The 51599-nt window shown below is 51.6% G+C and carries 43 protein-coding genes and 5 pseudogenes; 18 read left to right on the top strand and 30 right to left on the bottom strand.

Going from position 1 to position 51599, the window contains the following annotated elements:
• From ORL50_RS27255 to ORL50_RS27240, 4 genes and pseudogenes are all read right to left on the bottom strand, one after another.
• Positions 1–991: sensor domain-containing diguanylate cyclase (locus ORL50_RS27255; protein WP_266019686.1), on the bottom strand; the 991-nt coding region annotated here is incomplete at its 3' end.
• Positions 913–1263, bottom strand: a pseudogene (locus tag ORL50_RS29220) (LysR family transcriptional regulator); the annotation flags it as partial. The pseudogene ORL50_RS29220 and the gene ORL50_RS27255, both read right to left, overlap by 79 nt.
• Positions 1264–1484: 221 nt before the next feature.
• Complete coding sequence (locus tag ORL50_RS27245; RefSeq protein WP_266019684.1) at positions 1485–2462, bottom strand: DMT family transporter; 978 nt, start codon at positions 2460–2462, stop codon at positions 1485–1487.
• Positions 2459–3031: a TetR/AcrR family transcriptional regulator gene (locus ORL50_RS27240; protein ID WP_266019682.1), complete on the bottom strand. Its 573-nt coding sequence runs from the start codon at positions 3029–3031 to the stop codon at positions 2459–2461. Before ORL50_RS27240 ends, ORL50_RS27245 begins: the two co-directional genes overlap by 4 nt.
• A 1611-nt stretch (positions 3032–4642) precedes the next feature.
• On the opposite strand from ORL50_RS27240, the gene ORL50_RS27235 reads away from it, so the two are divergent.
• Entirely contained in the window at positions 4643–6076 is a 1434-nt protein-coding gene (locus ORL50_RS27235; RefSeq protein WP_323055281.1) for a GGDEF domain-containing protein, read from the top strand.
• A 161-nt stretch (positions 6077–6237) separates the two neighbouring features.
• Positions 6238–6753 (top strand): annotated as a pseudogene (locus ORL50_RS27230) (Na+/H+ antiporter NhaA); the annotation flags it as partial.
• Between the two features lie 113 nt (positions 6754–6866).
• On the opposite strand, the pseudogene ORL50_RS27225 reads toward ORL50_RS27230, so the two are convergent.
• From ORL50_RS27225 to ORL50_RS27215, 3 genes and pseudogenes are all read right to left on the bottom strand, one after another.
• Positions 6867–7399: pseudogene (locus ORL50_RS27225) on the bottom strand (NUDIX hydrolase).
• Positions 7400–7493: 94 nt separating this feature from the next.
• A complete protein-coding gene (locus ORL50_RS27220) occupies positions 7494–8345 on the bottom strand; it encodes a universal stress protein (RefSeq protein WP_266019680.1) in 852 nt (283 codons plus the stop codon).
• Between the two features lie 11 nt (positions 8346–8356).
• Positions 8357–9844 carry a SulP family inorganic anion transporter gene (locus tag ORL50_RS27215; RefSeq protein WP_266019678.1) on the bottom strand — a complete coding sequence of 496 codons (1488 nt, stop codon included), beginning with the start codon at positions 9842–9844 and terminating at the stop codon, positions 8357–8359.
• Positions 9845–10442: 598 nt separating this feature from the next.
• On the opposite strand from ORL50_RS27215, the gene chrA reads away from it, so the two are divergent.
• Positions 10443–11636: a chromate efflux transporter gene (chrA, locus tag ORL50_RS27210; protein ID WP_266019675.1), complete on the top strand. Its 1194-nt coding sequence runs from the start codon at positions 10443–10445 to the stop codon at positions 11634–11636.
• A gap of 288 nt (positions 11637–11924) precedes the next feature.
• On the top strand, positions 11925–12476 hold the full coding sequence (locus ORL50_RS27205; protein ID WP_266019673.1) for an arsinothricin resistance N-acetyltransferase ArsN1 family B: 552 nt from the start codon (positions 11925–11927) through the stop codon (positions 12474–12476).
• Between the two features lie 26 nt (positions 12477–12502).
• Here the strand turns inward: ORL50_RS27205 and ORL50_RS27200 are convergent, their stop codons facing one another.
• The 7 genes from ORL50_RS27200 to ORL50_RS27170 are packed head-to-tail and all read right to left on the bottom strand — an operon-like array spanning position 12503 to position 17388.
• Complete coding sequence (locus ORL50_RS27200) at positions 12503–13576, bottom strand: ArsO family NAD(P)H-dependent flavin-containing monooxygenase (RefSeq protein ID WP_266019671.1); 1074 nt, start codon at positions 13574–13576, stop codon at positions 12503–12505.
• 37 nt (positions 13577–13613) lie between these two features.
• On the bottom strand, positions 13614–14036 hold the full coding sequence (gene arsC / locus ORL50_RS27195) for an arsenate reductase (glutaredoxin) (protein WP_266019669.1): 423 nt from the start codon (positions 14034–14036) through the stop codon (positions 13614–13616).
• A gap of 20 nt (positions 14037–14056) precedes the next feature.
• Positions 14057–14770, bottom strand: a complete 714-nt coding sequence (arsH, locus tag ORL50_RS27190) for an arsenical resistance protein ArsH (RefSeq protein ID WP_266019666.1) — start codon at positions 14768–14770, stop codon at positions 14057–14059.
• Between the two features lie 47 nt (positions 14771–14817).
• Positions 14818–15288 (bottom strand): arsenate reductase ArsC, encoded by a 471-nt coding sequence (locus ORL50_RS27185; protein ID WP_266019665.1) that lies wholly within the window; start codon positions 15286–15288, stop codon positions 14818–14820.
• 16 nt (positions 15289–15304) lie between these two features.
• Positions 15305–16588: an arsenic transporter gene (locus ORL50_RS27180; RefSeq protein ID WP_007247284.1), complete on the bottom strand. Its 1284-nt coding sequence runs from the start codon at positions 16586–16588 to the stop codon at positions 15305–15307.
• A gap of 24 nt (positions 16589–16612) precedes the next feature.
• Positions 16613–16969, bottom strand: a complete 357-nt coding sequence (locus tag ORL50_RS27175; RefSeq protein ID WP_032894886.1) for a metalloregulator ArsR/SmtB family transcription factor — start codon at positions 16967–16969, stop codon at positions 16613–16615.
• Positions 16966–17388, bottom strand: coding sequence for an arsenate reductase ArsC (locus ORL50_RS27170; RefSeq protein ID WP_266019657.1), 423 nt, complete (start codon positions 17386–17388; stop codon positions 16966–16968). Before ORL50_RS27170 ends, ORL50_RS27175 begins: the two co-directional genes overlap by 4 nt.
• A 129-nt stretch (positions 17389–17517) precedes the next feature.
• On the opposite strand from ORL50_RS27170, the gene arsN2 reads away from it, so the two are divergent.
• The 3 genes from arsN2 (at position 17518) to ORL50_RS27155 (ending at position 19656) form a co-directional block, all read left to right on the top strand.
• Positions 17518–17976: an arsenic resistance N-acetyltransferase ArsN2 gene (gene arsN2 / locus ORL50_RS27165; protein WP_266019656.1), complete on the top strand. Its 459-nt coding sequence runs from the start codon at positions 17518–17520 to the stop codon at positions 17974–17976.
• 78 nt (positions 17977–18054) lie between these two features.
• Positions 18055–18423, top strand: coding sequence for a hypothetical protein (locus ORL50_RS27160; protein WP_096143194.1), 369 nt, complete (start codon positions 18055–18057; stop codon positions 18421–18423).
• Between the two features lie 60 nt (positions 18424–18483).
• The gene (locus tag ORL50_RS27155; RefSeq protein ID WP_266019653.1) at positions 18484–19656 is read left to right on the top strand and encodes a DUF3800 domain-containing protein; all 1173 of its coding nucleotides are present in this window, start codon (positions 18484–18486) and stop codon (positions 19654–19656) included.
• A 235-nt stretch (positions 19657–19891) separates the two neighbouring features.
• On the opposite strand, the gene ORL50_RS27150 is transcribed toward ORL50_RS27155, so the two are convergent.
• A complete protein-coding gene (locus ORL50_RS27150; RefSeq protein ID WP_266019651.1) occupies positions 19892–20755 on the bottom strand; it encodes a sensor domain-containing diguanylate cyclase in 864 nt (287 codons plus the stop codon).
• A gap of 351 nt (positions 20756–21106) precedes the next feature.
• Here ORL50_RS27150 and ORL50_RS29215 point away from each other — a divergent pair, with 351 nt between their 5' ends.
• The gene (locus ORL50_RS29215; RefSeq protein ID WP_266019650.1) at positions 21107–21427 is read left to right on the top strand and encodes a hypothetical protein; all 321 of its coding nucleotides are present in this window, start codon (positions 21107–21109) and stop codon (positions 21425–21427) included.
• Positions 21428–22031: 604 nt separating this feature from the next.
• On the opposite strand, the gene ORL50_RS27140 is transcribed toward ORL50_RS29215, so the two are convergent.
• Complete coding sequence (locus tag ORL50_RS27140) at positions 22032–22904, bottom strand: LysR family transcriptional regulator (RefSeq protein WP_266019649.1); 873 nt, start codon at positions 22902–22904, stop codon at positions 22032–22034.
• Positions 22905–23008: 104 nt separating this feature from the next.
• On the opposite strand from ORL50_RS27140, the gene ORL50_RS27135 reads away from it, so the two are divergent.
• Both ORL50_RS27135 and ORL50_RS27130 read left to right on the top strand, forming a co-directional pair.
• A complete protein-coding gene (locus ORL50_RS27135) occupies positions 23009–24544 on the top strand; it encodes an NADH-quinone oxidoreductase subunit L (RefSeq protein ID WP_266019648.1) in 1536 nt (511 codons plus the stop codon).
• Complete coding sequence (locus ORL50_RS27130) at positions 24541–26997, top strand: YbcC family protein (RefSeq protein WP_266019646.1); 2457 nt, start codon at positions 24541–24543, stop codon at positions 26995–26997. The genes ORL50_RS27135 and ORL50_RS27130 overlap by 4 nt, the downstream gene beginning before the upstream one ends.
• A gap of 578 nt (positions 26998–27575) precedes the next feature.
• Here the strand turns inward: ORL50_RS27130 and ORL50_RS27125 are convergent.
• The 3 genes and pseudogenes from ORL50_RS27125 to ORL50_RS27115 all read right to left on the bottom strand — a co-directional run.
• Complete coding sequence (locus ORL50_RS27125) at positions 27576–27818, bottom strand: AbrB/MazE/SpoVT family DNA-binding domain-containing protein (RefSeq protein ID WP_266019644.1); 243 nt, start codon at positions 27816–27818, stop codon at positions 27576–27578.
• Between the two features lie 62 nt (positions 27819–27880).
• On the bottom strand, positions 27881–28162 hold the full coding sequence (locus ORL50_RS27120) for a hypothetical protein (protein ID WP_266019642.1): 282 nt from the start codon (positions 28160–28162) through the stop codon (positions 27881–27883).
• Between the two features lie 191 nt (positions 28163–28353).
• Positions 28354–28791: pseudogene (locus tag ORL50_RS27115) on the bottom strand (endonuclease); the annotation flags it as partial.
• Between the two features lie 690 nt (positions 28792–29481).
• On the opposite strand from ORL50_RS27115, the gene ORL50_RS27110 reads away from it, so the two are divergent.
• From ORL50_RS27110 to ORL50_RS27100, 3 genes are all read left to right on the top strand, one after another.
• Positions 29482–29832 (top strand): hypothetical protein, encoded by a 351-nt coding sequence (locus ORL50_RS27110; RefSeq protein ID WP_266019640.1) that lies wholly within the window; start codon positions 29482–29484, stop codon positions 29830–29832.
• Between the two features lie 199 nt (positions 29833–30031).
• On the top strand, positions 30032–31651 hold the full coding sequence (locus tag ORL50_RS27105; protein ID WP_266019638.1) for a HamA C-terminal domain-containing protein: 1620 nt from the start codon (positions 30032–30034) through the stop codon (positions 31649–31651).
• Positions 31648–33840, top strand: coding sequence for a DEAD/DEAH box helicase (locus tag ORL50_RS27100; RefSeq protein WP_266019636.1), 2193 nt, complete (start codon positions 31648–31650; stop codon positions 33838–33840). Before ORL50_RS27105 ends, ORL50_RS27100 begins: the two co-directional genes overlap by 4 nt.
• Positions 33841–34106: 266 nt before the next feature.
• Here ORL50_RS27100 and ORL50_RS27095 read toward each other — a convergent pair.
• Positions 34107–34349: pseudogene (locus tag ORL50_RS27095) on the bottom strand (AbrB/MazE/SpoVT family DNA-binding domain-containing protein).
• Positions 34350–34403: 54 nt separating this feature from the next.
• Positions 34404–35243, bottom strand: coding sequence for a DUF7693 family protein (locus ORL50_RS27090; RefSeq protein ID WP_266019634.1), 840 nt, complete (start codon positions 35241–35243; stop codon positions 34404–34406).
• A gap of 302 nt (positions 35244–35545) precedes the next feature.
• Here ORL50_RS27090 and ORL50_RS27085 point away from each other — a divergent pair, with 302 nt between their 5' ends.
• Positions 35546–36712 (top strand): restriction endonuclease, encoded by a 1167-nt coding sequence (locus ORL50_RS27085; RefSeq protein ID WP_266019632.1) that lies wholly within the window; start codon positions 35546–35548, stop codon positions 36710–36712.
• A 129-nt stretch (positions 36713–36841) separates the two neighbouring features.
• A complete protein-coding gene (locus ORL50_RS27080; RefSeq protein WP_266019630.1) occupies positions 36842–37891 on the top strand; it encodes a DUF4238 domain-containing protein in 1050 nt (349 codons plus the stop codon).
• A gap of 248 nt (positions 37892–38139) precedes the next feature.
• Here ORL50_RS27080 and ORL50_RS27075 read toward each other — a convergent pair whose 3' ends face one another.
• From ORL50_RS27075 to ORL50_RS29255, 8 genes are all read right to left on the bottom strand, one after another.
• Positions 38140–38346, bottom strand: a complete 207-nt coding sequence (locus ORL50_RS27075; protein WP_266019628.1) for a hypothetical protein — start codon at positions 38344–38346, stop codon at positions 38140–38142.
• Positions 38347–38402: 56 nt separating this feature from the next.
• On the bottom strand, positions 38403–38567 hold the full coding sequence (locus ORL50_RS29210; RefSeq protein WP_416236050.1) for an MbcA/ParS/Xre antitoxin family protein: 165 nt from the start codon (positions 38565–38567) through the stop codon (positions 38403–38405).
• A gap of 420 nt (positions 38568–38987) precedes the next feature.
• Positions 38988–39677: a hypothetical protein gene (locus ORL50_RS27070; protein ID WP_266019626.1), complete on the bottom strand. Its 690-nt coding sequence runs from the start codon at positions 39675–39677 to the stop codon at positions 38988–38990.
• Between the two features lie 99 nt (positions 39678–39776).
• The gene (locus ORL50_RS27065) at positions 39777–40283 is read right to left on the bottom strand and encodes a hypothetical protein (RefSeq protein WP_266019624.1); all 507 of its coding nucleotides are present in this window, start codon (positions 40281–40283) and stop codon (positions 39777–39779) included.
• 197 nt (positions 40284–40480) lie between these two features.
• The gene (locus ORL50_RS27060) at positions 40481–40951 is read right to left on the bottom strand and encodes a hypothetical protein (RefSeq protein ID WP_266019622.1); all 471 of its coding nucleotides are present in this window, start codon (positions 40949–40951) and stop codon (positions 40481–40483) included.
• 485 nt (positions 40952–41436) lie between these two features.
• Entirely contained in the window at positions 41437–41787 is a 351-nt protein-coding gene (locus ORL50_RS27055; RefSeq protein ID WP_266019619.1) for a hypothetical protein, read from the bottom strand.
• Between the two features lie 90 nt (positions 41788–41877).
• Positions 41878–42543 (bottom strand): hypothetical protein, encoded by a 666-nt coding sequence (locus tag ORL50_RS27050; RefSeq protein ID WP_266019618.1) that lies wholly within the window; start codon positions 42541–42543, stop codon positions 41878–41880.
• Positions 42544–42801: 258 nt separating this feature from the next.
• On the bottom strand, positions 42802–43020 hold the full coding sequence (locus ORL50_RS29255) for a DUF7693 family protein (RefSeq protein WP_490722695.1): 219 nt from the start codon (positions 43018–43020) through the stop codon (positions 42802–42804).
• Between the two features lie 1079 nt (positions 43021–44099).
• On the opposite strand from ORL50_RS29255, the gene ORL50_RS27045 reads away from it, so the two are divergent.
• Genes ORL50_RS27045 through ORL50_RS27035 form a run of 3 tightly spaced genes read left to right on the top strand, consistent with a single transcriptional unit; the run spans position 44100 to position 49178 of the window.
• Positions 44100–45233, top strand: coding sequence for a tyrosine-type recombinase/integrase (locus ORL50_RS27045; RefSeq protein ID WP_266019616.1), 1134 nt, complete (start codon positions 44100–44102; stop codon positions 45231–45233).
• Positions 45230–48550 carry a hypothetical protein gene (locus ORL50_RS27040; RefSeq protein ID WP_266019614.1) on the top strand — a complete coding sequence of 1107 codons (3321 nt, stop codon included), beginning with the start codon at positions 45230–45232 and terminating at the stop codon, positions 48548–48550. The genes ORL50_RS27045 and ORL50_RS27040 overlap by 4 nt, the downstream gene beginning before the upstream one ends.
• On the top strand, positions 48531–49178 hold the full coding sequence (locus tag ORL50_RS27035; protein ID WP_266019613.1) for a hypothetical protein: 648 nt from the start codon (positions 48531–48533) through the stop codon (positions 49176–49178). Before ORL50_RS27040 ends, ORL50_RS27035 begins: the two co-directional genes overlap by 20 nt.
• 1665 nt (positions 49179–50843) lie before the next feature.
• Here ORL50_RS27035 and aac(6') read toward each other — a convergent pair.
• A complete protein-coding gene (aac(6'), locus tag ORL50_RS27030; protein WP_266019612.1) occupies positions 50844–51296 on the bottom strand; it encodes an aminoglycoside 6'-N-acetyltransferase in 453 nt (150 codons plus the stop codon).
• Between the last annotated feature and the right edge of the window lie 303 nt (positions 51297–51599).

The raw sequence follows: 51599 nt of genomic DNA, 5'->3' as shown, positions 1-51599 counted from the left end.
CATCTATTGAGCAAGACTCCTCGTTAAATAGTGTTACGCCGATACTCACACTGCTGTGCAGCTCTAGTCCGTCAATTTGGTAAGGTTCGGCCAGTGTTGCTAGCAGTGATGCGTTGACATGCTCGACCTGCAGGGCGGCCTGTTCTGGTTGCTTGTTGAGATGCTCAAGCAGCACTACGAACTTATCGCCGCTAAGGCGTGCCACTGTGTTACTGACCCGCACTACGCCGTTGAGCCGCGCAGCAGCCAGGCACAAAACTTTGTCACCGATATGATGCCCATGCAGATCGTTGATGTTCTTGAATCCGTTGAGGTCGAGAAACATCAGAGCTGCACATTCGCCGCTACTTACGCAACCATCCAGCACGTGCTGTAAGCGATCTAGGAGAAGGCTTCGATTGGGAAGGTCGGTTAGTCCATCAAAAAAAGCAAGGCGCTGGATACGCTCCTCGGCAGCCTTCCGCTCGGAGGTATCGTCAATCGATGCGACGTAATTGATAACTTGGCCCTGAGTATTTCGCACCGCGCTGATCGACAGCCATTGTGGGAAAATCTGTCCGTTTTTACGTCGATTCCAAATTTCCCCTTGCCAGTGATCTACCGCCTTGAGCTGTTGCCACATGTTTTGATAAAACGCCAGACTCTGGCGACCAGAGCTGAACAGGCTTGTTCGCTGTCCAACTGCTTCCTCGCTGCTGTAACCGGTGATGTTACTAAAGGCCTGATTGACTCTCAGAATCCGGTTCAACTCGTCGGTGATGATCATGCCCTGCTGCGTTTCAAAAGCGGCGGCCGCGATGCGCAATTGATGTTCGTCATCGACTCGCTGGGTTATATCGCGGGCCATTACCACCACCGCCTGCTTACCATTGATTTGAATATCAATTCGCCGGGCATGGCCCTCAAGTGTCTTTATGCCATCCGCGCTCTGCTGAGTGTATTCGATGAGTTGCGGTCTATCGCTGGCCAAGCTCTGTCGTATGAAGTCCATAAAACGGTCAGCTTCCCTTTGAGGCAATACACCGTGCACGCTTTGGCCCGTAGGCGCTTATTCAGACGCTGATCGGCAGCGTTAAATTCCTCGCAGTATTCCAATAGCGCGTGCCCGGCGGGCGTCAGTTCGAGCTGGCGAGGACGGCGTATCAGCAATAGGCCGAGCCGCTCCTCAAGCTTCTGTGCATGTTGACTGACAGCGGCCTGGGTCAGGTCGAGATATTCGCCGCAGCGTGCGAAGCTACCCTGCTCGATCAGCGCGGCGAAGGAGCTTAGCCATTGCGGTTCAGCTTAAAGATCTCTTATCAAGGCGATAATCTGATGATGGTTTTCACTATGCCCGTATCAAAAAGAGGTGCAGCTCGCTTCGCCGCAACCGTTCGGCAAACACATCTCACCGACACCGACCCCGACCCCGACCCCGGCACTCAGGCAGTGATGCCAAACCAATCCAAGGCGGACACCTGAATTGCCTATAACGACGCAGTGCCTTAGTTTTGGCTAAGGTCAGTTACCCCGCCGTGCGTCTTGAGAAGTGTTTGCCTGCGATAAAAGGCGTGAATAGCCCACACCACTCCAACGAATAGCAACGCTGTGCCAAGCGCTTCCATAGCAGAGGGCCAGCGTTGGTTTATTAGCAGGCCCATCGTTGTTGCATAAATGGTTCCGCTGGCAATCAACTGCCCGCTTAGAGCCAGAGGTAGCCGCCGAGTTGCAATTGACCATGCCCAGGCACCTGCAAGGGTGGCCCCTAACCCCTGAATCAACCCACAGACTATTAGCGCCTCAGTACCTGCTAACCCGCTCGGATGGCTAGCGAAGTGGGACAAGTTCAAGTGCAGACCAACGGGTATGAAGGCCAGCATCTCGACGCTGCACATGAAGATCAGCATGGCTGACCACAACATGGGGGACATGCTTGGGCGCTGAGCCAAAGCGCTTTCATTTAACAATCCAAAACCAGTCCAAAATCCAATTGCCATTAACGATGCGAGCAGCCCAAGCACAATCGAATCGGTCGGGAGCACTACAGTTGCGCTGCTAAAATTAAATACGCTCAGGTTAACCAAACTTATACCGACTGCCGCGACCAACAGTGGCCCAGCAATGGCCCGCCAAGGCACGCTGGCGCTTCGCATGTTGCCAGCAATCGCGAGCACTATCGGTACTGACCCCATCATCACTGGAGGGATCACCGGGCCAGCGGCCGACACCGCAGTGGTAATCAGAAAGAAGTAACCGATGTATCCCAAGAAGCCTAACAGTGCGGCGAAAGCCCAGTCGCTCAATCGCAATTTCCGTACTTCGCTACGGTGAACAAACAGCACTATCAAGCTACCTAAACCGGCAAAGGCATAGCTCACCACAGCCAGATCAAAAAGGCTGTAATCGCCGACCAGCCCCGGAAAGATGTAGAGCAGTGACCAGGAAAATGTTGCGGCAATGGCCGCCAATAAACCTAGGGTCATACGCTCTGCTCCTGCTGGCCCTGCTTCCGGATCCAGCAATGGGCTACGTGTCGGGCAGTATCGAATACCCTTACGTCATGCCCCATGGAGCCGCTGACAAAACTGCCCTCCAGCAAGATAAACAGCCCCTCAGCAACTACGTCAGGGTCGCTTATACCGGCGCTCACGGCCAAGGCAGTAAGATTGTCACGTATCCCTTGCTTATGCCTGCTCACTGCCAAATGCACAGGGTGGCTAAACTGGGGGAATTCAGCCGCACTGTTAACGAACAGGCACCCTCGCTCGCTATCTTGCAAAAGAAAGCGTTGATACAAATCGAAAAAAGCGAGCATGCCACTGACCGGGTCAGGATGCTCCGCCAAGGTGCGCGCTACCTCTTCACGCCAGCGTCGGTCACGCTCCTCAAGGCAAGCCACTATCAGCGCATCCTTGGAAGGGAAATGGCTGTAGAGCGTCATCTTGGTAACACCCGCCATCGCCGCGATGGCCATCACACCAGTAATGTATATACCTTGTGACAGAAACAACTTTAGCGCCGAATCAATCAAGCGCTTACGGGTATTGTCCAATTGAAGGCACTCCGGCGTGGTGAAGGAGTTCACTATACTGACCGGTAAGATTGAGGCGCTTGCAAATACGACCTGAATCATAGCGGTTGCGACACTGCCGCAGCAGGAAGTCGCAGGATTTGGCCAGTCAGAAAGTTCGCTACGCTAGGTAAGCGCCCCCTGTATCCGCGTGTTTAGACCGTCGAAGGCCGTGCTTCTTACAACGCCGAGCAAGAGTGTATGAGAGTGCTCCATCGATGACTGCTTTTTCAGCACTCGCTCCATCTGGTCATCAGTCAAGCCGACTTCCGAGCCTCGAGGGCGATGTTTAAACTAGCCATCCGTGGCTTAGAAGACAGGCTTTGCATTGGGTTTGGATGCCGCACAGCAACGTTTCTCACGGACAATTCCAAGAAGGCTCATAAGTCGCTAAAACCACCTAAACGAGCTAATTGGCCTCAATCCCTCCATCAGAAATCGAGGTTGCCCCGTCTCATCTTGGCTTGCGGACTCGTTTTCGAAGGTCAGTGGCAGCTGGCCGGAGGTTGCTTTCACCAGCAGGGAAACGTGTGTCGTGAAAATATATTTCAGGAGCCCCCCTTGAATTCAAAAAATCGCGACGGAGTTCTTATATTTGAAAACAAAAAACAGCAGAGATCTACCTGGCTATTTTTTCCGGAGGTATGACTTGTTAGAGAAATCGGATCGATTGCTTCCACCTCTTTGCCTCTTTTTTGTCTCTGCTTAAAAATTTTGAAAGGACGACTATCTCAGGAAGGGTGTCAGCCCGAGCTGCCTGTAAGTCATGTAGAACTCGCTTCTTCGCGACGAAGGCGCGGCTAGTCTTTGCGTTTTCTTTCAAAGGTCTTCGAAGGCCCTCGAAAATTTGGGAAACCTATGAGTAGGAGGCGAATAAGAGGACGATTTCAAGCAGCCTGGCTAGGCTCAAAAACTCGTGAGATCGAGCATTCGAAGCGTCTAGACGCCAATCGCTCGGTGTTCCTCATCGGAAACTGGCGACGATCACTTGCTGTACTGGCCCATAGCCGCTAATAGGTATGGGGTGATTCACGAGGCCATGGAAATGAATAACAGATTCGTTGTAATTCCTGCGATCCCTATCGAAACGGGATCTGTGCGCAACGGAACACGCTTCTACTGCGAAACTGCGCCTATAGGTTTCAACATCTACGATAATGACGAGAAGTCGCGTCCCCAGGCTGTGTATCAGACGCGGTCAGAAGCTGAAGGCGAATGCCAACGTCTCAACCTAGAGCTGGTAAACGCCGTCCTTGCTCAGCAACAATCCAAGCCAGTTCAACGAAATTGATACAAGCTTCCGAACGGAGTCCAAAGAACTCGACCTGGGGGCCCTTAGCCTGCCGCAGATGGGTTCTGGCTACTGGTGTGTACGTCCAGCTGAGAGCCCAAATTCAGTGGCCCTAGGAAAGCTGACAAAGTCGGAACGATGATGATTAACGCTCTGCGCATTGGGAAATCAGGATGATGTTGACTAAGCGGCGCAGCTCTTTGGTTAGTTTTATTTTTTTTGCTGCTGGCCTGGTTACTTTTTCTGCTTGGCTGCTGTTGAAGTCCGAGACTTAACGCAGAGAACAGCGATTCTCGGAATACGTGCAGAATATTTCCGGCATCGTGCGAAATCAGCTTGATACCAATGAAGCTGTTCTTGCGGGTTTTTCAGCATTCCTCCAGGCCGTGGATCAGAGCGACACGGATGCTGCGGCCCGTTACGCGGCAGCCGTCCTATCAGCATACCCACATATCTACATGCTTGAGGCCGCGCGGGCTGTTCCCCTAGCTGAGCAAGCCGCCTTTGAAGAACTGTTGCGGCGAACATGGCGGCCTGACTTTGAGCTGAAAGATTTCCCGAGCCTCACTCAGCAGCCTAGCCAACCTCAGGTATTTCTCAATGAGACGTGGCCGGTGTTGTTTATGTACCCGCTACTCCCTGAATCCAGCTCAATCTACGGAGTAAGGCTGGAAACCGTGGCCTACCTGTCCTACGCATTGGCACGAACCCACAGCAGCCAGAAACCTGTTGTTTCACCGGTGTTCTCCATGTACGAGGGAGGCAATGCTTACATACTGATGCAGTCAGTCAGTCGGCCAAAGCAGGTAAGACAGGACATCCGTCCCAATTTCTTCGGCAGTACGATGGTGACTTTGCTGTTGGTCAAGACGAACTCGCTGCTCGATGCCGTGAACAACGCGAACGTAGACTTCTTGGTTCACATAAGAGCTATCCTGAAAACTGCAGCCGGGTCTAAAAGTGATGTGTTTTCCACGCAGACTCAGCAAGCAAGTTTTCTGGATCGCCTGCTCTTGCCGCGCCTGGCCAGCCGAGTTGAGATCAGAACCACTTCACAACCGATGACACTGCTGTTTGAGCGTCAGTTGCGTGTAGAGGATGTTTTAACGGCGGAGACATTGATTATCCTCGCGGTTCTGGGAAGTGCAATCGTACTGATGCCGCTTGTTTTAATTCGGCATTTCCAGGCGATTGAAAGGGCTGAGGTCGAGCATGAGCGCTCGGCCTATTTCGCAACCCATGACGTGCTTACTCAATTGCCGAATCGCTACCTTTTCGCCGAACGCTTTGATCAGGTTTATGCCGACTGGGAAGAGAAGGGTGTTCCGTTTGCAGTGCTATTAATTGACTTGGATTACTTCAAGGAAATTAACGATAAGCACGGCCATGAGGTCGGCGACGAGATTCTTCGAGTGGTTGCAGACCGTATGCTCGCGGCCACGCGCTCGTGTGACACCGTTGCACGCTACGGGGGAGACGAATTCGTGGCTTTGATCACAGATCTTAGGAGCCCAGAAAGCGCAGAAATGAAGGCCACGAGGGTGCTAGAAGCTATCGCGCAACCGGTCGTCACGACCATAGGCGAGGTACCACTATCGTGTAGCATCGGAGTTTCGATCTGTCCTCTCCATGGGCAGAGCTTGGATGCGTTGCTAAAAGCAGCGGATCAGGCCATGTATGGCGTTAAAAAACTGGGGCGGATGGGGATTGCAATGACTAAGAAGCGTGCGATCTGAGCTAGCTCCGTAGAAATGTCTTCGAGATTAAAACCACAGGCCTCCATTGTTCCAGCACGTTGTTAAGCAGTTCACTCCGATGCTATTAGAAGCGCTAGATACATGGCGATGAAGTCCTCATTTGCTGCGCCCCTTGAAGAAGCTAGTCAGTTTGGGCCAGTGCCACCCTTGCGGGTGTCGCTGTAGCGCTGTGCGTCCCAATGGGCAAGTCTGAGGAGGAAGCCCGGTCTCCACTGCTGTTCCTGGAGGAAAAGCTGCACATGTGGGTAGCGTTCGCTGTGGTGCCGACTTTCGGCTTCGCCAATGCGGGCGTTTCACTGGCCGGTATTTTCATGGAGAACCTAGTCGATCCGCTTCCGCTGGGTGTTGCGCTCGGCTTTTTGGTGGGCAAGCAGATTGGCATCTTCCTATTGGCTGCTCTGGCCATTCGTATGGGCTTGGCCAAACTGCCAGAAGGCAGCAATTGGGCACAGCTTTACGGCGTCGCGCTCTTGTGTAGCATCGGCTTCACCATGAGCCTGTTCATCGGCAACCTGGCGTTTGCTGGATCAGCTCACCTGATTGACGAGGTAAAAGTCGGTGTGTTGATCGGTTCGACATGGGCTGCGATAGGTGGTGTCCTGATTTTGCGCCGCAGCGCTGCGCCTGCCATTGTCGGAGCCACGGTTTCTAAATAAGCGTAAGCGAGCCGGCCACGGAGTTTCTCCCTGACAGAAATCCTGTGGCCGGAACATCGTCTCGCGAAGTGTGGTCATCGTGCTTTACACCATAAGCTGCTGAGATATCTCCCTCAACGGCTGATTGGCGGCATCAACTCGGACGCGACTTTTTTCAGCATGAACGTTTCTCGCTGAATTGACTGCCCCATCGATGACTCCTGACGCTGCATCACGGCTTCGTTGTGCGTTATGGCCTCATGCAGGTTGATCCAGACAGGCCGCATTCCATTTGCTATTTCGTGACTTTCCATTCTGACTGGCTCTAGCTGGGAGGCCACTTCGCATAGATAAAAGTGCGAAGTCATGTGCATCAGGTCGTATTGCGGCTTCCAATAGGGCCGGTACTCTTCGATATAGCCATAGTGCTGGAGCACCTTAATATCACGGGCACCCGTCTCTTCCTCAAGCTCACGCTTCAGGCCTGTGACAATGTCCTCATCGGCATCAAGGCCGCCGCTAGGGAAGCTAAAGTCGTTATAGCGCTCAGTGAACAGAGCAGGATCTGTTCGTCCCGCAACACGATGCCGCGTGCGGCATGACGGCGGAACACTCTGCCTTTTACAGATTTCAGCTCTGGGTGAATAATTTCGGTTATGAGTTGCATGAGGTCTCAGCCAGGGACTTTTTCAGGTAATCATCATTTGGGATGGGCACAGTATTTCTGGAGTCTTGGAAATGCTGTGCCCGGAAGCAACACTTCAGCGAAGCAGCAATACAGGCATGGTGGCCGTTCGAAGCATCGTAGTAGTGGTGCTTCCTACCAGAAATTGTCTAATACGCGAGTGCCCATAAGCGCCCATTACGAGAAGATCAATTGCGTGCTCTGCCTGATAAGCGTGAAGTGCCAACTCCACCTCTCCTTGGCGGATCTCTGCATGGACTAAAAAGCCTGAAGTTAGAAGCATGCATCTGGCTTTATCGAGCGCCTCTCGATTATCTCCTGAGTCTATTCCAACCATAACTAGATGAATTGGCAGCCCTTCGCAAAGCTGGCTGGCGGCAAGCATCTGAACGGTTTTGTACGCTGTTGGGCTGCCGTCAAATGCGAGCATTACTTTTTCTGGCTTTTTATAGCTGCTGGCTGTGATCAAAATTGGACGGTGAATTGTGCGTACGACAGCTTCAATTTGGCTGCCGAGGCATTGAGCACCGCGTGTGCTGTCTTCACCCACTCGTCCAATGACCAACAGTCGAATCTCTTTCTCAAGCTCGCTCAGGCTTTCTACCAGATGGCCATGGCGTTGCTTCATTTCAGGAAAAGCTGCACCGGCGATGACCGTTCGCTCCCTGGCCTTCTCGAGCGTGTGCTGTCCTTGTTCCAAAGCAAGCCTGGCGCGCTGGGCATCCAACGTAGCCAGCTCTTCGAGCAGATGCTCTCGGCTCCCGAGGCCAATATTGCCGCTGAGATCTGCTGCAGCCGGGTATTTCTCTTCATCCAATACATGCAGCAAGGTAAGAGGCGCATCTAACGTTTGCGCCGCCCATGCTGCGTAGTCGCAGACCGCCAATGAGGATTGCGAGTTATCAATGCATGCCATTACGTGGGTCATTGTTTATCTCCTTAGTGGCTCATGAGCTTGTCGATGGCGTCAGGTTTGTCATGCACGCCAAAGCGGTCAACGATAGTGGCGCTGGCTTCATTCAGGCCCAGCACCTCTACCTCTGCACCTTCACGGCGGAACTTGATGACCACCTTGTCCAGAGCTGCAACCGCAGTGATATCCCAGAAATGGGCTTGGGTAAGGTCGATGGTGACTTTGTTGAGAGCTTCTTTGAAGTCGAAAAAATTGGTGAACTTATCGGCTGAGCTGAAGAACACCTGGCCCACAACGCGGTAAGTGCGATGAGACTCAGCCTCTTCAAGACTGCTCTTGATATCGAGATAGTGTCCGACCTTGTTCGCAAAGAACAGTGATGCCAGCAGCACACCTACCAGTACGCCATAGGCCAAGTTGTGCGTTGCCACGACGACTACAACAGTCGCGACCATGACAAGGTTGGTCGACAGCGGGTGCTCTTTCAGATTACGCAGCGAATCCCAACTGAAGGTGCCGATGGACACCATGATCATCACGGCAACCAACGCCGCCATCGGGATCTTGGACAGCCATTCGCCCAGGAATACGACCATCAGCAGCAAGAAGATGCCCGCGCATAAAGTTGAGAGGCGAGTACGACCGCCGGACTTCACGTTGATGATCGACTGGCCAATCATGGCGCAGCCCGCCATGCCGCCGAGCATCCCGGCTGCGATGTTTGCAACGCCCTGGCCCTTACATTCGCGGTTTTTGTTGCTGGTGGTATCGGTCAGATCATCGACAATGGTCGCGGTCATCATGGACTCAAGCAGGCCTACAACTGCTAGAGCCGCTGAGTACGGGAAGATGATGCGCAGGGTTTCAAAGTTCAGCGGGACTTCAGGCCAGAGGAAAATCGGCAGCGTGTCCGGCAGTTGGCCCATGTCGCCCACGGTGCGGATATCGAGTCCCAGGTAGATCGCGATAGCGGTCAGGGTCAGGATGCACACCAGCGGCGAGGGAATCAGCTTGCCGATCTTAGGCACATACGGAAACAGGTAGATGATTCCGAGACCCGCTGCGGTCATGGCGTAGACGTGCCAGGTGACATTTGTGAGTTCAGGCAACTGCGCCATGAAAATCAGAATCGCCAATGCATTCACGAACCCGGTGACCACTGAGCGCGAGACAAAGCGCATCAATGAGCCAAGTTTCAGGTAGCCCGCGAGGATCTGGAGTACCCCACAGAGCAAGGTTGCAGCCAGCAGATACTGGAGCCCGTGATCTTTTACCAAGGTAACCATGAGCAGTGCCATGGCACCGGTAGCCGCCGAGATCATGCCAGGGCGACCGCCGATGAAGGCAATCACGGCACAGATACAGAAGGATGCGTAGAGGCCGACCTTAGGGTCGACGCCGGCGATGATGGAAAAGGCAATAGCTTCCGGAATCAGCGCGAGTGCGACTACGATTCCCGCGAGCACGTCTCCGCGAACGTTGGAAAACCACGTTTGTTTAATTTTTTGCAGCATAGAAATATCCAAGGCAAAGCATCGCGCACGCCAAACGGACGGCGAGCGAATCGATACAAATTCAAATTTTGAGGATTTTTTCGCTGTGTGCTTTAGGTGTAAAACCGGGCGTACAGCAGTGAGCACCCGCGAGCGAAGCTAGCGGAAGCAAGGTGTTGCGAGGGGGCGTAGCGCTAAGGCGGCGTAGGCTGCCAGTAGATCGTTTGGAGTACAGTCATGCTGATGTTCCTGTAGCTCAAAGGGTATGCAGAACGGTTAGTATACATGGAAGCCGCCGTTGATTGCGACTCCGTGTCAAGCTCCACGAGCATTGAATGCTGAAAGAGAGCTAGCTGAAGAGCAGGTTTTTGAGCAAAGTTTGCGAGTGACGCGGGGGGGATAGCCTTAAGTATCTCGCGAGACCCGCTTAGGTCTCTAGCTGGCTTTTCGATTAGGTTGGTACATTATGAAACCAAGTTCACATTCACTCGCAGGGTTAGCCTCGTATGTCTAAGGAAGGCCATCGTTTAGCCCATGTTTAGTTGGCTCCATAGTATTTGGTTTCGTACCGCAATCATTTTGGGAGGGGTGAATATTGTCAGCCGAAGGTAGTGCAACGGTGGTCAAGACTGACTCCCCTTGGACGGTTTTTCTGGTGTTCCTGCGACTAGGACTCACCTCTTTTGGAGGCCCGATTGCGCATCTAGCTTACTTTCGCGAAGAATTCGTTGCTCGACGCCAATGGCTGAGCGAGCGCAGTTATGGGGATTTGATTGCCCTATGCCAGTTCTTGCCGGGGCCCGCCAGTAGCCAGGTTGGCATAGGTTTAGGACTATCTCGCGCCGGGTTTCTTGGAGCAGTCGCTGCGTGGGCAGGTTTCACATTGCCTTCGGCAATAATCCTGGTTTTATTCGCTCAGGGTATGTCCGCGTGGGGAGGCGCGTTTCCGAGCGGTCTTTTGCACGGTCTTAAAATTGTCGCGGTGGCTGTCGTTGCTCAAGCCGTCTGGGGTATGGGCCGTAGTCTTTGCACTGATGCTCCTCGAATAACCGTCGCCGTGTTTGCTGCTTATGCTGCACTGCTTTGGCCACATGCCTGGGGACAGATCGGAGTGATTTTCTTCGGCGCCATCATAGGATTGATCCTCTTCAGAACCGATCAGAGCCAGGGTACGGAGTCTTTGCCGGTATCGGTGAGTAGGAAAGTCGGTGTGGTGTCTTTGCTGGTGTTCTTCGGCTTGTTAGTTGGTCTGCCATTGCTGGTTCAGCTGTGGCCCTCACAAGCATTAGCTGTGGTAAACGCCTTCTTCCGCGCTGGGTCATTAGTTTTCGGAGGTGGGCATGTTGTGCTGCCGTTGCTTCAGTCGGCGACCGTACCGAACGGATGGGTAGCCAATGACACGTTTCTTGCCGGATATGGTTTAGCACAGGCCGTACCAGGCCCGCTTTTTACCTTCGCAGCATTTCTTGGCGCGTCCATGAGTGCCCAACCTTCTGGTTGGCTCGGGGCTACTGCCTGCGTCATTGCTATTTTTGCTCCTTCGTTCTTGCTTGTAATCGGCGTGCTGCCATTTTGGGAGCAACTGCGGAAAAGCTTACGCACCCAAGCTGCACTTTCAGGCGTAAACGCAGCAGTTGTGGGTCTTCTCCTGGCGGCCTTGTATAACCCAGTCTGGACGAGCGCCATATTGATTCCTGCAGACTTTGGCTTAGCGCTGATAGCGCTTGTGGCTTTGATGTTCTGGAAGGTTCCTCCATGGTTGGTCGTCCTGGCGGGAGGTCTCCTCGGATGGTTACTCGGCATTGAGTTTTGAGGTCGGCTAAGCGATTCCGTCAGGACGGGTTGTTTAGCGCACGCTTACAGTGTGCTGAGTTGTTGATGCAGCCGATGGATTTGATGAGCCGAAGGGGGCAGAACTGAGAACATGCATTGCGACCTGAGTTTCGCGATTAGCCTTCTGCGGTCTGAGCTAGAACTAGACGAAAGAGAAGCCCCATGTGAGGTACTCAGATTTCAGACTGCGCATTTTTTTCAAATGGGCTAATGGCGAAAACTGATCCGGGAAAGGTAATGTTCAAATTCTTATTCATGGACGACTTACATGCCAGTCACAATTCGCGCTGCAGTTGTTGCAGATGCACAAGCTATCCAGCGTATTTACGCTCCCATCGTTTCGACAACGGCGATCTCGTTCGAAGAGATTCCGCCAAGCGCTGAGGAAATCGCTCAGCGAATAGCGACGACACTTCAGACATATCCCTACCTGGTGGCCGAAGAAGGTGGGGAGATCAAGGGCTACGCCTATGCCAGCCAGCACCGTGCACGTCCGGCATACCGATGGGCCGTTGACGTAACGGTGTACATAGCCGAATCGGCTCGCCGTCAGGGTGTTGGCCGTGAACTCTATGAGACCTTGCTTCCGATCCTTGAAAAACAGTGCTTTCGCGCAGCTTATGCCGGAATCGCACAGCCCAATGAAGGCAGTGTGGGGCTGCACGAGTCGCTGGGATTCGTCCATATCGGCACATATCCGGAGGTAGGCTTCAAGCTTGGGAAATGGCACGACGTCGGCTACTGGCGGCTCGGGCTGTGCCAGGCAACTCCGCCACTGGAGCCTATCCTCTTTCCTGAGCTTGAAGTCGCATCACAGTAGGTACACTCGATTTGCGTCGCGAGCCATCAGGATTCGCTAGTGAGATAGCTTTGGACTTGGTTGACTACATCTCGAGCGGTGCGGGTTACTCCGATCAATGTCGCAGAGGCGAGCCCCGTCCAATCGCCGTAACCCACCAGCCACAGACTGGGTGAAGCAACACTCTGGTTTTCGTTCACAGCCACTTTGCCATCCTGGCCTACAATGCCCAGGCTGTTCAGGTGGTCGAGCGCTGGAGAAAACCCAGTGCACCAGATGACGACATCCACCGCTGTTTCGTCTCCTGATGACCAGACAACGCCTGTTGAAGTGAAGTGCGTGAATGGCCGTACTGCGCTCAATACACCGCGTTCACGAGCGTCCTTCACCGATGGCACCATTACGATGTGGCCCAGCCCCCCAGCAGGTTTTTCAGGCTCCACGCCATCCTGTTGCGCCTTGAATCGAGCAGTAGCTCGTTCGAACAGGACACGCCCATCAACCTCATCAGGTAGAAACTTTGGGGCCTCTTGAGTTACCCAGGTTGCCTGAGCCACTTTAGAAACCTCGGCGTAAATCTGGGCTCCCGAGTTGCCACCACCCACGACAAGGACGGTTTTCCCCTCAAACTCATCCGGCCCAACGTAATGAGCGGAATGAAGCTGCTGCCCTACGAACAACTCCTGTCCTGGATAGCTCGGGGTAAATGGGCGGCTCCAGGTGCCTGTTGCACTGATAACCGCTTTGGCATCCCAGTTTCTATCCCCGGAGACAACCCGTAATCCTTCTTCGATTTTCTCGACACGTGTCACCCTGGTGGATCGCATGATGGGGAAGTCATATCGACGCTCGTACAGAGTCAGATAGTCGATAACATCATCACGGTGAGGCGTTTCTTCTGATACGGCAGGCATCGGCCAGCCTGCAATCGAGCTCCATGCCGATGGAGAGAAGAGTCGCAACGAATCCCAGCCATGCCGCCAGGCTCCTCCTGGTGCCGACTCCGCATCGAGCAGCACGTAAGACAAGCTTGTCCGCTTCAAAAAATAGGCGACTGTCAGCGCGGATTGACCACCGCCGATAACCACAACATCAAGTTTCGAATTCTGAATCACCAGCATCCTCCAGGCTCAATCGCGGCACCTCACCGTCGTCGTATCAGACTCTGCGACCGTGCTCATCAATGACCACTTGGCCATCCTCTTTGACGAAACTCCCACGCTGCTCTTGCGGTAACAGATCGAGGACTGCCTCTGAAGGACGACACAAGCGTGTCCCCAAAGGCGTCACGACGATGGGGCGATTGATCAGGATAGGGTGAGCCATCATGGCATCGATGAGCTGTTCGTCCGTCAGCGATGCATCACCCAATCCAAGCTCTTCGTACGGAGTTCCTTTGATACGCAAAAGAGCCCGCACCCCGATACCCATATCCCTGATGAGCCTGGCAAGTGTGGTGCGATCAGGCGGGGTCTTCAGGTACTCGATAACCGTCGGTTCTTCCCCGCTGTTACGGATCAACTCCAAGGTGTTGCGAGAGGTGCCGCATTCGGGGTTGTGGTAGATCGTGATCTGGCTCATATCGCTTCCTCATGCTGACGTTAGATGGAGCGCTGGTTGACGCGTTTGGAAAGCTCTTCGGCGGACTCTTTACGCTCGGAGTACCGATCAACCAAATAATCCTGGCGATCCCGCAACAGCAGCGTGAACTTCACCAACTCCTCCATCACGTCCACCAGTCGGTCGTAGTACGAGGACGGTTTCATACGACCTGCCTCGTCAAACTCGGTGAACGCCTTTGCCACAGAAGATTGGTTTGGGATGGTGAACATCCGCATCCATCGACCCAGTACGCGCAGCTGATTGACCACGTTGAAAGATTGCGAGCCACCGCAGACCTGCATCACTGCAAGGGTCTTTCCTTGCGTAGGTCGTACAGCACCTATCGCAAGCGGAACCCAGTCAATTTGGGCTTTGAATACTGCACTCATGGAGCCGTGACGCTCAGGGGAGCACCACACCTGTCCCTCAGACCATTGCATCAGCTCGCGCAGCTCAGCGACCTTGGGATGTGTATCGGGCGCGTCATCCGGAAGCGGCAAACCCGAGGGGTCGAAGATTTTGGTTTCGGCGCCAAACTCCTCCAGCAAACGGGCTGCTTCCTGAGTCACCATACGGCTGAAAGAGCGCTCTCGCGTCGATCCGTACAAAAGCAGAATTCGAGGCTTATGGAGTGACGGTGTACGCGGCTCCAGTTGCTCCAACGACGGAATGTCGATCAGGTCGGTGTGTACGTTCGGCAATGTGTCTTGCATATAAACTCCTACCACGGCGCCGGCTAGGACGCCGCCTCGGTTGATCTTTAAAGCGAACCGATGCGGTTCAGTTCAGCTTTGAGCTGGTCAGGGCTCATGGTCTTGAGCGGCAGCATAAGAAACGCACTCACGCGCTCGTGAATTTTGGCCAGTGTGGCTTCAAACGCTGCGGTGATCTCGGCTTCCGACCCGCTAGCCTCAGACGGGTCGGCCAGCCCCCAATGCGCCTTCAAAGCTGGCCCAAAGAAGATTGGGCACGCTTCACCCGCTGCCCGGTCGCAGACAGTGATCACGATGTCTGGAGGCGAGCCTTCAAAAGCATCCGAAGCCTTGCTGCTCAAGCCCGCAGTGGAGATACCCGCCGCCTCCAGCGTTTGCAATGCCCGTTGATTCACCCGGCCACTGGGAAAGCTTCCTGAGCTGACGGCTTCTATACCCTCAGGCGCCAAGTGGTTGAAAAGCGCCTCGGACATAATGCTGCGGCAGCTGTTGTGGGTGCACATGAACAAGACTTTCATCAGACGATTCCTTGATTCAGAAACTGAGGCGCAGTGCCAGGGCGGACAATGTGGCGACGAGGATGGGCACGGTCAGCACGATCCCGGTCTTGAAGTAGTAACCCCAGCTGATCGTTATATTTTTCCGGGCGAGCACGTGCAGCCACAATAGAGTTGCCAAGCTCCCAATTGGGGTGATCTTCGGGCCCAGGTCGCAGCCGATGATGTTGGCGTAAACCATCGCTTGCTGGACAACACCATCGACTTCGGCGGCATGAATGGATAAGGCGCCTACCAGAACGGTGGGCATGTTGTTCATGATCGAAGACAGCAACGCTGTTAGCAGCCCTGTACCTAGGGACGCGCCCCAAACGCCATAACCGGCGAACACGTTCAGGATCTGCGCGATGTGGTCGGTCAGGCCGGCGTTCTTCAGGCCATAAACAACCAGATACATACCCAAAGAAAAGATCACCACCTGCCATGGCGCCTCTTTGAGCACCTTGCTTGTGTTGATGGCGTGACCACGAGCCGCGATGACATAGAGAATGAATGCACAGACCGCTGCAATGGCGCTGATCGGCACCCCCAATGGCTCAATGACAAAGAAGCCGATCAGCAGTAGTGCCAGCACCCACCAACCAGCTACAAAAGTAGCCCGGTCGTGGATCGCCTCGTCCGGATTGTCCAGTTGGTTGAGGTCATAGGTCTTTGGTAGATCTTTGCGGAAAAACCACAGCAGCATGGCTAATGTCGCTGCCACGCTGACGATGTTTACCGGCACCATGATCGAAGCATATTCGTTGAAGCCGATATCGAAGTAGTCGGCAGAAACGATGTTGACCAGGTTGGAAACCACCAGCGGTAAGCTCGCCGTATCCGCGATAAAACCGGCTGCCATGACGAATGCCAAAGTAGCCGCAGGAGAAAAACGCAGCGCCAACAACATCGCGATCACAATGGGTGTGAGGATCAATGCTGCTCCGTCATTGGCGAACAGGGCCGACACCGCTGCGCCCAGCAGGACGATAAATGCGAACAGCTTGCGGGTGCTCCCGCCTCCCCACCGGGCCACATGTAGCGCAGCCCATTTGAAAAAGCCTGCCTCATCAAGCAGCAAACTAATGATGATGACCGCAATGAATGTCCCTGTAGCATTCCAGACGATGCGCCAAACCTCTGGTATGTCGGCAAGGGTAACGACACCTGCCAGCAACGCCACGATGGCACCGAACATCGCACTCCAGCCAACCCCAAGCCCCTTGGGCTGCCAGATGACAAGGACGATGGTGGCGATAAAGATCAATACGGCAATCAGCATTTCATTAATCCGGTTGGGCGTGAATCAGCTACACACGGCTTGGTTGATCGGACGGTCGTTCATGCCGCAGAGGCGCTTAGCCTCGGTTTCCAGCCATTGCTGATTGGCGTCTACCACTTCCTTCAAAACTGCCGTCACCCAAGCGGGCAAATCAGGATTCAGTCGGTAATACACCCATTGGCCTTGGCGACGATCCAACAGCAAACCGGCAGAGCGCAGCAGCGCCAAATGACGAGAAATCTTCGGCTGACTCAGGTCGAGTGCTGCCGTTAGCTCGCATACACACAGCTCACCTTCACTCACGACAAGCAGCGAAATTTTTGCTCGGGTGTCATCCGCCAGGCACTTGAATAAGGTGGTGGGGTTCAAGGGTTCTGTCATAGATCCTCCAGGTGTTTGGTCTTGACCAAAACGAAGAGCTTGATGCGCTCGTGGATGTCGTGGAGCGTGTGGCGAAATGCGCCAGTATCATCGCTGGTTACTGGGTCAGGAAAATCCCAGGCAATGACTTCACCTGCGCTGGGCATTGGTAGGCACTCGCTTGCGGATTTATCACAAAGAGTGATTACGTAATCGAATCGATCAGCTTGAAACTCGCTGATGGACTTGCTGCGCAGGCCCGTTGTATCGACTCCAACCGCCTCCAATGCTTGAGTCGTGCGCAGATTAACCTCAAACGGTTCAGATCCTGCGCTGAAGGCCTCGAAGCGCGGGTCGGTGTGCCGTAACAAAGCCTCTGCAAGCAGGGAGCGGGCTGAGTTGGCAACGCACACGAAAAGCACTTTGATAGCAGGGCTCATGGTGAAACTCGATGTATATGGAAAATCGAATATACGCTTTTTCGAATATTCGGTAAAGCGAATATGATGTCTGCTGCTTCGGCTTGAGCCGTGACGGTTCCTACAAAGCGGCGCAAAGGAGATAAGGGGATGGGCAAGGAGATGATGATCCAGGCAACGGAAATAGCCGGAGGGCAATGGCAGCGCTTTCGCGATGCACTGAAATCTGCTGACCTTCCATCAGACGATATTGATCTTCCGGGCCGAACCTTTTTTGAGTTCACACTGGACAGCGAGACGGTCGCATGGGGAGGATTCGAAACGCATGGTACGGACGGGTTGTTGCGTTCTCTGGTCGTAGTGTCGACATACAGATCGAAGGGGGTCGGTTTCGCGGTGCTTCGGGTCATTGAAGCGAAAGCCGCCGAGAAGGGAATCGCTCGATTTCATTTGCTGACAACAACTGCGTCAGGCTTTTTTGAGCAGCAGGGCTATGCAGCAAACCAACGAGACTCTGCGCCGCCTCTGATTTCTCAGACGGAGCAGTTCAGGGGGCTTTGCCCTGGCTCGGCTTGCTACATGTGCAAGGCATTATCTGCGAGTGCGTGAAAGTAGCTAATCACCTTGGTGATGGCTTTTAGCCTCGATGCCAGCTAGATTTGGAGCTTTCTACGATCAAGGAAGGATATGAAAAAGCTCATCGCAGTAATGGGGATGTGTGTCGCACTTGGCGGTTGCGCTACGTCCCACTACACCGCAGGACGAGACTTTCCGTCGGCCAGTGTAGCGAGCATCACCAAAGGCAAAACGACGACTACTGAGTTGAAGTCCCTGTTTGGTGAGCCCTACGCCAAGAGTGCTGTCAGCGAGACTGACGAGAAGTGGATCTACACCTACACAAATGGCTCAGCCCACGCCCAAAGCTACGTGGTCACCATGAAGGTAACGACTACGGGCACTCAGAAAACCCTCGATGTCTTGATCCGCAATGACGTGGTAATCAATTACACGTTCAGCGAAGGCCCCGCTCCAGGCACTACCACAGCGACGAACTAAGTTCGCCACCTTGCCATTGGGCGACCACCGCGCTCAGTACGCTGTTGATGGAGCATGCTCATGGACAGAACATATGCCTTCGTGGATGAGTCCGGGAATTCCGACCTTGATACGTCAAAGGGAGGAAGCTCGGGCTTCTTCATCGTGTGCTCCATTCTGGTGGCAGAGAAAGACCTGGAAGCTGCTTATGCCCAAGCTGAAGCACTCCGCATGCGTCATTTTCAAACAGGTGAGATCAAATCCAGCAATCTAAAGCCGAAGGATTCATGTCGCCGTGCCCGGATCCTGAATGAGCTCGCCGAGCTGCCATTCAAGCTCTATTTCACCGCCGTTGATAAGTCTCGAATTCACAAAGACGGTGGCCTCCGTATCAAGACCTCGTTCATAAAATACGTGAACGGGTTGCTCTATGAACGCTTGTTCCGCGCATACCCTGACCTCCAGATGATCGTTGACGAGCATGGTGGCCAGGAATTTCAGAAGAGCCTCAAAAGCTACGTTGCAGAACGATTCGTGGACGACCTATTTGGCGATAAGGATGCCTTCCAGACGATGGCCAGTAAGGACAACGTTTTGGTTCAGGTTGCAGATTTCTTCGCTGGCTCAGTCGCTCAGATCTACGAAGAGAAAGCATCGGAAGAAGCAGTTCTTGCCTACAAAAAGATCCTACGCAGCCTGACTCTTGGAATGCTTGAGTGGCCATCCAAGTACCAGTCTCTTCTGCCACCACCGACGGATGAATCTGGGTATGCAGACTACCAGGTACACCAAGAAGCTCTCCGCCAGGCTGATCGTTTTAGCGAGCGGGCTGGTGAACACCCTGATGAGGATGAGCGCCTGCAATTAAGTATCCTGCGGTTCTTAAGATTTCAAAGCGAATTCGTCACCAAGGATTACGTGCTAACTACGGAGATCATGGCCCATCTAAAAGACAGCGGATTGGGAGAGGTCAACGGCCAGAGAATCCGATCCAGTGGCATTGCCAAGCTTCGGGATGCGGACGTAATCATCACAAGCGCGGCCAAAGGCTACAAGATCCCTCAAACACGGGCAGACATTAACGAATTTCTTGAAAGAGCGTCAGGCATTGTTGTTCCTCTACTGGAACGGGTCAAAAAGGCTCGAGAGGTATATCGGCTGAGTAGTCGAGGAGAATATGACATCGTGACGGCAGCCAACCTGGCTGAGCTTGCCAAGCTGCTCACTGCGCTCGAGGCTTTTGCAGATGACTGAACTCAGTCATGGCAACGAACCCCAGCAGGCTGCAGTGATCCAGGATGAAATCCTAGTGATTCTGAAAGAAGTAATACTTCGACGACTACTCGCACAACAACGACTGACTCAGCCATTGTCAGCAAGGGGGGGCGCATAAGTCTCTATTGAATTGTCGTCAAACGATGCATAGAGCTTCTACGACAATTTACCATCATTTCTTATAAGCTTCTTAGTGCGACTTATCGCCCCACTCTTAACTCTCTAAGGTGCGATATCTCTTCATACGATACATTTCACTATCCGAGTGGGTGAGTAGTGTATCGGCATCCTTTCCGTGCTCGGGATAATATGCAACTCCTATACTGCACAATGGCATCTTGAGTGTACCTAATTCAGGGCCCAATGGCTCAGCCATGACTTTATGAATCTGCTCTAGCTTTTTGGAAATCGTGTCCCTCGACTGGACGTCTGTCAGCAGCACCGTGAATTCATCGCCGCCAATCCGAGCCACGGTGTCTGTCTCACGCACACAGCTTTTGAGACGTTGGGCAATAATGCACAGAACACGATCTCCCGCTGCGTGGCCATGGACATCATTGATACTCTTGAAGTCATTGATATCCAAAAATAGCAAAGCTAGCTCATTACCGTGGCGCTGCGCAGTCTGCAGTGCCGATATCAGTCGATCACTAAAGAGCGAACGATTGGTTAATTTTGTCAGCGGATCATGATGAGCAAGGAAGCGCAATTCCTCCTCGGCTTGAGCTAAAGCTGTAACGTTTCTTGCGACCCCAATCCTAGCACCAACCTCCTCCGACCAGAATGCAGCCCACAAGATGTAAACGAATGCCCCATCCTTGCGGATGTAACGGTTCCGGAAATCGAAATGAGGTTGACCATTCATCACCCGGGTAATCGAACCTCGCGTCGCATCCAAATCTTCAGGATGCATATAGCTGGTGATATTGGTGCCAATCAGTTCATCAGGGCGGTAGCCCAACAGGGCCTTACAGGCATCACTCACAAAAACAATGTGGTCGCTTTCATCAACCACAAATACAGTATCCAGCATTAGGTGGATCAGTTTGGGGTAGAGCGCCTGTAAATCGATGGCCATAAGTCATGTGCTATCTGAGTCGTAGAGCGCGATCATATCCCGATTTGCAGGGTGGATTGCGAGGAATCTTGTAGGCATAAGATAGCTCGGAGCATGAGCAGGGTGCGCAGAAATTCCGCAGACAAGAAAACCGGCGTTTCTCCGATCTCAAATAAAGTAGAGCTACTGATTCGTGTAGGTGTAGACGCGATGTACGGTTTGGTCTAGCTGGCACGCTACCGAGTTTTGGACACGCTCATACTGGCTTTGCAGAGTCAGATCTTCGACGTCGCCAAAGCCAGGGGTTGCCTCAATAGATGGCTAGACTGTCCTAACCTCATGGGCACCTGCTCACTTTCCCCGTCAGAATAAATGACAGTCAAGAAATTGCTGGGGGAGAGGAATAGAGATGGATGTACGCTCACCCTGATATACCAGCTGATTTCTGACGATAACGATATGGACGCGCTCGCGGAACGCTTGGCTGAACAAGGCTGTGATGATGCGTTGGTTGGGGTCGGAAAACTAGGTCGCCTGGCGTTCGAGTTTGTCCGCGATGCACACTTCGCAGCAGCGAATTACAGTGGCCGTGATGCAAAAATGCAAAGCCCCGAAGGTTCGCGTCTTAGGGGCTTCTATTTTCGCCTTCATCCCTTAATGATTGGCGAACGTGGCAGCGAGAATACCCGTTGAATTGGCGATTCACTACAGTGGTGAGGCCATTTTTCAGTCGGCGGGACTCTGAAGGCCGAAGCCTTCTAACCTGTATTGCTGACAAAAACTGCAGGCCGATGCTTGGCTGAAGCCATGGAGGAGTGCGCACATATATTAATCCGGACAGTTTTAGGTATCTAAATGCCTGTAAATTATCCACAAAAACCTTCTTCAAATACGTTCACTACTTTGTCGACCAGACGAGATGAACCACGCTGGCCTGTATTTATTAATATAGCAGCATGATGAGCAATTGTCTCTCGTCATCCGGGAAAAGACTACCTGCAATGTGTGTGCCTGCTGTGGATTAACTGTGATGTATAATTTCCTGTTCCGAAAAATTTAGTTAGCGCGGTTAAATTTTTTTCTAAGCGTAAGGCTAGAGTTTTTGGGGTTGGCAGCGCTAAATTGTGCGAGTCGGAAAGTTTAGCTCGAATTCATTGTGCTGAGCTTTTTACTAACTGAATATAATAGATCGCAGTTAAAAATTAAATGAATTCAAGTCTGCTAAGCTGCGAATGCTGAATTGAATCATGAGTACGTCAATGCTCTAAACTTACCACACATAGTGTTGCATTAAAACTTAATGAGCTTTTAATAACTCGTCGAGGATACTTAAACTGAAATGCCGCTGCTGGGTGACGGCGAAAAATTGTTCAACAATCTCCGGGATTTCCAAATATAGCTGTAGAGCACCACTGCGTAGTTCATCCTGCACTACTACCGCTGGCAGTAGTGCTACGTCGCCGGAGTCGCGAGCAAGCAGGCGCAGCATGGCCATGTCGTCCACCTCTGCAAAGATTGTCGCGCGTACTTCGTGGCTATCGCAGTACAACTCAAATTGACTGCGAATGTCGCTGCTGCGGCCGGGCAAAATCAGGCGGACATGCTGAAGGTCACGGCGCAGGTCAAAAGGCGGCTGCCCGTCCCGGGGCGGGCCAACCAGGCAAACAGATTGGCGATCCAATAGTTGGCAACGCCAGGAGCGATGCGCATCCGAGCTTACCGGTGTGTTGGTGAGAACTACATCAAGCTTGTGTAACACCAGCCTCTCCAACAGCTCTCCCAAACTGCCCGACTCCAGGGTGATGTGAACATCGTTGCGGCCGAGGAATGGACGCAGTAGGTTCTCTTGAAAATTTCGGGAAAGGGTAGCAACGGCGCCGATGCGTAGCTGCTGATTGGCCTGTTGGCCCCCTTGCAGTGTCATCTGTAACTCGTTGCCTAGCGCAAAAATACTTTCGGCGTAATCCAGAACCAAGCGACCTGCTTCAGTGAGCAGAAGGCTGCGACCTGAGCGGATGAATAGTGCATAGCCGAGCTGATCTTCCAAGGAGCGAATCTGTGTCGACAGTGCCGACTGGGCGACATGCAGTGATTGAGCTGCTCGGGTCAGGTTGCCTTCTTTGGCAACGGCCCAGAAGTAATGCAGATGATGAAAGTTCAGTCGACGCATGATTCGTTCTTTTTTTTATATCGATACGTTCCATTCAATCTATTTTCAATAAAAAAGCAACTGGATAAGACTAAATCTGCCGATCACCCTCGCGAGTTTCTTTGATGCCATTCTTGCTTCCCCAACTGAGTACCATGCTGCCCTGGATCTACGCGCTAGCCCTGTTACCAGTGGCATTCGGTAAGGCGACGGTCGGTCGTCTCTGGTGGTCAGCACGATTGGCCGGATATGCGGGCTTTGCGCTGGTGTTAACAGCTTTGTTGCAAGCAGCGCTGGACGGGCGTGAAAATGACCGTCTGGGCTTGGCCATGGCCACACTGATTAGCCTACTGGCGCTGGTCATCATCGACTTCTCATCGCGCTACCTGGAAGGTGAACAAGGGCAGCGCCGATACCTAATGTCGCTGCTCAGCACCTTGGCCGCAGTAGCATTGGTGGTCACATGCGATGATCTTTATGTGCTCGTCGGTGCGTGGATCATCTCCAGCCTAAGCCTGCACTTGCTGCTCACCTTCTATCATGACCGCCCAATGGCCCAAGTGGTGGCCCATAAAAAGTTTCTTGCCAGCCGTCTGGCGGACATCTGCTTACTCATAGCTGCTGTATTGCTGGTGCAGGCACCCGACGACAGTAACATCGCGATGATCCTCCAACATGTCGCAGCGCGCCTGCAGCTAAGCGGTTCTCTGAGCTGGGATCTACAGTTGGCGGTAGTGCTGCTGATCCTGACAGTTATTCTCAAATCTGCACAACTGCCGGTACACGGCTGGCTAATACAGGTGATGGAGGCACCGACACCAGTCTCGGCTTTGTTACATGCGGGTCTTGTAAATCTTGGGGGCTTTGTGCTGCTGCGTTTCGCACCCTTACTGAATGCCGCACCGGTGGCTCAGACGTTATTGGTGGTAATAGGTGGGCTGACGGCTTTGCTTGCAAGTCTCGTGATGATGACCCGCATCAGCATTAAGGTTCGTTTGGCTTGGTCAACCTGTGCACAAATGGGTTTCATGCTGCTGGAGTGCGGTCTGGGTCTATACGAGTTGGCGTTTGTACACCTTATAGCTCACTCGCTTTATAAGGCTTATGCCTTCCTCAGCGCCGGTGAAACGGTCGCGCAGGTGAGGCGTCAGGCACTGTATGAGCGGCGTCCGCCAGCGACGCTCTCGCAGATACTTCTGGCACTGTCCATTGCAGCATTATGGGTGGCTTTGCTGCATGTAGTGTGGAGCCAACTGCTACCGACGCATGAGATCCCCCTAATGGCACTTGCTGTCCTCGCTATCGGCCTGGCTCCGTGGTGTATGCGCCTTAGCGGCATTCTGCATAATTTGGGCACGCTCACAGTGTTGCTCGGAATTTACTTGGTGTGGCATGTGTCCGCCGGATATGTACTTGGTGCGAGCCCTTCCCCAAGTGCCCTCCAACAGAATCTGGCATTGATAGCGATACTGATGTTCCTCATCCTCTACTTGATTCAAGCATTGATCTTGGCAAGGCCCCAAGGAGCGCTGGCGCGGCGACTATATCCCTTGGCTTTCGCCGGATTCTTTCTAGATGAACACTTTACCCGCCTGACTTTCCGCCTTTGGCCAGTACGCAGTCAGCAGCTGCCCATACATGCGAAAGGAGACAGCCTATGACCGTGCTTGAACACTCTGCACCCATTGATATAGATGCTCTCCACGACATCGCCTTGCAGGCTTGCGAACGTATAGCCCCAGCTTGGCCGTTGGATCGCATGATCGCGGTTAGTCCGCTCTGGGAGCGCCGCGATCAACCCTGGGCGAAGGTGACCGAGGAGCTCTGGCGACGCGCAGGGAGCCGCATGACCCTTTCACCAGCGGACTATCGCCTCGCTTGGCAAGAAAAACGTATAGCCGAACGCCACCTCTACTTGTCCCTGTCCGAAGCCTCTCTTAGCTGGACGCCGACGCAACTACTGCAGTACCTGGATGAGCCGCTTGATAGTTTCCAAGGCATGCCGCTATTGGAGGATATGGCAAACACAGACATTACGTCAGCAGGTTGGCCCGCACTGATAACTCATCAGATTAGCCAGTGCTGCGCCTCTTGGTTCGATGAGGATCAGGCCGATTGGTGTGCGACTAAACAGGCGGGGCTCTATCAGGCTTGGCGTGAGTCAATGTTGCAAGATCGCGGCTTAAGTGTACTTAGCGCTTGCCGATCGCTAGGTGAACGGATTGGTGAACTGCCCCAGCACCCGAAGGATGCCATTGCGGCAGCGGTGCAACGTTTGGGCATTGCTAAAGATGATTTGGAGGAGTGGTTCGATTGCCTGTTACTGCGTAGCCTCGGCTGGGCTTCTTGGTGCGCCTACCGGCGCTGGCAAGCACGCCTACAAGGTAGCGATGATCCGATTCTGCTTGAACTGCTGGCAATTCGTGCAGCTTGGGAGTGGTTGGTGGACGACCGCAGGCGCGATGCCGAGAGTTGCTGGAGTGACTGGCGCAAGTCTTGGCAGGTAGGGCGAAAAAAGGCTCCGACCGCAGCTTGGCAGGCACTACAGCTTTGGCAACGGGCGGAAGAACTGGCTTGGCAGGAGCAGCTGCAGAGTATGATGCGAAAACCCCCAGCGTCCGTGACCGATAGCACCGCGCTTGCGCGCGTTTACTTCTGTATAGACGTGCGATCCGAGGTGGTGAGAAGAGCACTAGAACAGGCTTGCCCGCAAGTGCAGACCGGTGGATTCGCCGGTTTTTTCGGCATGCCTATTGCATATATGCTCCTAGGTACAAATGCCTCGCGTCCACAACTACCCGGATTGCTTGCTGCGCAACTAACGGTTACTGACAGCAGCGGCGATGCCGTCTGTGACCGCGCCTTGGCCAGCAAGCGCAAAATGCGTTTGGAACGCGCCGGTCGGTGGCAGCTGTTCCAGCGTTTGCCTGCATCAACATTTACTTTGATTGAAACGCTGGGATTAGGCTACGCGGGCGCGCTACTTGGGCGCGCCTGTGGATTGCTGTCCCGCCCATCCGCGCCAGATCATAGTGCTTTACGACCGCATGAGTGGCAACAGCTGAAGCCAACGCTACCGGAGCTTCCCCTAGGACAGCGTGCCAAATTTGCTGCGAGCATCTTGCGTGCAATGAGCCTGACTCGCGACTTCCCGCCTATGATCCTACTGCTTGGACATGGTAGCCAGAGTGCCAATAACCCTCAGGCAGCCGGGCTAGATTGTGGTGCGTGCTGTGGCCAAAGCGGCGAGATCAACGCCAGACTGGTGGCGGACATGCTCAACGATGCAGGAGTGCGCAGCGCTCTCCGCGAACAGGGTATCGACATGCCTGTGGCTTGCCGAGTGCTGGCAGGGCTGCACAACACCACTACCGACGAAATTCAGGTTTTTGCGAGCGAGTCGCTTCCGGATACATTGAGACCAACTTGGCTGACGTTGCGCCAGGCCCTCGATGATGCCAGCGTACTTGCCCGACGCGAGCGCGCCGCGCGTTTGGGATTGGCACACCTGTGCGGGCATCCGGCTAAGCTACTAGCAGCCCTTCGCAGACGCGCAGTCGACTGGGCTCAGACCCGTCCGGAATGGGGGTTAGCCGGTAATTCTGCCTTTATTGCTGCCCCACGATCACGAACGAGGGGACTGAATTTGCAGGGCCGGTCATTCCTGCACGATTATGACTGGCGACAGGATGAAGAGGGGCAGGTGCTGGAGCTGATCATGACGGCCCCCATGGTGGTTGCGCACTGGATCAACATGCAGTACCTGACCTCCACCACCGACAATCTGCGCTTCGGAAGCGGCAACAAGGTTTTGCACAACGTCGTAGGTGGATGCATTGGAGTGTTTGAAGGGAATGGCGGCGATCTGCGTGTTGGTCTGGCGAGGCAATCATTGCATGACGGCGAGCGCTGGATACATCGTCCATTGCGTCTGAGTGTAGTAATCGAGGCGCCCCAGAAAATGATCGATAAAGTTCTGGCTGAGCATGCAGTGGTTAGAGATCTTGTGTTGCACGGATGGCTCTACCTACTGCGTACTGACAGTGCATGCACTGATATGATGGAGCGGCGTACTGCCGAGGGCTGGCAACTTTTGGAGCAGGATTTTATATAAAGTCAGGCAATGTAGCTGCAGCCTTTGCACAGAGATGATTAGCTTATTTTTACCTTGCGTTACCTACTGTGCTAAGTGGCTTGACCTAGGCACTCATAGGTATGTAACGCCCTTCCGAAAATGTCGTGGGTATTCGTCCAGCACGTCGTATTGCTTCGGCAGTTGAGCGTTTAAGAGGTTACAGACTAGGCTCGACCAACGCTGATGGTTCAAACCCCGTAGCGCTTGTTCCCGCCTGATCTGATGCACACCTGCCACCTCTCGGGCCAATGCATACGCTGCCTGAAGAACAAGGACAGGAAGAGCCATATTCAGGGGCAGGTCTACGAGCAGGTTGTGGTGCAGGCCGCGCTGGTTTCGACTGAGATGCAATTTAGCAATTCGATCCGCTGCAAAGGTTTTTAGACGAAAGCCAATTAGCTGGCTGACCATGAATGCTTAGGCGACTTGTTAGGCTGTGGAGCTAAAGCTACTAAGGCTATCGTTTCTTCGGGCTTAAGCCCGGCTCGCCCCCGATTTCTCACGTGCCTTGGGCGAGTCACTCTACATTTGGCCCGCCACGACGCATTGCAACTGCCTCATTTCTCCGGGGCGGTACCAAGCCGTGCGCTATCCCAGGCTTCAGTAAGCTCGTCTATCCGATCTGCGATTTGAGGCTTTTTTGATAGGACAAGGCAGCGCGTGTTGCCTACAAATTCCTCTATTAGATACACAGCGTCGCCGACATCCAGCTCGAGCTCCTGCAGCGCTTCATCGGGAATTCGGATCGCACCGTCACCATCCCATTCTTCGATGACGATTTTCATCGGTAGCTTTTTCACATTTGGTCTCCGTTGCTATGAGCCGGCAAGCCGTTCTCGCCTGTAAATTCTCCCTGGTACGTTTACAGATCCGGATAATCATCAAGCATAAGGCTAGGAGCGCCTCCGTCCTCCTGCTCGCGCTTCGGCGCATGTATCACTCCAGCTTCGGCGTCAGCTCGCATCTGCTCGAGCTCTTTGTGAAATGCCTTGTCCTGAACCGTGGGCTTGCTCGTGTAAGGCTTTCGCTCTGGTTCAGGTTTGGCTGCATAGGTCGTTACCGCATCTGGGTCGTGCTGGAGTTTTTCTTGCACTTGCGACTCCAGCAGTGCACGGAGCGCGTCTTTGTCGGGACGGTTAAGCAATTTTCTACTCCTCGTTCACAGCCATCGATTGGCTTATTGGATGGTGAAAGATGTGGCGTCCAAGCCTTAGCTGGAACGGCCTGCGGTGAATGACTTTATGAAGTATGAAAATCGCAAAAACAGACGCATGTATCAGTCTAATGTTGGGTGCCGGCCTCGGTTTCGCAAGGCCGGGTCTCAACGAAAAACAACTATTTGCAGTTGCCTGCTTTGCGATATCCCGCCGCTTGAGCCTCAGATTCTGAGGTGAAGGAGATCTGATTTTTCTCGGACACCTGACCATAACTAGGGCACCCCACTGAGAGGTGATACACCTGGCTCTTCCGGTTACCGATGATCACACCTATCCCGTTCGCGCTCGCGAGGGTTGGCTGGGCTGCTACTCGCGCAGAATTAACAGGAATCGCGCTAACGACCCCGTCACCAACTGCCTTGTACCCTTGTGACCATCGACGCTCGCCACTTACGAATGGATTGGAGTGCCCCATGATTGCTGCAATGCGGCGATCTCGCTCTTTCTCCCAAGACGAAACCGGGTACTGCTTGTCCCAGGCCATCAGTAGCTGTTGCTGCTGACGAGACATGCTTAGCTTGTATCTGTCGAACATGTAAAAGGTTGGTCGAGATAGATTTTTTGTTTTGCAACGACCTTAGCTTCAGAAAACGTAGATGGAGGGCTTGATAAAGCGTGATTAATTACAGAGAGGGCCAGCACTAGCACGGAGAGCAGTTTTTTCATTGGACAGCTTAAGTCATTGAGAGAAAACGCATTATACGCACGACCTTACGGTTGCCCATGGAGGACGGGGCTGATGAAGGTCACGGAGCCAGCGCCACGAGCAGGGAAGGGCTGCTGCAGCGACGGTGTAAATTTGTAAACAACACGGAACCCGGGCGCGATCCAAAAAAATAATTTCTCAGTGGCCTTGAATTCAAAAACAGAAAGCGGAGTTCTTATTTGATAACAAAACAGAAGCAGAGATCTTGGAATTCTTGCCCAATCCTGACACCCATAGATTTTCAGATCATCCGACTCGATCGATTTCTAATGCTTATGCCTAGGATCCGGCTGCTTGGTGCTTAAACGTTAAGACTTAAGTGAATGGATACTCTGCTCGTCGATGGAGAAGGGCAGCTCGCATGTTAGCGACGTGAGTCGCGGCTAGCTTTTCAAGCCTCTCGAAAAGTCAAAATCAGACGGGTGTCTGAGAACCTCGTGGGTACCACTATCAGTGACGCCGCATGGCCGAGAGGGCCGACGACGTACATTAAGAAGCGAATGGCCAATAATGACAGTCAGAGCTAGGTTTCATTGGCGCTTGGATCTGGAGCAAGAAGGTAAGCTTTGGGAAGTAGCCAGATCATATCTTGGAGCTGCAGCACTTCAACAAGCAGTGGTAGAACTTCTTCTCAGCCATGGGCCGCTGAAGGCGCGCAGTAAAGTGGAGTACCTCAGCCGAGAATGGCTGGGCGACGAAAACGTTCATTTGTTAAAAAATGCCTTGGTCGAAGCCGGCTTGGCGCTTCCCCATCTCGACCAACCTCCAGAAAAAATTGCACTCTTATCCTGCTACAGCCAACGCATCGCACAGGGTCTTTTACTTCTAATGCCTTTGGGCAAGCTTTCTCGAGATCTACGCGGCTTTCGGCTTGAATACGACCTGTTATGACCGCGCGCCTTGATCATTTCCCCCTGTCAATCAACGATTCCCTTGCGCTTACTGAGCAATTGGACTTTTGCGCTGAGAATCCGATCGTTGATTGAATTAAGACAAAAAAAATCGCGATAGTTGGCTAAATGCCACTAATCGTATGGACGGACGGATGCTATTGCCATAAATTCCAATCCTCTATGCCACGGAAGTCGAGATGGAACCTAATGACGCTGGCGGAGTAGCCGCCAAGCACGGCTTCATCTTCCAAGATTGTGTTGCCGCTTTTTACGTAACACAGATGTTGCGTGACAAGTCTATCCAGCGTGTCCGGTGTGAAGTTACGGACGACATCGATGTCGTCTGCGATGACTTCGTCGAATTCGTACAGGTGAAAACCACCTCTAAAACGCATTGGGCAAAATCCGATCTGGTCGTGCTCACTGCGAGTACCGGGAAAACAAAAAAAATCCCCTTTAGCTCCATTCTTCACAAATCCATGCAGAGTGAGCCTAGCCTTACCGTTCCGAGAAAATTTCGCATCGTCACGGAACACCCAGTCAATGTGACCCTTGAATATTTGCTGATCAATCGCAACGATCGGACGGGGAAACCGGGCCGCGAGGACTTGATAGACTACCTGAACTCGAAGACCTCAGACTATTGCGCTCCAAGTGGCGTTGACGTTGAGACGTGGGTTGATGCAGCTTGCTGGGAGGTCTTCCGTACCATGCGGGAGATTGAGTTGCTTGGGGTAAGGAACATACGCTTAGCTGCACAGGATCTCCACGGGGTTGGTCTCAGTACAGAGTCTTGTGCAGAGGATATTTGGCGAGGGATTCTGGACACGGTCACTCGCAAAGGTGCTTTGTCCCGCAGGATCAACTCTGTGGATAATAAGTCATACCTTCGCGCGGATTTGAACACCTGGTTCAAAAAGCTGGTTGATGACGATCAGAAGCGCGCTGGTCGCAAGGTTTACGTCAAACGCGAATTGCCGCACATACTCGTTCCTTTTCGAAGTCAGCTCTCGTCACCGTGCGCCAAGAGAAACGGCCGTGTGCTCCATCAGCAGTACAGCCTGAGACGCTACCGCTATAAGCACATCGTCGACAATGTGTGCAAATGGCTGGATGAAGTGTTTCTTCGGCCCAAGGAGATGGCGGACATCCACAAACTGTCATTCGTTGAACAGCGACAGCGGTTGAAGACGAAAGTGTTCGAGTCATTGACGGACGTCAGTTCTTTTCTAGGTCGGGTGCTCCTCCATGCCACGATTCGCCAGATGCACGAAAGCCAACCCATCCCATGCCTGCTCTACATGGACGGGGACGGTGAAGAAAAGATCTTGGAGAATGTACACATCGTCCGCCGCGACCCAGAGGGCGATCAGCTCTGGGTTGGCTTCAGTGAACTGGTGACTGCAGCGAACATCACCACGCGATTGCCGGAGATCCGGGAGCAACTGTATGAGGAAATCTCCGATTGGTTCGACACCGCAAGGGGCAAGATCCTCGACATAAAGGATGATGACTACCTGCTGCGCCATGACATCGACGAGATACTAGACGGTAGCCATGCATTCGAGTCCCATCTGGAGCGGTTCCGATTCGTGCTGTTTGTCGGTTATGACTCGTCGCTGCTGACGGAACCGGAAACGTCCGGGCATGAGGACAATCTGGAGCATGAAACGAGAGCGCTGTTCGAAGCGTTTGCGGATGATCTGCAACATGACTCGCCATTCGCGGAGCTCGCCATTGATGTGTTCATTTACCCCGCACCAAGTTTGGGAAGGTTGATCAGGATGGTTGAGGATAACGTGAGGGACGCCGTATGACTGAAGTTTATGATGTAGCGAAACTCAGCTTGGGGCGTGAGGGTTTTTCGGCGTTCCGATACCTGGCAGCTATCAATACTCTCCTGTCCAATCCGGTGTCGAACAATCTCGGGCGTGACTTGATCGTCAGGGCATTAGATGCCCGCGAACAATTTTCAGACCACACCGGCATCTTGCGAAACATGGTTAGGAAATCGGGTCTGTTTCCCTACCTCAAGAAAGAGTTCACCGACCTCACCCCCGGAGACCGTGTCGCGCTCGACCTGTATCGAACGCCGTTCTCTGACAAGTACGTGTTCCACTCGATGCAGTTTCACATCTTCGACCTGCTGAAAGCGGGCAGCAACCTAGTTCTCAGTGCTCCTACGAGCATGGGGAAGAGCGCCATCGTTGACTCGCTACTAGGGCTTGGGAGACTGAACCGTGTGGTGCTGGTCGTGCCTACAGTGGCCTTGGCCGACGAGACCCGCCGCCGTCTACAGGATCGGTTTGGTGACAAATATCAAATCATCCATCACAGCTCACAAGTGTGCCGTTCCGACAGGGCTGTATACGTCCTGACCCAAGAAAGGGTCAATGAGCGTGACGACATCCAGAACATCGATCTGTTCGTCATCGACGAGTTTTACAAGCTGGCCTTCCGGCAACTGAAAAGCGGTGGAACTGATTTCAAGGACGAGCGGGTTATCGAGCTTAACATCGCCTTGAGCAAGCTCTTGAAGGTATCGAAGCAGTTCTATCTCACCGGCCCCTTCGTGAACAGCATTCGCGGACTAACAGAGCTCGGATACAAGCACACATTCATTTCAGCAGATTTCAACACAGTCGCCGTAGACGTGCAGACGTTTGGTGTGGAGGCAAACGATGACAAGGGTAAGCTCAGAGCGCTGGCCAAGATTGCCAAGCAGTGTGAAGGTGCCACGATTGTTTACTGCAAGTCCTCCGGTGTTGCCGGAAAAGTGGCACGGGAGCTCATCCGGCTAGGATATGGCCAGGAGTTCAAGAGTCAACACATCGACTGGGTCGCTGAAGAGTTTGATTCTGAGTGGGACTACACCGTCGCGCTAAAGAACGGCATTGGTTTGCATTTTGGTGGTCTTCCTAGGGCGCTCCAGCAGTACACGGCGGATCGTTTCAATGCCGGTGACATCCGATTCCTACTGTGCACCTCGACCATAATTGAGGGCGTGAATACGGTCGCGAAGAATGTAGTCATCTACGACAACAGGGACGGGAGTCGCGGTATCGACAAATTCACCCATGGCAATATCAAGGGGCGCGCGGGCCGTATGGGTGTCCACTTCGTTGGCAAGGTGTTCTGCTTGGAGGATGTGCCGGAAGACAACCTCAACCAAGAGGTGGCCATCCCATTAGGTGTACAAGATGAAGACACCCCACTCAACCTCCTGGCTAGCGCGCAGCCTGATCATCTGTCCGACTTTTCCCAGGACAGGTTTGAGGATGCATTCGATCAAGACCGTTTCTCCATTGATCTGGTGAAAAAGCATTCCCACTTCAGAATGGAGCAGTTCGAGCAGTTGTACAGCCTGGTTGAGATGCTGAAGGATGAGCAATTTGCGTCGCTCGTTTTCCACTGGTTGCCAGCGGCAGAGTTCCTGAAAACCTTTGCCAAGGTGATCTCTCGAGTAGTGCCCAACACATTTTCCAGAAACGGGGTACAGACTAAAACCGCCGAGGTAATCGTGGCAAAGCTGGCCGGCTACCTGAACGCTTCGAGTTATTCAGACTATTTGAAGAGCCAGATTGTGTATGCGAAGCAGCGGATCGAGCAGGGTGACGAGCACACGCTCTCGAACATGCTCAACAACGATCTGAAGCTCGTGACCAACACCTTCGGATACACTATTCCGAAACTGCTGGGACTGCTGGAGGATGTCGTTCGTGTGCATGCGGCGAAGCGCAACATTCGGGGCAAAATCGATTATGGCCATTTGAGGATGATCTTTGAGAATCTTCATCTCCCCCCGGGCGTGAACGCCTTGGAGGAGATAGGCATTCCTGTTCAGACCTTGCACCGGATAGCCTCAATGATGGAGTTTCCCCAGGAGGTGGGCGTTGACGGCTTAGCTGACTATCTCAGGGCTAATGTGGAAGCTTGGAAGGATGTCGGCTATGTAGATCAGACGTTTGTCAAAAGGGCTTTGGGAATCGCTCAGGACTTCGCTTGATGGGTACGCGTAGCGCCGGAGGTGTACTGTTAGCAAGTCTTTTGACGCACTATACAGTTCGCGTTCGGTGCTTTTGTGCCTTCCTCTCTGGGCCGTCGATTCCTAAAATCAGCGAGCAGGTCGAGCTATGGTTTTCGCTCCTTAGGGTTTTATCCCCGCTCAATCTCGCGCCTTCAGGTGATACGCCAGGTATGCCTAACGGTTTTGGATGAGAAGTTTGAATTACAGTCAGATGCATTGATTCAGCGAACGACTTCCTGGCTTCCTCATTTGTCTTTGAGGTTGCCGCGCCCCTTGATATTCCTAAAAACAGTGAGCTCGTCTATTCGATCCGTGATCTGAGGCTTTTTTGATAGGACTAGGCAACGCGCATTGCCGACAAACTACTCGATCAGATACACAGCGTCGCCTACATCCAGCTCGAGCTCCTGCAGCGATTCGTCCGGAATTCGAATCGCACCGTCACCATCCCATTCTTCGATAATGATTTTCATCGGTGGCTTTTTCACGTGTGGTCTCCATTGCTTTTTAGCCGGCAATGGTAACTTGCTTTGCGTAAAGGCTCAGAGCGTGGCGAGTAACCGTTCGAGCTGTTCCCTCTCCGAGACACTCAATAGGTCGACAGGATCAACTCCTTCGCGCTGCCAGAATTCAAGCGTCCCGACTCTGCCATCAGGCGATCTGCAGTACTCGCAGTAGTCCAGGGTGTGACAGTCGTTGAAGAATGTGAACTGCCAGCCATCGGTCTCAACGGACATGAGGCCATGATAGATCTCATTCCACGAGGGGATAGAGCTTCGTATCATGATGCGTTTGTCTAGCGCGGCTTCCTTCAGTACCTGAGAGACCTCGTGGGCAGTGAGAATTGAGGTTGGGTGCGAATCATCCTCTGGCTGATTCATAATCTCTTTATTACCAAGCCATTTGATTAGTTTCTCGATGAGCTTTGCGTCCTTCTCCGAGAACTCGAGCTCCACTCCTACCGGAACCTCAGCCAGCCTGCGTTTCATTTTTCTCATTTGCACTGCGGCATAGCCAATGACTCCGATACCGGTAATTCCGGCAAGGCCAAGTCCTACCGGGACAGCTATTGGTGTGGCAGAGATTAAACCCGCAGACATTAAGATCCCGGTCAGACCAGAAGCCCCAACGGTCGTGCCAAAGACTCCTGCACTACCGATAATCGCGCTGCCTGCACCAGCAACCGCCGCTGTTCCCAACCCTAATGCCGCCAGAGCAGTGGCACCTGCAGAGTAGATAATTGTCGATATCGCAGCGGTGCTGAGATATGTCCCGACCACGTACCCCGCAGCTGACGTGACTATCATGCCCCCTGCAGCATGAGGAACCAGCGACCCGCCCGCCGCGAGAGCAGCGATCACTGGGATAACTGGTATCGGCATATTCTGTTCCTTTTGTGCTGTAAGACTCGGATATCGGCTTGCAGATTATAAGCCATCAAAATGCCACAGCTCTGCTAGAGCGAGCACGAGTACCTGCGAGAGATTATCGAGCGTCCGGCTGATAGATGCTGGAACTCTAGCCTAGCCGGCCCGGCAGTCCAACCGCCGTGATGGGATTTTGCCATCATTGAGGCGTCTGCGTGCAGTGGAAACAAGCTCGTGGACTGAGTGATGGCACTGAGCTATGGTCGCTAGCATGATGTGCGTGAAGGCGCGCGATGACTTGGGAAGGAACGGAAACGATGATTTATCAATGCAACGGATGCAACAGGACTACTTTCGAAACAGCATGTCCGTGGTGCATGGGCTCTCAAGTTTCGCCGTCATCAGAGCTCACGTTGCGGCACCTTACTCCACTGGATCCTTCGTTTTATCCCGACTTTCAATACAGATCCAAAGGCTTGATTCAAGACTTCTTCGGTAAAAAGAAGGAGCAAGCCCAGCTCAACGATCTTCTGAACAACGTGTTGAGAAAATATGCGGAGCTGAACCAGCCATACTTTACCAACTTCATTCACACGACTCGCGAAAGCGCAGCCAGTAGCGATGACGCAGGCGTGCCCGGCCCACGTTTGGATGGTGTGTACAGCGAGAGAGAGCTGTTCAGGGAGGTCTTGATTCGCAAAGGCTTTGACGAGCTTGAAGGGCTTCCATCTCTTCTGGACAAGCTGCTGCAAACCACAGCATTCAACTCTGCCTACCTAGGCTTCTCGAGAGAGTTGACCCGCCACATCCGAGCTGATCTTGCCGACACCTTACGTTCCTGGATTGAAGAGGCCGGGACGACATTCAGGTCTGACTTGGCCTTGTTTTACTACTACCTTTGGGAAAATGACGTTCCATTTCCCAATGTTCAATTCAATCCCCAATCAGCCACCACATCCGGCGTACCACTCCTTCCGCTGCAGGCTTTTCGGAATGGCTTGAGTCTATGCGAGGAGATTTATTTCGACATTCTCGTCGAGCGGCTGGGATCACAGCTCGAGCATTTCAATCCGAACCAGTTCATCACCATGTACCTGGTGGATGCCATGGACGGATTCCAATTCGAAGCCTTCCTTGTTGAGATCTTCCAGACCATTGGCTATGACGTCAAAGAGACCAAGAAGACGGCTGACCAAGGCGCAGATCTTTTCGTTACCCGGTTCGGCAAAAACATGGTCATCCAGGCTAAGAACTACTCTGGCTCCGTAGGCAACGCGGCTGTGCAGCAAGCCATTTCTGCTAAGGCCTTTTACGGGTGCGATGAGGCCATGGTCGTTACGAACTCCTACTACACGAAATCCGCAAAAGAGTTGGCCGGCACAGCAGGCGTCCGGCTGATCGACCGGGACGGGCTTCAGAGCTATCTGGATGACTACAATCAGAAGCTCATTGAAGTCTTCCAGGCTGAGGAAGAAAGCGCGTAGTCGTGTGTAATTTGTCGGCCATGATATGCCGCAATGGACGCTTTGGTCGGTGTGCAAGCTTCAGGGCAGCATCATGACTAGGTAAGCTAATGTCTCCACATTTGCAAACAAACCACGGGAGAGCGCGACATGTCAGGAGCACGACAGCACTTCATTCCAAGGTTTTTGCAGAAAGGTTTCAGAATTCCAAGTAACGGAAAAATAGTCCGTTGCTGGGTGTACGAACAGAGCAAATCTCCGAGATCCGCAAATATCCAAAACGTAGGGGTCGAAAGGTATTTTTATGCCATCGACAATGAGCCTGATCTGGACGATAAAATTACTGATGAAGAAAGTGACGTCTATGCACCGTTGGTAGAGAACCTACGTGCCGGCAATCTTACCGAATCGGTGGTCGAGCGGATTCCAGCTCTTTTAGCTCACCTAGAAATCAGAAGCCGGCACGTGCGCCATAATATGCAGTCGTTCGTGGATGATTCCGTCAGTGGCATCCTTGAGCATCTATCTGAGCCAGAGAACCTCAGGGCATTGGCGAAAAACCATTTCAGACCAGGTTCACCTCTCTTTGACAAGGCCTTAGTTGACCAAGGCATCAGTCATGAGCAGGTTCAAACCTTGCTCGCCATGGGCGAGTCAGCCCTTGAGCAGATATTCCAACCCTTCGTAGCTATATTCGCCGCCCAGATGCCTGCCCAATTAGATCGTATCAAGTCTTTAATACCGGACGTGATCAGAGGCAGTCATGTCCGCATTCTCAACGAGTCCGTGTCTCCAGCTGCCCGCGCTCGACGTTTTAACGCGCTCCATTACTCAGTACAAACATTTGCCGCCGGCGATCTACCGCTGGGGGATTCCGTTGTGTTGTTCCACGTGAGAGGCGAGCGAGCCTTCAAGCCCTTTGTGGATAAGGATGATGAGCTTGTTCACGTGATTCTGCCCCTTTCGTCGGACATGTATCTTCTAGGAGCGACGAATGACCCTAAGTCTTCGCCTCCCCAAAATTTGCCGCTTGAAATTGCCAGGTGCTCCATTGAGTATTTCATATGCGCGCACCAGCGTGATGATGCTGCGGATCTTCAAGCACAGATAGGAATTAACGCCCGCTGGCTTTCGGCAAGAGAAATGAACTCGATAATCAACGAAGTGCTATCGGAGTCGATGAGCGAGAAGCTTGCCTGACACGTGTTAGCTGGGGCCGTTTTGCGAGAGGGTGATCACGTTTACTAGGTTCGCGTCACCTACGTCCTAGCAGCGCAACTCAGTCAGACGTTCACGGTGTAGAGGGGCGCACCAAGTGGTCGGTCGAGCACGGTACGAGTGCTTTCTTGCTATCGCCTCTTCGAGCCATAGGCTCGGCTGAGTAGAGCCCGAATGAAGTGCAATCGGTGATCGGCTTCCTAGGACACATAAAAAGAAGGAGCTTACGGTTATCGTACGAACCGCTTGAGTGCATGACGACTCTCTATCACCTGCTCTCGTATCTCATCAGGGTCTATCGACATGCCGCCGTCCGGCGTCACGCGAAGAGACTGCAGATTATTGAGAGCGGTGATGAACGCGCGTTCTTTGGCTTGCTCGCGACGTGATCTGTTGTCTCGGCAAACGAATCCTATTAATCGACTGAACCACTTCATGCCGCACTCCTGATTTCGTGTCCCATGGCACCATTTTCAGCGATGTGCAGAAGATGTTAAATGAGTGCGCGAGTCGCAGCCAGATACCGGACGACCTGCTCCATGCCCGTTCGGCATTCGATGAGATCACGCGGTCGACCACTCAGACCGCGATTCTGGCTGCTTAGCCAGATCTTTGCATTTCGCTCGGTTCCTACGAGTGCGAGCAATGACTGATACATCTCAACCAAGAGGATGGCCCGGCTCCAAGCTTCATTACCCGGTTGAAGCAGTTCATTTCCGTGACGTAGAGGCAGCACATTGGAGACCTGCTCGCCCAAGACGGCTGCCAAATCACTGTCATCAAGCCCCAACCCTTCTCCGACTCGGAAAAAAGCTTTGCCTAGTAAGGCGCTTGCGGTGCCCGATGTGCCTGATTTCATGCCCCACCATAAGGCCTGTAACGTAATTTTGTGCTTTGTAACACTGCTAACGTTACAGCGCACAAAGTTACGTTACATACCCAGAAGGCGAGGGGGCAGGCAAGCGGAGCGCGTAGGCGTGCGGATGGAAGCCCGCATGGGCCAAGACCGGCGCCTCGCGCCAGGGCTTGGTTTACGACAGCCATCCCCGACCAGGGGCACGCCCTAAACCATGGCCTCTCACCAGCCCGCATAATGCGTAACCATGTGGCCCCAAGCTGAGAGTGCAGGCCCATCACTGCGAAGGATATTCATAGCCTCGGCAGCAGGGATTTTGGTCGGACAGCCCCCAGTCAGATATGTCTTGTCTCTACCTTGGCAGTACAAGTGCATGATCGTTAAAACCATGATCTGTTGCAGCGGCAACATTGCGCGATAGCTTTTGCGCATTCCTTTCAAGGATTCGGGGACGAGCTCTTCTCCGCCAGCCCAATTGAAACCGCGAGGCCGCAAGTTGTAATGTCTGCCTTCGCTACCATAGGCGCGTTCGACGTGCTCAAAACACCCCTCAAGCGAGTAAGCCTCTACGATGTCCCACACTGCTTGCCCAAAGATATTCCCGCGCGCTGATGCACTGGGGAGCGTAGGGATGGAAGCTCCGCAAACCATCGACAGCGCCGTAAGCTCAGCACCGTCCATACAAGGCACTTTATCCACCATATCGACCAACGCCCAACCGGGAAAACGGCCAGCAGCAAACGTGGCGTTAACCGTTGCGTAGGCCGCAAGGGCGACTGGTTGTAGCGAGTGGTGGATGTAGGCTTGGCTGGCAGTTTGAATATTCGTGAATGCCCATACACCTGCCGAAGGCTGATGGACGCCAATTGAAGAAAGAAGGTCTTTGGCCTTATCAACGTAATCGTTATTCACGAATTATAATTCCTTGTGCCGATTTGGTGTCCCATTCGCCACTGTTCCTGTTAAGGACGCGCATGGCTTACAGTAGTTGAAGCCGTGACTCGAGTTTCATCAGGGTTGGCCCGACTCGTCACTGTCAACGTTGTCGTGAGTCCGCCAGTCTCCCGCCAAGGGTATGACTGCACTATGTTGATACCTCCCGAATGGTGATTTAGCGTCGTGTGGAGGAAGCTGGAATGAATGCCTCCGCTCCAATAGCTCAGGAAAGCGCTTGAAGACCGTCAGGTGGTGCAAGGGGATGGTTTGAATGTAGGCGAAGAGATTGCCTAGGTTGATGCTGACGTTAGGTTTTCCGGGCTTTCGAAACTCATCGCTCAGTACATGCGAGAGACTCCACTCGATCAAATTGATATCGATGTCAGGTCGGGCATCAGTCCAGGACGATGCAAGCTGAGTGGCGTGACTATAGCTACGGTAGCCTAGACCTTTAGCGAGAAGTTCTAATGCTTGGGTATGCATGATCGGTTTTAAGCCAGGCCAGGTTTTGATGAGGAAGCGAGCAGCTCTCTTCATGCCTCTATGACGTTCAAGATCAGCGGGGAAAATGGGAAGGATCATCGCAAGCTCCGGTCGTTAGAGTTGTCGGTTGCCGTATTTTTCACGCTGCAAGATATTGTCGTACTTAACGCATGTTCCATAAAACGGGCCTCGTTTGCGGTGATAGAGTTGCTTTAGGTGTCTTGCACCTAATTCTGCTTCAGTAGGCTAGGAATTTGTTAGCGCATCAAAACAGTGAAATGTCAGTCTTCACTTCGTTATAATTCAATATCCTTGAAGGCAAAATACATCTCCTCATAAGCGTAAACTCCGAAGTTTTCGGTACTCAAAATATGTGGCCCATTGAGACGAAGTACGCTATTTGTCTCCAATGACAGGAGGTCATCTGGGCTTAGCCGCTGTAACTCCCAGCTTTGCCATTGGGTTTTCAAGGGATACTCCTTCCACCGGCGATCGTAAGTCAAAGAAATCGCATCAGCGTTTTTACCTTTCGGCAGAGTAGCGATGATGGTTAGTTTTTCTGGGGAAAGATGAAGCATCGAAACGGGTGATAGAAGATCACTTACCAGCGCCCGATCGATTAACTCAAAAATCTCGTACTGTGGGTTTTTGTCCCAAAGGATTGCGAACCGCTGCAGTCCAAGTTCTTGCATTTCGAGCTGCTCACTAAAGCGCTGAGGTGCAGCGTAAACGGTGTACTTGAGTTCACCATTCTTCGTGCTGACCATGTCGTACTCCGGCTGGAAGAAGCGGGAGCAGGTACGGATTGAGGGCGGTCTCTTCTGCGTAATCACTTTTTACTCCTAAAAGTTGGCAGCGCCGGCTGGAGCGCTGCTAGTAAGCGGAGCGCGCAGACGCGAGGATGGAAGCCCGAAGGGCCATGACCGGCGCCTGCGCCGAGGCTTGGTTCACGACAGCCGTCCTCTGGAAGAGGCGCGTACAAAAAGATATTCGACTGCTGGCACTAAAATTTAATGTCTTCATCAAATGAATCAAAATCGTATCGACCTTCAGATCCTTCTTTAGGCTTTTCTTGAGGCTCTGATCCGGAAATATTTTCGGGATCCCACTCATCCCAAAACAGAAACATATCAGAGGTGAAAGCGGTAATGCCTAGTACATTGTGCTCCAAGATTCCGGGAGCATAGTTTCTGAACAACCTACAGCTCTCGACCCGATTGGTTACATCAAGATCAAAAATAAACGTTGCCGTTCAGCTGTCATATAAAGCGCCAGATGCGATATCGGCCCAAGCGTTTACAAACTCTTCATAATGGCCGTCGTCCAGCATGGAGTCGTATGCGATGAAAAGAGTGCCCTCAGAAGCATGTAACAGCTTTACAGGGGCTAGCGCTCCTTTGATGATGCCTTCTTCGATCAAGTCGATTACCCGAGTGTCGGGGCGACCTTCCCATAGAACAGCAAACTTCTGCAAAGAAACTGCACTAAGAGGCATGGAATTAACGTCCATTGTCTGCTGAGTGCTGAAAATAGTGTATGCACCCTCACCATGTTCATCATGGGGATGCTCATGTTCTGTATAAAGCAGTCGGGAATAGATCATGTACGCACCCTTTGGCAAAGCTACGTTACTGACAGTGGATGTGGATTAGGCCCGTGCCGTTAACGAGGCATGCCCTTTCAGGTCAAAATACTAAGCATCAGGCTTCCGACTAATAGGCGGGTGAATGTAATACGGGGACATGAAACACTTGGAGTGCCCCGTCATTTTAGCGATATGTCCTACTTCCACCGGGCAAACCTGAATTACCCCGGGCTGACTACTAACCACTTGCGATAGGTACGCCCACAGTTGTTCGTCTGGGAGTGCTTCAGTAGAGAAATCATCGAGAGCCTTCAGATCATATGGCTCAATCCCCAAGTCATAGGATTCGAGGATTTCTTTTGCATCATGCCAAAAGATGTAGTCGGAGCGTCCTGAATAGACCTCACTAACGCTCGCAAAATGTACTGACAGCAGGATTCGACTCATGCCGACGACCTTTGTCCATAGAGCCTCAACCTCTAAGAAGGTGTTGCTTGACACCTCATTGTCTAGAAAGAGATAGAGCGTTTTTTCGTGCGCAGCGATCAGCTTCACTGGCGACATGGCACCTAGGATGTACGCGCGCTCCATGGCCGCGCTTGTATGTGGATTCAACGGATCGCCATACATGACTGCAAAGCTCTGCTTGGCTGCCTGGGGCATCACCTCCAGGCTTGGGGTTTTCCACTGTAAGCAACTGAACACCAAATGATTGGGTGCATCATGAGGCTCTACAGGATCGCATTCAGGGTGAAAAATGTCTGAAAAGGGCATATCGGCTTTCCTCCTGGGTGTAAGTAGATCAAAGTCCACAAGCGAAAAGCTGTCAAAGGTGAAAACGACCTTTTGTCGGAATAATCCCTTTATATTCATAGCTTTAGAGTATCCAACGAGCATACTCATTAATCTGGGGGAGGCAGAAGAAGGTAGCATTTTCCACTCAATGGACAGGTTTTCGTAGCAGGTTTCAGAGCAAAGTGCGCAGAGGGGGGAGAGGGTGGAGCGCGGCTCTCAGTTGTTGAAGAAGCTGCTTCAGCAAAGCCTGTTCATGGGTGCCCAGCAAAAAAACGGGTCTACACCATCACGGGCGACACTCTCGAGTGACCAACGCCGGCCATCAGGGCTGATGCACTCATCGCAGTAATCAAGCTCGCCGCAATCGTTAAAAAACACGAGGTGCCAACCTTCAACTTCGATGTGGAAAAGCCCGGCGAAAATGTCGTCCCAGGACTGTGCGCATGCTCTCTTCATGGTGCGGCGCTTCAGTGTGATGTCTCTAACACCTGGCTGACGTCACTCGCCGTGAGCGGAGGCAGGGAGGTGATTCTAGAGTCTTCTGATGTCATGAGAGATGCACCTGATGCTGAGCTGAGAGCCTGAAGTTTACGGGCTTTCGTGAATGCTTGGCTGATGACGGCCCAGGGGAGGAATAATGATCCTCTAGCTTCTCCAATCGGCCTTTCGACACGGTCACTAAGTACGCTGCCATCTTGGTCTTGATGAGTGCGCGCATCATTGCTCCTGGCATAAGCATTCCGACATTTTGGATGTTGGTGGTGGTCTAATGAATTCAATTCAGGGCACTAGGGGTATGACATTTTAAGAGTGATTACTTAAGAACCCAAAAGGCAGATATTTTGGGGGGAATAACGGTGAGAACTGCAGAATACAGATTGTATAGGGGTTGTATAGGGGGGGTATTTTCATTTACCGATGATTCCCATATATCGGCTGAGAGGGCTGGGTGAATATTTAAGTGAATATATAGTCAATATACCTATAAATAACTTTTTTAACTTTTTCACGGCTGGCGGGTTGCAAAAAAATTGAGTAAGGTCTATGTTTTTCAATCATGGCAGTAGACGTCTGACCTCTACCAAAGTCGAACGGTGGAAGCGAACCCGCCGCTAAGTCAGCATGAGTTCAACAACATTTGGAGTGTTGAGTATCCCTGTGCCATGCGACATTTAAATAACTAAAGATAAAGTAGCAAAAGTTGCATTTGAGTTGCTATTCATCATGCAGGCTTCAACATGTCAAATTTATACTACACGGTGGATCAAGATACTTATCTTGGGCGTAATACTTTCAAGTGTATGCGAAAATCCACGGGCGGTACGTGGGAGAGGTCAATGGCATTTGATTGTTTTATTTTTTGGGTTGTCGGACTCGGGCGCAGCTATCACACAATCAGAGTCTACTCAGATCGGGTAGCGGTGTTCTTAGACTACTTGGCGGTTGGTATAGCTGTATGTGGCAGTGCTGACATAACAACATATATTAGGCTTTCGCGACTTTATCATTCTTACCTTACACAGGGAATTAATTCGATGTCATCGCTTGTTCAAGCGATTGACCGACGTCGACCCTCGCCAATGGTAAGCAAAAAAACATCGTTAGCGCATCACGCGGCTGTAGAGCAATTGATCATAGGATGCCATGAAGAATATGATGGTGCGACGGATTGTAGTGCGGGCGTGGATGCGATGTGCCAGGCTAAATTATTAGCAGGGCTTCGGCGAGTTGGTGTCCCTAAGTCAGAGCAAGAGCTTGCCTATCTAGAGCAAGTATATGGAAGACAAGTTAGGGGGAAAAAGAATAGCAAACGGCTGAGAATTTTTTCTCATTTACCTAAAATTAGAAAATCGTTGGATCCTTATGGGGAGGACAAATTTTTCCCTCTTGATAAAATTACTCAACTCATTTACGAAGCAACCTCCTACAGAGAAGGGGCATTATGGGCGTTGATGGCGGCTACTTCATTGAGAGCATCCGAGGCGTTGCAGGTGCTGTGGGAAGATATTGATTTAGTTTCGCGTGAGATCTTTGCAGTTGAGCCCACAGAGCGGGATAATTACTTGGAGGCATATGAAGGGTTAACTGCTGCGCAACGAGATCAACTTTCATGGAAAGGAAGAACCACTAAATACACACTACTCCTGCAGCCTTATGGCGACATGTTTTTTGACCTTCTGGAACTATATATGCAGTACGAATACCAGCCAGGTGTTGCGCATAATTTCGTATTTCAGTCGCAGTATGGATATCCGCTTCGGTTTTGTGATTATGGAAGTGTAATAGTAAAACCATTCGCTACTGCCGCTGCTAAGGTATTAGGCTCAGATCTCAAGCCATACAGAATGAAGCTTCATAGTCTCCGGCATAGTTTCTGCGTCTACATGAAGAATTTCGTGGAGCATACTCATGGCGTAGGTTTGTCTGATTACGAAATAATGGCGTTAACGGGTCATTCAGAAATTTCGAGTGTGGCTCGATACGCTGTTTTAAATATACAGTTACTTAATGAAAAACTGTCTGTCGCATTTGCAGATCATAAGGCCAATGCAGGAAAAAGTGTAAATGAGCTTTTGATAGGTTTTCATGAGCGACGGATTGCTTATCTTCAGGTTAAAATCGCAGAAGAAAAAGTGGCCCGCGAAAAGAAGACTCAGGAGGCAGCATGATAAACACCACAGACTCTATACTCTTCCTATTGTCTGCTGAGAAAATAGCTGAAAGTTACCCTAGCGCAACTGCCCGACTCGACAGAGCATTTTACGAGCGGAGGGGTGGTAAGTCTCAAATATTTTCTAAACTCTGCGAATATAAGCCGACAGATGACGTTGTATTGGCATATATTGAGCTTCTATTCGATTTCAGTATGACACAAGGTAATGTGGTTGCATCTTCTGCTGAAAAAAAGCTGATCACATTATTTGGTTTGGGTTCAATTGGTGAAATAGCACGTAGACAGTTTAAGCAAATGACTAAGGTGCTGTTGATGATGTTATATAAGTCGAAGTGCCTTCTTCTTCCTTATGTTTTTACCCGACCTCTACTTCCGTGGTTGGATGAGCTGCCAAAAGCGTCAGCGTGTTATACCGATGTTATGCTGGTGTTTAGAGCATTAGATACAGAAAAGGCTACCGGTAATAAATACGGCTTGGAATATGTCGCCGAGGAAAAGAAAAATCGGCGAATTTTTCAGATGGCGGCAAAATTAATATTGAGCTCCACTTGGTACACGCCAGAAGAGGTTCTACTTGATGAAGTTCGGGAGTGGAGAGATCTTCAACTAAATGCCACTGAAAGTGAAATGACAATTTCTCCGCTGCCATTAGAGCAAATCTCTGATATTTTAAAAGAGAGATTTCCGTCCAGGATGAGTTTTGCTGGAAGGGAAGTACGTATAACGTCAACAAGAAATATGTCCGAAGAGCTTTCTGAAAAAATAGTTCGGCTGGGACGCGAAGACTTTTTTTCTTCTCATATTATGAGTAGTGGCGATCCGTTGGAGCTGGTTCGCACAATCCTTGATGATTCAAGGATGCCTGCGAGTCATTTCATTGGTGAGACGCTGAAGACGTTGGATTTGGCTTCCTGCTGGAAGGCAATTGGTTTTGATATTGGGGACTCAGTGGAAGTTTGGGCTGACCTGGAAACTGATTACTTGGAAACTCAAAATTATGAGAATACAAAGCAATGGAATACTTTGTTCGGTCGGTTAAATTTCTATTTATTTCTTTATTTGCCGGGTTGGTTTAGGTTGCATCCGGGTAGTAGTTTTGTATATCCGAGTGTGCCAAACAAATTTATAGGGAAAATCTTTTATAACGTAAAAAATGCTGCGCGAGGCGCTCGGCCGTTAACATTTGTAGAGTTCTACGGGGCGTTTGGCTTCGAGTTCTACTATGCGGTAGGTAATAATCTCCGTATCTTCTTTGAGCACCTTATTGATTTTTGCTTCGATCAGTTAGGGTGCAAGAAATTGACGCAGCCCGTTAATTGGCTGCCGAAATCCAAAAAAAGCTCTACAACGACGAAGCATGCATTTTCAACGAAAGATGAGGATTTGTATATCCGATATCTGGATGCCGTTGCTTCTGCTGAAACTGTGCTAGAGGAGTTCGTTAAATCATTTAGATTCAGGTGTGAAGCGAGTGCAAGCGCTGAGATCATGTTCGAAACTACAGGGTATGTTCCATTCGTTAGTGTGGATGGGCTGAATAAACCGATCTGGTCTATTGATCGAAGAGCGCTGGCGTTGGTAAAAGTAGGAGGGGAATTTCACTACAATCCCGCAACGACTATTTTCCCATACTGTCTCGTGAGAGGAGGGCTCCGGGGCCAAAATTTGCAATGGCTTGCTGCGGATAGTTATGCGATACACGTGGATCGAGATATGGATTCTCGCTTGGGGATATCTTATCTATACATAAATACTGACAAAATTCATGAGCAGCCTTTTACAGTTATTTGTCGATATTCAATAATAGAGCAGTTAGATCGTCAAGCCGCATGGCGCGATCAAATGCACATGGATTATAAGGCTCAAGGCTTCAATAAGGCCTACTATTACAATGGTAAAAGGGAGTCTAAGTGGGGTTCAATTTTTTGCCTATTTTGTAACAGCGCTGATTCCGGTGAGCCGATCAATGATAGTGTTTATGCCGAAGTTGTTACATATTCGCAACTTGGATTTCAGACTTGGATGAGGGTTTCTGGGTTCGAAGAAGTTGAGTGTGTGGCCTATATAGGTGTGCCGCCAGCGACGAAATCTCGCAAATCGGATTTTTATACTTGGGATCAGTGGCAAATTACGAGGAAAAAGAGCGGTGTTGTCAAGGTCGCCTACGAAAGTGCGCCCGATGGGGATCGTCCATTTTGTCCAGTTAGCTTGAGGGCAAAAGTCACCAGTCATGGAGGACGTGCAACACATGTTACTCAACTACTTTCTCGTCTAACTCCTGAGGAAGTGGCCAAAACAACAGGGCAGTCTGTGAAGACTGTCATCCATTATGACACCGGAAAAAATGATTTTCGACGCCGCTTTGCTGACGTTATAAACCATCTAGATCCAGTAAAAATTCCATTAATAAAAGCGGATGGAGTTGGCACAGGATTCGAAGCGTTGCTAGCTGCTCGTGGGAGCGGCGACGTGAGCGGTATTGTTAAAAAATTTCGATTTCTTAATTTTCCGGATAAGCATAGCTATGATGATAATCAAGATGCGTTCGGAATTATAGCGAGAGAGAAATCGGCAAATATAATTGAGGTCTCAACTCATATATGTGTAAAAGGGTTTGTCTGCCCAGGGCATATTGTGGAAAAATTTAATGGCGGCAAACTTTGTCCTTGGTGTCCTTATGCCATTTTTTCGTTAAATGCCATTTTTGCTGTCGCTGCCAAACGGCATCAGTTAGCTGAAGACTTCAAGCGTATTCAAGATCAGCTAGCATCTTTTGATTTGAGCCACTTGACTCGGGATTTGAAAACGTTAGAAGTTGAATTAAAGTTTCTGGGTGAGGAGTTGCTCGCTTGGTATTTTCTTGAGAGAACCATGGACACCTTGATATTTAAGCGCATTAAGGGTGAGGTCAAGTCGTCTCACATCGCTGCGGATAAGAATATGGTGCGCCTCGAGATTACACGGCATGTGGTTGAAAGAGGCTCTCCTGAAGAGTTTTTGCGGAGGCTAGATGAGGTTTGTCAGTTTCCGAGCACAATGTCAGTTGAGTTCAGAGATAAGGTGAATCGAGCAGTTAGACTGGTGCTGGCACAGCGTGGAGACATCTATCAGGCGTTACTCGAACCCGTTGTGGTAAATCCAGAAATTCGTTTAGCTGCGTTGATACGAGATGAGCTCCGTACTGAGGGATTTGATATTGATCATTTAGTTACCTTGCTGACCTCCGCAGATCTCGAGTGGTTTAAATTAGTTTCGGAAACTAGAGCTTTGACTTCTGAAGAGGATGACAGCGATGCTTCACGCGAATTCTAGTAAAAAAAGGGAATCGGATATTTCAAAGATTGAAAGGCGAGTACGGTTTATACAAGATGCTCTCCAGATGGTTAAAGAAGAGGAGGGATTGACATTCAGATTTAAAAAAAACTTGCTTTCATATGTCGCTAAATTTATAGAGAAAAGCGAGCGGCTTGCATTGTCGTCTCAGACAACCCTAGCTGTGATGCCGAAGATAAGGAGTGTTACAGTCGGTGGTCTTTACAAGTCAAAGACCTACTCAGCTCTGATAGATAACTGGATCTTAGACAATCCACAGCGCGTTTTGCATGTTGCGAAAAGGGATAAATCTGTTGAGGCCAAGTTGCGTTTACAGTGTGTGCAGTTATCAAATGAATGTGAAAGGGTTAAAGTTGATCTCCAACAGGCGAGGCATCAGCTGCTTGAATATGAAAACCCCGCGCATAAATCATTAACCATAGTTCCTCAGGAGTCATTGACTCACGCGTACTTGGTTATTGATGCACTACTAGAGGAGTTTAATGGGTTTCTAACAATTGACTCAGTAGGCGTCGTACTTGATAACGTACTTCGGAGAAAAATTATCGATATTGAAATCATTCGCGGGTATTTGGAATGGAAAAGAAATGTTATTCAGATTAATTAAATTTATTGGTCTTTAGTTCTAGGAGGTTTTGTCGGTTTCATTGTGTTTTTACGTCATGGTTTGAGTATTGGCTTTGTTAGTCTAAATAGGCTGCGTCTCCTCAGTTCGCGCTTATTCAGGCATACTTCCTCGATATTTTATGGCCAAGGTCGATGCGGGATGCAAACAATCTATAGTCTTCCTTTGGTATTATTTCGTTATTGTCTGTCACAAATTAAAACAATATTTGTTGGTTATGGTTTGGAATTTGCGTTAATCAATACAACGGCGGGCTGTGCGCAGTTGTCAGCATATTCTCAAGCTCAGCTCATATAAGTGCCCGAAAGAGTATTTGTTCGATGTGACTGTGAGCATCGCGGCTGAGGTATTTTACTATAATTCTGAAGGTTAACCCCGACTGCGAGTAAGTCCGTGCATGTCTGTAATGGATTTAGTCATAATGAACTGTTGGTGTTGGGAATGCCTCGAGTCAAGAATGCGCGGAGCACACGAGATCTACTCTCTGAACGTTTTCTGATAAAAAACCTATGCAAATATGCTTCTAGCTAGGCAATCTTACTTGTAGAGGATGTTAGGAGTTTGGTGTCGGGTGAGATCTTCCGCCAGGTCTGATGGCATTGGCTTCTGCTGTCCACACAAACATCATTTACCAGCGTGTGGTCGAGCATGATTGCGTCGTTGATGCTCGCGGAAGTCAATCGTATAACCGACCGGTTCTTTGGGGTAAGAGCTTAAGTGGAGCATGTATCTGACTCAGATACCTGACTTCATATCACGGCCATACGGTAGGTGGGGTTATGGATCGCGTACTCTATACCCAATTCCCTTTTTGCATGAGGGGCGAGCTCCGATTGCGAAACCCAGTGCACCTATGTATTGGGAGTGGGGCACGGCTACTGCGTTTGAAATGTACATCACGATAAGGAGCATGAATTCTACTTGAGATAAAGGCACACGCCGGTGCAGCAAGGGGGAAACCCGTTCTGGCCGTTCTGCTTTTATGGCCTGTCGTGATGGCTCGCCTTCATCAGTCTTTGAAATGTACGACCACGTAAAAAAACTGGTATTGGATCCAAAAATGCTTTACGACTGCTCGCGCGGCGCAGTGCAGATCCTTTTTTCTTGCGCTCAGCACTATATAAAGAAGAAACATCTCCCTCGGGGCTACGGTGCATTTTGATACGACACCATGCATCCCGTGCCGCTTACCTCCTTTTCACACCGCACACGGCAAAATCCATCAATTCATTGTATGGCCTGAGGACGGTTGGTGAAGGTGGGGGGTGTTTGTTGCGGAGGAGCAAGAGGTCATACCCGCACCCTTGGTGTGAATACCGTAACTCACCTTGGCATGAGCCCACGGGCGCAGGGAGCATCAGGATACCGGTTCCTCACGCTCGGCGTTGAGCATCGCCGGAATTTATCCCAACGAATCATATGGTTACTGAGTGAATTGTTACCTCGACCCGGGTGGCTGCCCCAGATAAGGGTTCGAACCTGCCCTGGGACACCAACTTATTCGGTTCCCACGCCCCCAATTCTCTGTAGCTTTAATGCTACTAAGAAAGAGGTGTTGCAGTGGGGCGTAGAAAAGCCCTGCTTGCATTGCGCAAGCGGGGCTTTTTTATGGGCGTCGTACTGGACTTGTGTAGCACCACTCGGCGGTCACGCTCGAAGGGTGTGAAGTGGCTTCAGAAAATAAACCACCCGTTCAGTCTCTGCGAAGCCCAGGGCCTTATGCATGGCGTGGCTTCCTGCATTATCCAGCAATGCATCCGATGCCAGTTCGGTGCAGCCCATTTGTTCTGCCCACTGTTGGACGCCTGTCACCAATTGCCGTGCAATTCCGGCTCCGCGGCTGGCGGGGTGAACGTATAACCCCTCGAGGAAAGCTACCGGCGAGGAGTTGGTGCCGTTTACATAGTCCGTCCTGAGGGACGCCTCGGCAAAACCTGCGGCTTCGCCGTTCTCTTTAACGAAGACCAGGACCAGATAGCGCTCTGGTGCGCTGAGCATGGTTTGTGCGTCGTCGTCATTATCGGACGCAGAATCCGGCCACAGGGCGATGCGCAGGGGTATCCAGCCGTTATGGTCGAGCAAAGTGCAGCGTTTGATCATTGCAGGATACTCAGAGGGTGGTAAATGCCGTGGATTATGCTCAGCCTGGCTAGAAAGGTCGCGGGCGATGCGGTGCTGTGCGCTTCTATATAGAAGAGGTGCTTGGCGCGCCCTTGAATGGCGGTGGTAGTCTTCGTTTTAGCGGCAAATTGGTTCTTTTGATGGATATCCAAAATCAGTGCTTGACGGCAGATCTCAGATGTCTATAATTCGCCCCACTTCCGGCGCAGTCGAAACGGAAAACTCCTTAGTAAACAATGAGTTACGTAGTTTTGACGGTCAGATGCTTCAGGTCATCGAAGC

This window comes from Pseudomonas sp. RIT-562 (assembly GCF_026241895.1).
In the GTDB taxonomy this organism is placed as follows: Bacteria; Pseudomonadota; Gammaproteobacteria; order Pseudomonadales; family Pseudomonadaceae; genus Aquipseudomonas; species Aquipseudomonas mandelii_F.
Note: the sequence above shows the minus strand (reverse complement) of the source record. Positions and strands in the feature narration are given on the sequence as shown.

What these genes read in the sequence shown, in the direction of transcription:
- ORL50_RS27245 (WP_266019684.1), bottom strand. Translation starts at nt 2,462, where the DNA reads ATGACCCTAGGTTTATTGGCGGCCATTGCCGCAACATTTTCCTGGTCA.
- ORL50_RS27220 (WP_266019680.1), bottom strand. Translation starts at nt 8,345, where the DNA reads ATGACCCACGTAATGGCATGCATTGATAACTCGCAATCCTCATTGGCG.
- ORL50_RS27215 (WP_266019678.1), bottom strand. Translation starts at nt 9,844, where the DNA reads ATGCTGCAAAAAATTAAACAAACGTGGTTTTCCAACGTTCGCGGAGAC.
- ORL50_RS27205 (WP_266019673.1), top strand. Translation starts at nt 11,925, where the DNA reads ATGCCAGTCACAATTCGCGCTGCAGTTGTTGCAGATGCACAAGCTATC.
- ORL50_RS27200 (WP_266019671.1), bottom strand. Translation starts at nt 13,576, where the DNA reads ATGCTGGTGATTCAGAATTCGAAACTTGATGTTGTGGTTATCGGCGGT.
- arsC (WP_266019669.1), bottom strand. Translation starts at nt 14,036, where the DNA reads ATGAGCCAGATCACGATCTACCACAACCCCGAATGCGGCACCTCTCGC.
- arsH (WP_266019666.1), bottom strand. Translation starts at nt 14,770, where the DNA reads ATGCAAGACACATTGCCGAACGTACACACCGACCTGATCGACATTCCG.
- ORL50_RS27185 (WP_266019665.1), bottom strand. Translation starts at nt 15,288, where the DNA reads ATGAAAGTCTTGTTCATGTGCACCCACAACAGCTGCCGCAGCATTATG.
- ORL50_RS27180 (WP_007247284.1), bottom strand. Translation starts at nt 16,588, where the DNA reads ATGCTGATTGCCGTATTGATCTTTATCGCCACCATCGTCCTTGTCATC.
- ORL50_RS27175 (WP_032894886.1), bottom strand. Translation starts at nt 16,969, where the DNA reads ATGACAGAACCCTTGAACCCCACCACCTTATTCAAGTGCCTGGCGGAT.
- ORL50_RS27170 (WP_266019657.1), bottom strand. Translation starts at nt 17,388, where the DNA reads ATGAGCCCTGCTATCAAAGTGCTTTTCGTGTGCGTTGCCAACTCAGCC.
- arsN2 (WP_266019656.1), top strand. Translation starts at nt 17,518, where the DNA reads ATGGGCAAGGAGATGATGATCCAGGCAACGGAAATAGCCGGAGGGCAA.
- ORL50_RS27160 (WP_096143194.1), top strand. Translation starts at nt 18,055, where the DNA reads ATGAAAAAGCTCATCGCAGTAATGGGGATGTGTGTCGCACTTGGCGGT.
- ORL50_RS27155 (WP_266019653.1), top strand. Translation starts at nt 18,484, where the DNA reads ATGGACAGAACATATGCCTTCGTGGATGAGTCCGGGAATTCCGACCTT.
- ORL50_RS27150 (WP_266019651.1), bottom strand. Translation starts at nt 20,755, where the DNA reads ATGGCCATCGATTTACAGGCGCTCTACCCCAAACTGATCCACCTAATG.
- ORL50_RS29215 (WP_266019650.1), top strand. Translation starts at nt 21,107, where the DNA reads ATGACAGTCAAGAAATTGCTGGGGGAGAGGAATAGAGATGGATGTACG.
- ORL50_RS27140 (WP_266019649.1), bottom strand. Translation starts at nt 22,904, where the DNA reads ATGCGTCGACTGAACTTTCATCATCTGCATTACTTCTGGGCCGTTGCC.
- ORL50_RS27135 (WP_266019648.1), top strand. Translation starts at nt 23,009, where the DNA reads ATGCCATTCTTGCTTCCCCAACTGAGTACCATGCTGCCCTGGATCTAC.
- ORL50_RS27130 (WP_266019646.1), top strand. Translation starts at nt 24,541, where the DNA reads ATGACCGTGCTTGAACACTCTGCACCCATTGATATAGATGCTCTCCAC.
- ORL50_RS27105 (WP_266019638.1), top strand. Translation starts at nt 30,032, where the DNA reads ATGGAACCTAATGACGCTGGCGGAGTAGCCGCCAAGCACGGCTTCATC.
- ORL50_RS27100 (WP_266019636.1), top strand. Translation starts at nt 31,648, where the DNA reads ATGACTGAAGTTTATGATGTAGCGAAACTCAGCTTGGGGCGTGAGGGT.
- ORL50_RS27090 (WP_266019634.1), bottom strand. Translation starts at nt 35,243, where the DNA reads ATGCCGATACCAGTTATCCCAGTGATCGCTGCTCTCGCGGCGGGCGGG.
- ORL50_RS27085 (WP_266019632.1), top strand. Translation starts at nt 35,546, where the DNA reads ATGATTTATCAATGCAACGGATGCAACAGGACTACTTTCGAAACAGCA.
- ORL50_RS27080 (WP_266019630.1), top strand. Translation starts at nt 36,842, where the DNA reads ATGTCAGGAGCACGACAGCACTTCATTCCAAGGTTTTTGCAGAAAGGT.
- ORL50_RS27075 (WP_266019628.1), bottom strand. Translation starts at nt 38,346, where the DNA reads ATGAAGTGGTTCAGTCGATTAATAGGATTCGTTTGCCGAGACAACAGA.
- ORL50_RS29210 (WP_416236050.1), bottom strand. Translation starts at nt 38,567, where the DNA reads ATGTATCAGTCATTGCTCGCACTCGTAGGAACCGAGCGAAATGCAAAG.
- ORL50_RS27065 (WP_266019624.1), bottom strand. Translation starts at nt 40,283, where the DNA reads ATGATCCTTCCCATTTTCCCCGCTGATCTTGAACGTCATAGAGGCATG.
- ORL50_RS27060 (WP_266019622.1), bottom strand. Translation starts at nt 40,951, where the DNA reads ATGGTCAGCACGAAGAATGGTGAACTCAAGTACACCGTTTACGCTGCA.
- ORL50_RS27055 (WP_266019619.1), bottom strand. Translation starts at nt 41,787, where the DNA reads ATGATCTATTCCCGACTGCTTTATACAGAACATGAGCATCCCCATGAT.
- ORL50_RS27050 (WP_266019618.1), bottom strand. Translation starts at nt 42,543, where the DNA reads ATGCCCTTTTCAGACATTTTTCACCCTGAATGCGATCCTGTAGAGCCT.
- ORL50_RS29255 (WP_490722695.1), bottom strand. Translation starts at nt 43,020, where the DNA reads ATGAAGAGAGCATGCGCACAGTCCTGGGACGACATTTTCGCCGGGCTT.
- ORL50_RS27045 (WP_266019616.1), top strand. Translation starts at nt 44,100, where the DNA reads ATGTCATCGCTTGTTCAAGCGATTGACCGACGTCGACCCTCGCCAATG.
- ORL50_RS27040 (WP_266019614.1), top strand. Translation starts at nt 45,230, where the DNA reads ATGATAAACACCACAGACTCTATACTCTTCCTATTGTCTGCTGAGAAA.
- ORL50_RS27035 (WP_266019613.1), top strand. Translation starts at nt 48,531, where the DNA reads ATGCTTCACGCGAATTCTAGTAAAAAAAGGGAATCGGATATTTCAAAG.